Origin of the sequence: Conexibacter sp. CPCC 205762 (assembly GCF_030646155.1) — a bacterium.
GTDB lineage: Bacteria > Actinomycetota > Thermoleophilia > Solirubrobacterales > Solirubrobacteraceae > Conexibacter.
Genome location: NZ_JAUTDN010000036.1, coordinates 1 through 53588 on the forward strand (window position 1 = coordinate 1; position 53588 = coordinate 53588).

General features: G+C 74.0%; 57 protein-coding genes and 5 tRNA genes (1 of these 62 running past the window's edge). 23 read left to right on the forward strand and 39 right to left on the reverse strand.

Going from position 1 to position 53588, the window contains the following annotated elements; genetic code table 11:
• Window positions 1–95 precede the first annotated feature (95 nt).
• The 4 genes from Q7L73_RS21955 to Q7L73_RS21970 all read right to left on the reverse strand — a co-directional run bounded on the left by Q7L73_RS21955 (window position 96) and on the right by Q7L73_RS21970 (window position 5348).
• Window positions 96–1283 carry a hydantoinase/carbamoylase family amidase gene (locus Q7L73_RS21955; RefSeq protein WP_304695426.1) on the reverse strand — a complete coding sequence of 396 codons (1188 nt, stop codon included), beginning with the start codon at window positions 1281–1283 and terminating at the stop codon, window positions 96–98.
• An 88-nt stretch (window positions 1284–1371) separates the two neighbouring features.
• A complete protein-coding gene (gene hutI, locus Q7L73_RS21960; protein WP_304695424.1) occupies window positions 1372–2673 on the reverse strand; it encodes an imidazolonepropionase in 1302 nt (433 codons plus the stop codon).
• A 4-nt stretch (window positions 2674–2677) separates the two neighbouring features.
• Window positions 2678–4333, reverse strand: coding sequence for a urocanate hydratase (hutU, locus tag Q7L73_RS21965; protein ID WP_304695422.1), 1656 nt, complete (start codon window positions 4331–4333; stop codon window positions 2678–2680).
• Between the two features lie 73 nt (window positions 4334–4406).
• On the reverse strand, window positions 4407–5348 hold the full coding sequence (locus Q7L73_RS21970) for an NADP-dependent oxidoreductase (protein WP_304695420.1): 942 nt from the start codon (window positions 5346–5348) through the stop codon (window positions 4407–4409).
• A 101-nt stretch (window positions 5349–5449) separates the two neighbouring features.
• Here Q7L73_RS21970 and Q7L73_RS21975 point away from each other — a divergent pair, with 101 nt between their 5' ends.
• The 3 genes from Q7L73_RS21975 (at window position 5450) to Q7L73_RS21985 (ending at window position 8000) form a co-directional block, all read left to right on the forward strand.
• Window positions 5450–5953, forward strand: coding sequence for a MarR family winged helix-turn-helix transcriptional regulator (locus tag Q7L73_RS21975; RefSeq protein WP_304695418.1), 504 nt, complete (start codon window positions 5450–5452; stop codon window positions 5951–5953).
• A 77-nt stretch (window positions 5954–6030) separates the two neighbouring features.
• The gene (locus Q7L73_RS21980) at window positions 6031–7329 is read left to right on the forward strand and encodes a sensor histidine kinase (RefSeq protein ID WP_304695416.1); all 1299 of its coding nucleotides are present in this window, start codon (window positions 6031–6033) and stop codon (window positions 7327–7329) included.
• A gap of 23 nt (window positions 7330–7352) precedes the next feature.
• A complete protein-coding gene (locus Q7L73_RS21985; protein WP_304695412.1) occupies window positions 7353–8000 on the forward strand; it encodes a response regulator transcription factor in 648 nt (215 codons plus the stop codon).
• A gap of 2 nt (window positions 8001–8002) precedes the next feature.
• Here Q7L73_RS21985 and Q7L73_RS21990 read toward each other — a convergent pair whose 3' ends face one another.
• The 3 genes from Q7L73_RS21990 to Q7L73_RS22000 all read right to left on the reverse strand — a co-directional run bounded on the left by Q7L73_RS21990 (window position 8003) and on the right by Q7L73_RS22000 (window position 13157).
• A complete protein-coding gene (locus Q7L73_RS21990) occupies window positions 8003–9652 on the reverse strand; it encodes an ATP-dependent DNA helicase RecQ (RefSeq protein ID WP_304695410.1) in 1650 nt (549 codons plus the stop codon).
• 81 nt (window positions 9653–9733) lie between these two features.
• Window positions 9734–12133: a sialidase family protein gene (locus tag Q7L73_RS21995; protein WP_304695408.1), complete on the reverse strand. Its 2400-nt coding sequence runs from the start codon at window positions 12131–12133 to the stop codon at window positions 9734–9736.
• Window positions 12134–12215: 82 nt separating this feature from the next.
• The gene (locus Q7L73_RS22000; protein ID WP_304695406.1) at window positions 12216–13157 is read right to left on the reverse strand and encodes a TIGR03560 family F420-dependent LLM class oxidoreductase; all 942 of its coding nucleotides are present in this window, start codon (window positions 13155–13157) and stop codon (window positions 12216–12218) included.
• A 62-nt stretch (window positions 13158–13219) separates the two neighbouring features.
• On the opposite strand from Q7L73_RS22000, the gene Q7L73_RS22005 reads away from it, so the two are divergent.
• The gene (locus Q7L73_RS22005; protein ID WP_304695404.1) at window positions 13220–13747 is read left to right on the forward strand and encodes a DoxX family protein; all 528 of its coding nucleotides are present in this window, start codon (window positions 13220–13222) and stop codon (window positions 13745–13747) included.
• Between the two features lie 86 nt (window positions 13748–13833).
• The gene (locus tag Q7L73_RS22010; RefSeq protein ID WP_304695402.1) at window positions 13834–14043 is read left to right on the forward strand and encodes a hypothetical protein; all 210 of its coding nucleotides are present in this window, start codon (window positions 13834–13836) and stop codon (window positions 14041–14043) included.
• A gap of 18 nt (window positions 14044–14061) precedes the next feature.
• Here Q7L73_RS22010 and glpD read toward each other — a convergent pair whose 3' ends face one another.
• Window positions 14062–15693, reverse strand: a complete 1632-nt coding sequence (glpD, locus tag Q7L73_RS22015) for a glycerol-3-phosphate dehydrogenase (RefSeq protein WP_304695400.1) — start codon at window positions 15691–15693, stop codon at window positions 14062–14064.
• A gap of 80 nt (window positions 15694–15773) precedes the next feature.
• Here glpD and Q7L73_RS22020 point away from each other — a divergent pair, with 80 nt between their 5' ends.
• The 6 genes from Q7L73_RS22020 to Q7L73_RS22045 are packed head-to-tail and all read left to right on the forward strand — an operon-like array spanning window position 15774 to window position 23166.
• Window positions 15774–16727 (forward strand): MIP/aquaporin family protein, encoded by a 954-nt coding sequence (locus tag Q7L73_RS22020; protein ID WP_304695398.1) that lies wholly within the window; start codon window positions 15774–15776, stop codon window positions 16725–16727.
• Window positions 16724–17716: a dihydroxyacetone kinase subunit DhaK gene (gene dhaK / locus Q7L73_RS22025; protein ID WP_304695397.1), complete on the forward strand. Its 993-nt coding sequence runs from the start codon at window positions 16724–16726 to the stop codon at window positions 17714–17716. Before Q7L73_RS22020 ends, dhaK begins: the two co-directional genes overlap by 4 nt.
• Complete coding sequence (gene dhaL / locus Q7L73_RS22030; protein WP_304695395.1) at window positions 17717–18328, forward strand: dihydroxyacetone kinase subunit DhaL; 612 nt, start codon at window positions 17717–17719, stop codon at window positions 18326–18328.
• A gap of 12 nt (window positions 18329–18340) precedes the next feature.
• The gene (gene glpK, locus Q7L73_RS22035) at window positions 18341–19843 is read left to right on the forward strand and encodes a glycerol kinase GlpK (protein WP_304695393.1); all 1503 of its coding nucleotides are present in this window, start codon (window positions 18341–18343) and stop codon (window positions 19841–19843) included.
• A 10-nt stretch (window positions 19844–19853) separates the two neighbouring features.
• Window positions 19854–22847, forward strand: a complete 2994-nt coding sequence (ptsP, locus tag Q7L73_RS22040) for a phosphoenolpyruvate--protein phosphotransferase (protein WP_304715653.1) — start codon at window positions 19854–19856, stop codon at window positions 22845–22847.
• A gap of 31 nt (window positions 22848–22878) precedes the next feature.
• A complete protein-coding gene (locus tag Q7L73_RS22045; RefSeq protein WP_304693272.1) occupies window positions 22879–23166 on the forward strand; it encodes a HesB/YadR/YfhF-family protein in 288 nt (95 codons plus the stop codon).
• Here the strand turns inward: Q7L73_RS22045 and Q7L73_RS22050 are convergent.
• The 4 genes from Q7L73_RS22050 to Q7L73_RS22065 form a co-directional block, all read right to left on the reverse strand.
• Window positions 23163–23924, reverse strand: a complete 762-nt coding sequence (locus Q7L73_RS22050; RefSeq protein WP_304693274.1) for a sulfite exporter TauE/SafE family protein — start codon at window positions 23922–23924, stop codon at window positions 23163–23165. The two genes, Q7L73_RS22045 and Q7L73_RS22050, sit on opposite strands and share 4 nt — an antisense overlap.
• Before the next feature lies 1 nt (window position 23925).
• Entirely contained in the window at window positions 23926–24240 is a 315-nt protein-coding gene (locus tag Q7L73_RS22055; protein WP_304693276.1) for a co-chaperone GroES, read from the reverse strand.
• 215 nt (window positions 24241–24455) lie between these two features.
• On the reverse strand, window positions 24456–25796 hold the full coding sequence (locus tag Q7L73_RS22060; protein WP_304693278.1) for a S1C family serine protease: 1341 nt from the start codon (window positions 25794–25796) through the stop codon (window positions 24456–24458).
• Between the two features lie 107 nt (window positions 25797–25903).
• The gene (locus Q7L73_RS22065; protein ID WP_304693280.1) at window positions 25904–26482 is read right to left on the reverse strand and encodes a hypothetical protein; all 579 of its coding nucleotides are present in this window, start codon (window positions 26480–26482) and stop codon (window positions 25904–25906) included.
• 84 nt (window positions 26483–26566) lie between these two features.
• Here Q7L73_RS22065 and Q7L73_RS22070 point away from each other — a divergent pair, with 84 nt between their 5' ends.
• A complete protein-coding gene (locus Q7L73_RS22070) occupies window positions 26567–27268 on the forward strand; it encodes a sulfotransferase family protein (protein ID WP_304693282.1) in 702 nt (233 codons plus the stop codon).
• A gap of 46 nt (window positions 27269–27314) precedes the next feature.
• On the opposite strand, the gene Q7L73_RS22075 is transcribed toward Q7L73_RS22070, so the two are convergent.
• The gene (locus Q7L73_RS22075; protein ID WP_304693284.1) at window positions 27315–28403 is read right to left on the reverse strand and encodes a DUF1963 domain-containing protein; all 1089 of its coding nucleotides are present in this window, start codon (window positions 28401–28403) and stop codon (window positions 27315–27317) included.
• Window positions 28404–28434: 31 nt separating this feature from the next.
• Complete coding sequence (locus Q7L73_RS22080) at window positions 28435–29343, reverse strand: glycosyl hydrolase (RefSeq protein ID WP_304693286.1); 909 nt, start codon at window positions 29341–29343, stop codon at window positions 28435–28437.
• A gap of 293 nt (window positions 29344–29636) precedes the next feature.
• Between Q7L73_RS22080 and Q7L73_RS22085 the strand changes: the two genes are divergently transcribed.
• Together Q7L73_RS22085 and Q7L73_RS22090 are read left to right on the forward strand one after the other, a co-directional pair.
• On the forward strand, window positions 29637–30011 hold the full coding sequence (locus Q7L73_RS22085) for an NYN domain-containing protein (protein WP_304693288.1): 375 nt from the start codon (window positions 29637–29639) through the stop codon (window positions 30009–30011).
• On the forward strand, window positions 30008–30889 hold the full coding sequence (locus Q7L73_RS22090) for a hypothetical protein (RefSeq protein ID WP_304693290.1): 882 nt from the start codon (window positions 30008–30010) through the stop codon (window positions 30887–30889). Before Q7L73_RS22085 ends, Q7L73_RS22090 begins: the two co-directional genes overlap by 4 nt.
• Here the strand turns inward: Q7L73_RS22090 and Q7L73_RS22095 are convergent.
• A complete protein-coding gene (locus tag Q7L73_RS22095) occupies window positions 30796–31059 on the reverse strand; it encodes a hypothetical protein (RefSeq protein WP_304693292.1) in 264 nt (87 codons plus the stop codon). The two genes, Q7L73_RS22090 and Q7L73_RS22095, sit on opposite strands and share 94 nt — an antisense overlap.
• An 84-nt stretch (window positions 31060–31143) precedes the next feature.
• Between Q7L73_RS22095 and Q7L73_RS22100 the strand changes: the two genes are divergently transcribed.
• Window positions 31144–32256: a metallophosphoesterase gene (locus Q7L73_RS22100; RefSeq protein ID WP_304693294.1), complete on the forward strand. Its 1113-nt coding sequence runs from the start codon at window positions 31144–31146 to the stop codon at window positions 32254–32256.
• A gap of 6 nt (window positions 32257–32262) precedes the next feature.
• Here the strand turns inward: Q7L73_RS22100 and Q7L73_RS22105 are convergent, their stop codons facing one another.
• The 4 genes from Q7L73_RS22105 to Q7L73_RS22120 form a co-directional block, all read right to left on the reverse strand.
• On the reverse strand, window positions 32263–32925 hold the full coding sequence (locus tag Q7L73_RS22105) for a hypothetical protein (protein WP_304693296.1): 663 nt from the start codon (window positions 32923–32925) through the stop codon (window positions 32263–32265).
• 10 nt (window positions 32926–32935) lie between these two features.
• Window positions 32936–33181 carry a hypothetical protein gene (locus Q7L73_RS22110; protein ID WP_304693298.1) on the reverse strand — a complete coding sequence of 82 codons (246 nt, stop codon included), beginning with the start codon at window positions 33179–33181 and terminating at the stop codon, window positions 32936–32938.
• Window positions 33182–33527: 346 nt separating this feature from the next.
• A tRNA-Pro gene (locus Q7L73_RS22115) sits at window positions 33528–33601 on the reverse strand.
• Window positions 33602–33665: 64 nt separating this feature from the next.
• Entirely contained in the window at window positions 33666–33965 is a 300-nt protein-coding gene (locus Q7L73_RS22120) for a putative quinol monooxygenase (RefSeq protein WP_304693300.1), read from the reverse strand.
• Between the two features lie 112 nt (window positions 33966–34077).
• Here Q7L73_RS22120 and Q7L73_RS22125 point away from each other — a divergent pair.
• Window positions 34078–34148 (forward strand) — tRNA-Gly (locus tag Q7L73_RS22125).
• Between the two features lie 71 nt (window positions 34149–34219).
• Here the strand turns inward: Q7L73_RS22125 and Q7L73_RS22130 are convergent.
• The 7 genes from Q7L73_RS22130 to Q7L73_RS22160 are packed head-to-tail and all read right to left on the reverse strand — an operon-like array spanning window position 34220 to window position 41025.
• Complete coding sequence (locus Q7L73_RS22130) at window positions 34220–35062, reverse strand: SDR family NAD(P)-dependent oxidoreductase (protein WP_304693302.1); 843 nt, start codon at window positions 35060–35062, stop codon at window positions 34220–34222.
• An 11-nt stretch (window positions 35063–35073) separates the two neighbouring features.
• Window positions 35074–35805: a peptidoglycan recognition family protein gene (locus Q7L73_RS22135; RefSeq protein ID WP_304693304.1), complete on the reverse strand. Its 732-nt coding sequence runs from the start codon at window positions 35803–35805 to the stop codon at window positions 35074–35076.
• Window positions 35806–35826: 21 nt separating this feature from the next.
• Window positions 35827–37593, reverse strand: coding sequence for a cytochrome c biogenesis protein DipZ (locus tag Q7L73_RS22140; protein WP_304693305.1), 1767 nt, complete (start codon window positions 37591–37593; stop codon window positions 35827–35829).
• Window positions 37594–37627: 34 nt separating this feature from the next.
• The gene (locus tag Q7L73_RS22145; protein ID WP_304693307.1) at window positions 37628–38299 is read right to left on the reverse strand and encodes a LysE family translocator; all 672 of its coding nucleotides are present in this window, start codon (window positions 38297–38299) and stop codon (window positions 37628–37630) included.
• 33 nt (window positions 38300–38332) lie between these two features.
• On the reverse strand, window positions 38333–39205 hold the full coding sequence (locus tag Q7L73_RS22150; RefSeq protein WP_304693309.1) for an ABC transporter permease: 873 nt from the start codon (window positions 39203–39205) through the stop codon (window positions 38333–38335).
• Window positions 39206–39211: 6 nt separating this feature from the next.
• Window positions 39212–40228: an ATP-binding cassette domain-containing protein gene (locus tag Q7L73_RS22155; RefSeq protein ID WP_304693311.1), complete on the reverse strand. Its 1017-nt coding sequence runs from the start codon at window positions 40226–40228 to the stop codon at window positions 39212–39214.
• Window positions 40225–41025 (reverse strand): PadR family transcriptional regulator, encoded by an 801-nt coding sequence (locus tag Q7L73_RS22160; protein ID WP_304693313.1) that lies wholly within the window; start codon window positions 41023–41025, stop codon window positions 40225–40227. The genes Q7L73_RS22155 and Q7L73_RS22160 overlap by 4 nt, the downstream gene beginning before the upstream one ends.
• Before the next feature lie 123 nt (window positions 41026–41148).
• Between Q7L73_RS22160 and Q7L73_RS22165 the strand changes: the two genes are divergently transcribed.
• From Q7L73_RS22165 to Q7L73_RS22180, 4 genes are all read left to right on the forward strand, one after another.
• Window positions 41149–41325 (forward strand): hypothetical protein, encoded by a 177-nt coding sequence (locus Q7L73_RS22165; protein ID WP_304693315.1) that lies wholly within the window; start codon window positions 41149–41151, stop codon window positions 41323–41325.
• A 308-nt stretch (window positions 41326–41633) separates the two neighbouring features.
• Window positions 41634–41897: a helix-turn-helix domain-containing protein gene (locus Q7L73_RS22170; protein WP_304693317.1), complete on the forward strand. Its 264-nt coding sequence runs from the start codon at window positions 41634–41636 to the stop codon at window positions 41895–41897.
• Between the two features lie 31 nt (window positions 41898–41928).
• The gene (locus tag Q7L73_RS22175) at window positions 41929–42177 is read left to right on the forward strand and encodes a helix-turn-helix domain-containing protein (RefSeq protein ID WP_304693319.1); all 249 of its coding nucleotides are present in this window, start codon (window positions 41929–41931) and stop codon (window positions 42175–42177) included.
• 12 nt (window positions 42178–42189) lie between these two features.
• Window positions 42190–42260: transfer RNA gene (locus Q7L73_RS22180), tRNA-Trp, on the forward strand.
• 91 nt (window positions 42261–42351) lie between these two features.
• Here the strand turns inward: Q7L73_RS22180 and Q7L73_RS22185 are convergent.
• Window positions 42352–42702 carry a helix-turn-helix transcriptional regulator gene (locus Q7L73_RS22185; RefSeq protein WP_304693321.1) on the reverse strand — a complete coding sequence of 117 codons (351 nt, stop codon included), beginning with the start codon at window positions 42700–42702 and terminating at the stop codon, window positions 42352–42354.
• Window positions 42703–42824: 122 nt separating this feature from the next.
• A tRNA-Leu gene (locus Q7L73_RS22190) sits at window positions 42825–42911 on the reverse strand.
• A gap of 83 nt (window positions 42912–42994) precedes the next feature.
• On the opposite strand from Q7L73_RS22190, the gene Q7L73_RS22195 reads away from it, so the two are divergent.
• On the forward strand, window positions 42995–43555 hold the full coding sequence (locus Q7L73_RS22195; protein WP_304693323.1) for a hypothetical protein: 561 nt from the start codon (window positions 42995–42997) through the stop codon (window positions 43553–43555).
• Between the two features lie 31 nt (window positions 43556–43586).
• Here Q7L73_RS22195 and Q7L73_RS22200 read toward each other — a convergent pair whose 3' ends face one another.
• The 3 genes from Q7L73_RS22200 to Q7L73_RS22210 all read right to left on the reverse strand — a co-directional run bounded on the left by Q7L73_RS22200 (window position 43587) and on the right by Q7L73_RS22210 (window position 45063).
• Entirely contained in the window at window positions 43587–44531 is a 945-nt protein-coding gene (locus tag Q7L73_RS22200) for a zinc-binding dehydrogenase (RefSeq protein WP_304693324.1), read from the reverse strand.
• Between the two features lie 18 nt (window positions 44532–44549).
• The gene (locus Q7L73_RS22205) at window positions 44550–44960 is read right to left on the reverse strand and encodes a YccF domain-containing protein (protein ID WP_304693326.1); all 411 of its coding nucleotides are present in this window, start codon (window positions 44958–44960) and stop codon (window positions 44550–44552) included.
• A 20-nt stretch (window positions 44961–44980) separates the two neighbouring features.
• Window positions 44981–45063: transfer RNA gene (locus tag Q7L73_RS22210), tRNA-Leu, on the reverse strand.
• A gap of 83 nt (window positions 45064–45146) precedes the next feature.
• On the opposite strand from Q7L73_RS22210, the gene Q7L73_RS22215 reads away from it, so the two are divergent.
• Window positions 45147–45542, forward strand: coding sequence for a PPOX class F420-dependent oxidoreductase (locus Q7L73_RS22215; RefSeq protein WP_304693328.1), 396 nt, complete (start codon window positions 45147–45149; stop codon window positions 45540–45542).
• Window positions 45543–45584: 42 nt separating this feature from the next.
• On the opposite strand, the gene Q7L73_RS22220 is transcribed toward Q7L73_RS22215, so the two are convergent.
• Together Q7L73_RS22220 and Q7L73_RS22225 are read right to left on the reverse strand one after the other, a co-directional pair.
• The gene (locus Q7L73_RS22220; protein WP_304693330.1) at window positions 45585–46394 is read right to left on the reverse strand and encodes an inositol monophosphatase family protein; all 810 of its coding nucleotides are present in this window, start codon (window positions 46392–46394) and stop codon (window positions 45585–45587) included.
• Entirely contained in the window at window positions 46391–47803 is a 1413-nt protein-coding gene (locus Q7L73_RS22225) for an amidase (RefSeq protein ID WP_304693332.1), read from the reverse strand. Before Q7L73_RS22225 ends, Q7L73_RS22220 begins: the two co-directional genes overlap by 4 nt.
• 58 nt (window positions 47804–47861) lie before the next feature.
• Between Q7L73_RS22225 and Q7L73_RS22230 the strand changes: the two genes are divergently transcribed.
• Complete coding sequence (locus Q7L73_RS22230; protein ID WP_304693334.1) at window positions 47862–49007, forward strand: hypothetical protein; 1146 nt, start codon at window positions 47862–47864, stop codon at window positions 49005–49007.
• Window positions 49008–49073: 66 nt separating this feature from the next.
• On the opposite strand, the gene Q7L73_RS22235 is transcribed toward Q7L73_RS22230, so the two are convergent.
• The 6 genes from Q7L73_RS22235 to Q7L73_RS22260 form a co-directional block, all read right to left on the reverse strand.
• Window positions 49074–49916, reverse strand: coding sequence for an adenylate/guanylate cyclase domain-containing protein (locus tag Q7L73_RS22235; protein WP_304693336.1), 843 nt, complete (start codon window positions 49914–49916; stop codon window positions 49074–49076).
• Window positions 49917–49918: 2 nt separating this feature from the next.
• Window positions 49919–50497: a hypothetical protein gene (locus Q7L73_RS22240; RefSeq protein WP_304693340.1), complete on the reverse strand. Its 579-nt coding sequence runs from the start codon at window positions 50495–50497 to the stop codon at window positions 49919–49921.
• A 132-nt stretch (window positions 50498–50629) separates the two neighbouring features.
• Window positions 50630–51598, reverse strand: coding sequence for a BadF/BadG/BcrA/BcrD ATPase family protein (locus tag Q7L73_RS22245; RefSeq protein ID WP_304693342.1), 969 nt, complete (start codon window positions 51596–51598; stop codon window positions 50630–50632).
• Window positions 51595–52596, reverse strand: coding sequence for a LacI family DNA-binding transcriptional regulator (locus Q7L73_RS22250; protein ID WP_304693344.1), 1002 nt, complete (start codon window positions 52594–52596; stop codon window positions 51595–51597). The genes Q7L73_RS22245 and Q7L73_RS22250 overlap by 4 nt, the downstream gene beginning before the upstream one ends.
• A 104-nt stretch (window positions 52597–52700) precedes the next feature.
• Window positions 52701–53531 (reverse strand): carbohydrate ABC transporter permease, encoded by an 831-nt coding sequence (locus Q7L73_RS22255; RefSeq protein ID WP_304693346.1) that lies wholly within the window; start codon window positions 53529–53531, stop codon window positions 52701–52703.
• On the reverse strand, window positions 53528–53588 hold the 3' end of the coding sequence (locus Q7L73_RS22260) for a carbohydrate ABC transporter permease (protein ID WP_304693347.1). 890 nt of this gene lie beyond the right edge of the window; 61 of the gene's 951 nt are visible here — the last part of the coding sequence; its start codon lies beyond the right edge, outside the window; its stop codon occupies window positions 53528–53530. The genes Q7L73_RS22255 and Q7L73_RS22260 overlap by 4 nt, the downstream gene beginning before the upstream one ends.

The window sequence follows — 53588 nt, forward strand, 5'->3', positions numbered from 1 at the left end:
GGCGGGCGCGGGCGCAGGCGCGGCGAGCACGGGCGCAGGCGCGGCGGGCGCGGGCGCGAGCGCGGGCGCGGGCGCGGCGGGCGGATGCGATGCGCTCATCGCAACGTCCCCAGCGCGGCGGCGACGGCGGTCGCGGCGACCGCGGCGTCGGCGACATCGACCGCCTCCGCGGGGCTGTGGCTGACGCCGCTCGGGTTGCGCACGAGCACCATCCCCGCCGGCACCCGCTCCGCCAGCACGCCGGCGTCGTGGCCGGCGAAGCAGACCTGCTGCGGGACCGACCCACCCACCGCGCCCTCCAGCGCCTCCCGCACGCGCGCGTCGAAGCGGATGCCGGGGCTGCGCGAGGCGGTGCTCAGGCGGATCTCGACGCGGCGCTCCAGCGCAAGCGCCGCCGCGTGCTCGTCCAGCGCGGCGCGCCAGGCGTCGACCGCGGCGATCTCCGGAGCACGGGCGTCGAGCCACAGCCGCACCGCGCCCGGGATCGTGCTGAGCGCGTTCGGCTCGACCAGCAGCCTGGTCGGCGTCACGACGAAGCGCGCGTCGGCACCCGCAAGCTCCTCCGCCGCGACGATCAGCCGCGCGGCGGCCGCGAGCGCGTCGCGGCGCTCGGAGCGTCGCGTCGTACCGGCATGGTCGGCCTCGCCGTCGATCTCGACCGCCACGCGCGTCCGTCCGGCGAGCGCGGAGACGACGCCGATCGGCGCGCCCGCCTCCGCCAGCTCGCGGCTCTGGTCGATGTGGATCTCGACGAACGCCGCGACTCTCGCGAGCGCGCTCGGCGCATCGGCGAGGCGCGCCGGGTCGACGCCGAACGCGCGCATCGCCGCAGCCATCGTGACGGCGCCGGCGTCGGCGCGCGCGAGCGCCTCGGCCGCGTCGAGCCGGCCGACGAGCGCGCGGCTGCCGAATGTCGGCGTGTTGAAGCGGCCGCCCTCCTCGTCGGCGAACGAGATCACCGCCAGCGGCAGCTCGCCGGAGACCGCCTCCGCGACCGCGAAGGCGCAGGCGACGCCGAGCGCGCCGTCCCAGCGGCCGCCGGCGGCGACCGTGTCGAGGTGCGAGCCGACCGCGAGCCACGGCGGCGGCGTGCGCGGGCAGGCCCAGAGGTTGCCGGCGAGGTCGCGCTCGACCGACAGCCCGAGCGCCTCCGCCTGCGCGGCGAACCACTCCCCCGCCGCGCGATCCTCGGCCGTCCAGGCGAGCCGGTGAAAGCCGTCCGCGCGCCGCCCGATCGCGTCGAGCCCCGCCAGCCGCGCCTCGATCGCAGCAGCGGCGATCACGACGCCAACCGCCAATCGACGTCGAGGCCGAGCCGCACCTGCGCGATCGCCCTCCAGCCGCCGACGGGGCGAATCCGCACCGACGCGATCACGCGCTCAGCCGCCACGCGCAGTCGGGCCGGACGTGGACCAGGCGCCCGCCGGCGAAGGCGAACGCGACCGGGTTGTGGCCGAAGCGGTACGGGACGCTCTCGATCGGGCCGTCGAGCACGAGCACGTCGGCGCGCTTGCCGACCTCGAGCGAGCCGGTCTCGTGCGAGCGGCGCAGCACCCAGGCGGCGTTGAGCGTCGCCGCCAGCAGCGCCTCGCGCGGCGTCCAGCGGTAGCGCCGCACGGCGAGGCCGATCGCCAGCGGCAGCGAGACGATCGGCGAGGTGCCCGGGTTGGCGTCGGTCGCGAGCACCGCGATCGCGCCCGCGTCGGCGAGCGCGCGGCCGGGCGCGAGCGGCTCCTCGCCGAGGAACTCAGCGCCCGGCAGCAGCACCGCGGCGCACTCGGCCGCCGCGAGCGCGCGCAGGTCGTCCGGGTGGAGGCAGGCGAGATGGTCGACCGAGCGGGCGCCCGCGCGCAGCGCGACCGGCACCGAGCGGTGCTGCGCGAACTGCTCGACGTGCGCGCGCAGGTCGAGCCCGTGCTCCGCCGCGAGCGCTCCGACCCGCTCCAGGTGGGCGTTCGTGAAGGCGACCGACTCGACGTAGACGTCGAGCGCCTGCACGCGCGTCGCGAGCGGCGCCGCCTCCCCCGCGGCGCCGGACGTCTGCACGCCCGTCGCCCCGAGCATCGCCGGCAGCGCCGCCTCGATCGCGTCGAGCCAGCCGTCAGCGTCGAAGCCGTCGGGCACCGCGTGCGCGACCAGTGCGGTCGAGCAGACCTCCTGCGCGACCCGGCCCGCGAGCGCGCCCGCGAGCCGCAGCGCGCGCGTCTCGGCGTCGATCGAGAGGCCGTAGCCGCTCTTGGTCTCGAACGTCGTCGTGCCGTGCGCGAGCATCTCCGCCGCCAGGCCGCCGGCCTGCGCGAGCACCTGCTCGTCGTCGGCCTCGGCGAGAGCGCGCGCGGAGGAGCGGATCCCGCCGCCTGCCCGCGCGATCTCCTCGTACGGCCGGCCGGCGACCTTGAGCGCGTACTCGTCCGCCCGCCAGCCGGCGAACGGCAGGTGCGTGTGGCAGTCGACGAAGCCCGGCACGACCGCGCAGCCGCGCGCGTCGATCCGCTGCGCGGCGCCGCGGGAGGCCTCCAGCGCCGCGATCCGCCCGTCGTCGCCGAGCGTCAGCGACCCCGGCTCCGCGCGCAGCTCCCCCGCGCGGTCGAGCCGCAGGTACGGCAGGCCGTCCTGCGGCGGGCGCAGCAGCTGCGCCGCGCCCTCGATCGAGGTCGAGATCGGGACCGACATCAGCTCACGCCGGCTCCGCGGCGGCGAGCATCGGCATCCGCACGCCCTGCTCGCGCGCGAACTCCACCGCCCGCGGGTAGCCGGCGTCGGCGTGGCGCACGACGCCCATCCCGGGATCGGCCGTCAGCACCCGCTCGATCCGCGCCGCGGCCGCGGGCGTGCCGTCGGCGACGATCACCTGCCCGGCGTGGATCGACTTGCCCATCCCGACCCCGCCGCCGTGGTGGATCGAGACCCAGCTCGCGCCGCAGGCGGTGTTCAGCAGCGCGTTCAGCAGCGGCCAGTCGGCGACGGCGTCGGAGCCGTCGCGCATCGCCTCGGTCTCGCGCTGCGGCGAGGCGACCGAGCCGGCGTCGAGGTGGTCGCGGCCGATCACGATCGGCGCGCGCAGCTCGCCGCTGGCGACCATCTCGTTGAAGCGCAGGCCGGCGCGGTGGCGCTCGCCGTAGCCGAGCCAGCAGATCCGCGCCGGCAGCCCCTGGAACTGCACCTTCTCCTGCGCGAGGCGGATCCAGTCGGCGATCTGCCGCTGGTCGCCGAAGAGGTCGAGGATCGCCGCGTCGGTGCGCGCGATGTCCTCCGGATCGCCCGACAGCGCGACCCAGCGGAACGGTCCCTTGCCCTCGCAGAAGAGCGGCCGGATGTAGGCCGGCACGAAGCCGGGGTAGGAGAACGCCTGCGCGTCGCCGTGCTCGGCCGCGAGCCCGCGCAGCGCGTTGCCGTAGTCGAACGCCTCCGCCCCGCGCGCGGCCAGCGCGCGGATCGCGCCGACGTGCGCGAGCGCGCTCGTGCCGACGCGCGCGAGGTAGTCGCCGGGGTCGCGCTGGCGCAGCGCGTCGGCCTGCTCGACGGTCAGCCCGGCGGGCACGTAGCCGTTGAGCGGGTCGTGCGCCGAGGTCTGGTCGGTCACGACGTCGACGTGGACGCCGCGCTCGACCAGCAGCGGGACGATCTCGGCCGCGTTGCCGAGCAGCCCGACCGACAGCGGCCGGCCCTCCGCCGCGGCCGCCTGCAGCCGCGCGAGCGCGTCGTCGAGGTCGGCGGCGCGCTCGTCGAGGTAGCGCTCCGCGATCCGCCGCTCGATCCGCTGCAGGTCGACCTCGACGCAGAGCGCCGTGCCGCCGCACATCGTCACCGCCAGCGGCTGCGCGGCGCCCATCCCGCCGAGGCCGGCGGTGACGACCAGCCGCCCCTTCAGCGACCCGCCGAAGCGCTTGCGCGCGACCGCCGCGAACGTCTCGTAGGTGCCCTGCAGGATCCCCTGGCTGCCGATGTAGACCCACGAGCCGGCGGTCATCTGGCCGTACATCATCAGCCCAGCCGCATCCAGCTCGCGGAACGTCTCCCAGTTGGCCCAGTCGCCGACGAGGTTCGAGTTGGCCAGCAGCACGCGCGGCGCGTCGGCGTGCGTGCGGAAGACGGCGACCGGCTTGCCCGACTGCACCAGCAGCGTCTCGTCGTCGCCGAGCCGCGTCAGCTCGCGCTTGATCGCCTCGTAGCTGGCGTGGTCGCGCGCCGCCTTGCCGATCCCGCCGTAGACGATCAGCTCCGCCGGCTTCTCGGCGACGTCGGGATGGAGGTTGTTCTCCAGCATGCGCAGCGCGGCCTCCTGCTGCCAGCCGCGGCAGCGCATGCCGGTCTCTCGCGGGGTCTCGGGCATGGGCGCCATTCTGGGTCGGCGCCCGCCCCGCCGGCAAGCGCGACCCCGTCCTTCTGTCTCGGATCCGAGACGCTCACTCCGGCAGCACGATCGCCTTGCCGGACAGCTCGCCGCTGGCGGCGCGCGCGTGCAGCGCGGGCAGCTCGGCCAGCGCCACCCGCTCGGCGACCTCGACGCGCAGCTCGCCGGCCTCGACCAGCGCCGACAGCTGCGCGAGCTGCTCCGCGTCGCTGCGGACGAAGACGCCGACGGCGCGCACGCCGCGCTGCTCGTCGGCCGGCGTCGGGATCGTCGGGACGGTGTTGACGACGACCCCGCCGTCGCGCACCAGCGCCGCCAGCGCCGCCAGCGCCTCCAGCTGCTCGGGCGCGATCCGCGCGAGGTTGAGCAGCACGTCGACCGGCTCGGCGACCGTGACCGCGCTGCTGGTGTGGTCGATCACCTCGTCGGCACCCGCCGCCCGCACGCGCGCGCTGCTGCGCGGGCTGGCGGTGGCGATCACGTGCGCCCCGGCCCGCTTGGCCAGCTGGACCGCGTAGCCGCCGACCGCGCCGCCGGCGCCGTTGATCAGGATCCGCTGCCCGTCCGTCAGCCCGGCGTCGTCGAACAGCGCCTGCCAGGCGGTCAGCCCGACCATCGGCAGCGCGGCGGCGTCGGCAAGCGGGATGCCGGCCGGCGCCGGCGCGAGCGCCGCGGCCGGCGCGACGACGTACTCGGCCGCGGCGCCGTCGGCCGTCATCGGCAGGAACGCGATCACGTCGTCGCCGGCCGCGACGTTCGCGACGCCCTCGCCGAGCGCGTCGACCGTGCCGGAGACCTCGATCCCCGGCACGTGCGGCAGCGTCACCGGGAAGACCTGCTGCAGGTAGCCGCCGCGGATGCCGTCGTCGACCGGGTTGAAGGCGGAGGCGGCGACGCGGATGCGGACCTCGCCGGCGGCGGGGACGGGCTGCTGGACGTCCTCGTAGCGGAGCACGTCGGAGTCGCCGTACTGGTGGAAGCGCACTGCCTTCATCGGGAGCCTCTTTCGTCGCGTTCGGTCTGTGCTTCGAATTTGAAGCACTTGCCCGACCAACGTAGCACCGCTTCGAATTCGAAGCAAGTAAGATCTGCTCCATGAGCCAGCCGCCGCAGCCGTCGCATTCGCTCGACCCCGTCCAGCTCGGCGCCTACTTCGCGCTGATCGAGGTCGCCGGGCTGCTGCGCCACGCGGTCGAGCAGCAGCTGCGCGAGGCCGGCGACCTCAGCTACGTGCAGTTCCAGCTGCTCGCGAGACTCGGCCATTCGCAGACCGGCAGCCACCGCATGACCGACCTCGCCGACGACGTCGTCTACAGCCGCAGCGGCCTCACCTACCAGGCCGGCCTGCTGGAGAGAAGAGGCCTGATCGCGCGCACGACCTCGCCCGACGACGAGCGCGGCGTGACGGCGACGATCACCGACGCCGGCCGCGAGCTGCTCGGCAGGGTGATGCCCGGCCACGCCGAGCTGATCGACGAGCTGCTGTTTCAGCAGCTCCCGCGCGAGGACGCGCAGGCGCTCGCCGACCTGCTCGCCCCCGCCCGCGACCACATGCGCTCGACCCCGCCCCGCTCGGCGGCCAGACGCCGCCGCCGCTGACGCGGTGGGGTTATCCCCCTCCCAGGACGCCCGCGAGCGCCATGGCGCGGCACGCCGCGGCGAACGATCCTGTCTGCATGACCGAGCAGACGTACGATGAGCCGACGATGGCGCACCCACCGACGATGCGACTGAGACCGCTCGGCGCCGCGACGGCGCGCCGCTGGTGGCGCGACTTCGCCTTCCACAGCGTCGGCTCGGTCACGAGCGTCGTCGGCTTCACGCTTTGGGTGACGGCCGTCTCGATCACGCTGTCGCTGCTGATCTTCGTGATCGGCCTGTTCGTCGCGCTCGCCTCGTTCTACTGCTTCCGCTGGTTCGCGCGGCTGGAGCGGCGACGAGCGGCGCTCGTGCTCGACGGGCCGATCGGCGAGCGCTACCGCGACGCCCCGCGCGGCAGCGGCTGGTTCCAGAAGCTGAAGTTCATGTCGAAGGATCCGGCGACCTGGAAGGACTTCACCTGGTGCCTGCTCGCCGGCACGATCGGCTTCGCGATCTCGTGGCTGGCGCTGATCCTGTGGGGCCTGGTCGTCGGGCTCGTGACGCTCCCGGCCTGGTACTGGGCGCTGCCGGCCGACGCCAACGTCGGCCTGTGGGAGGTCGACACGCTGCCGCGGGCGCTGCTGACGATGCTCGTCGGGATCGCGCTCGTGCCCGTCTGCGGCTGGCTGTCGCGGCTGCTGACGATCGCCGAGCTGGCGATGATGCGGCCGCTGCTGCGGCCCAGCCGCCAGGAGCAGCTGAGCGAGCGGGTCGAGGTGCTGACGAGAACGCGCGCGGGCGCCGTCAACGCGCAGGCCGCCGAGCTGCAGCGGATCGAGCGCGACCTGCACGACGGCGCGCAGGCGCGGCTGGTCGCGCTCGCGCTCAACCTCGGGATGGCGGAGGACAAGTTCGACAGCGATCCCGAGCAGGCGCGCGAGCTGCTGGCAGAGGCGCGCGGCGAGGCGAAGACGGCGCTGACCGAGCTGCGCGACCTCGCCCGCGGCATCCACCCGCCGATCCTCAGCGACCGCGGGCTGGAGTCGGCCGTGACCGCGCTCGCCGCCCGCTCGCCGCTGGCGGTGACGATCGAGGCCGAGCTGCCGGCGCGGCTGCCGCCCGCGGTCGAGGCGGCCGCCTACTTCGTCGTCGCCGAGGCGCTCGCGAACGCGACCAAGCACAGCCGCGCGCTGCGGGTGCTGGTGCGGCTGACGGTCCGCGGCGAGCGGCTCGTCGTCGAGGTCGCCGACGACGGCGTCGGCGGCGCGGACCCGGACGGCTCCGGCCTGGTCGGCCTGCGGCGCCGGATCGAGGCGCTCGACGGCGAGCTGCACGTGGTCTCACCGAGATCGAGCGGCACGACGCTGCACGCCGAGGTACCGTGCGGGACGTGAATCCGGCCCCGCACCAGCGCTAGATGCGCATCGTCATCGCCGAGGACCTCGCGCTGCTGCGCGACGGCATGATCCGGCTGCTGCGCGACAGCGGCCACGAGGTCGTCGCCGCGGTCGAGGACGGCGAGGCGCTCGTGCGCGCCGTCGCCGGCCACAAGCCCGACATCGCCGTCTGCGACGTGCGGCTGCCGCCGAGCTTCCGCGACGAGGGCGTGCGCGCGGCGCTGGAGGCGCGCAGGCGGGTGCCGGGCACGGCCGTGCTGATCGTCTCCCAGTACGTCGAGGAGACGTACGCGACCGAGCTGCTCGCCGACGGCCTCGGCGGCGTCGGCTACCTGCTGAAGGACCGCATCGCCGACGTGCGCGAGTTCGTCGACGCGGTCGAGCGCGTCGCCGGCGGCGGCACCGCGATGGACCCCGAGGTCGTCGCCCAGCTCGTCACCCGCCGCGGCAACGACGGCCCGCTCGACGACCTCACGCCGCGCGAGCGCGAGGTGCTGGAGCTGATGGCCGAGGGCCGCTCCAACGGCGCGATCGCCGCCGCGCTCGTCGTCACCGAGGGCGCCGTCGAGAAGCACATCTCGAACATCTTCGGCAAGCTCTCGCTGCCGCCGTCGGAGACCGACCACCGCCGCGTGCTGGCGGTCCTCACCTACCTGCAGGGGCAGTAGGCCTACAGCCGCTCCAGCAGGTGCCGCGACGCGACGATCTCGCCGCCGAGCGTCTTGTAGCCGACGTCGTCGAACAGCACGATCAGGTGGTCGCCGTCGACCCGCTGGACCTCGCCGCCGCCCCACTCGTGGTGGCGAACGCGGCAGCCGGGCGGAAAGCGGTCGGCCACCTGCTCGTGCTGCGGCGCCGGCAGCAGGTCGTCGTCGGCGGCGTCGTCGAGGCGCGTGCAGCCGTCGCAGTTGCCGCAGCGCTCGGGCGCCCGCTCGCCGAAGTAGGACAGCAGGAAGCGGCGCCGGCAGCCGGCGGTCTCGGCGTAGGCGCGCACCATCGCCAGCCGTGAGAGCGCGAACGTCTCGCGCTGCTCGTCGGCGTCGACCGCAGCCGCGACGGCGTCGTCGACCGGCGGCGCGCAGGGCGCCCGCGCGACTGATCCGTCGGCCCGCACCGCCAGCTCGCCGGCGTCCTCCAGCCGCGTCACCGCCGCCGTCAGCTTCGAGCGCGACATCGCCAGCGCCTCCCGCAGCGTGTCAGCCGGGAGCGGCGTGCCGGCGTCGGCGACGGCGCGCGCGACGCGGTCGAGGTCGCTCGGCGTGAGCGGGCCGGCGCCGCGCAGGAAGCGGCGTGTGCCGAGGTCCTCCGGGCGGTAGAGCAGGATCGCCTCGGCCGGCAGGCGGTCGCGCGCGGCGCGGCCGATCTCCTGGTAGTAGGCGTCGAGCGACTCGCTGACCGCCTGGTGCAGGACGAAGCGGACGTGCGGCGTGTCGACGCCCATCCCGAACGCGGTCGTCGCGACGACGACGTCGAGCGCGCCCTCCATGAAGCGGCCCTGGACGTCGTCGCGCTCGGAGCTGCTGTGGCCGGCGTGGTAGGCGGCGGCACGCCAGCCGGCGGCGGCCAGCTGCGCCGCGCAGGCGTCGGCCGCTCTGCGCGTGGCGCAGTAGACGATCCCCGGCTTCGCCAGCCGCGCGACGTGCTCCAGCAGCGCCTCCTGCTTGCGCCGCTCGTCGTGGTGGCGCTCGACCGAGAGGCGGATCTCGGGGCGGTCGAAGCCGCGCACGATCTCGGCCGGGTCGCGCAGGTGCAGCCGCTCGGCGATCTCGCGCCGCACCGGCGGCGCCGCCGTCGCCGTCAGCGCCAGCGTCGTCGGGTGGCCGAGCTGCTCGACGAGCGGGCCGATCCGCAGGTACTCGGGACGGAAGTCGTGGCCCCACTCGGAGATGCAGTGCGCCTCGTCGACGACGAGCAGCGACGGCTGCATCAGCGCCAGCTCGGCGCGCACCTCGGCGTTGGCGAGCTGCTCGGGAGCGAGGAAGAGGAACTCGACCGCGCCCTCCTCCAGCCGCTTCAGCGTCCGCCGCCGCGCCGCCCCGCCGAGACGCGAGTTGAGCGGCGCCGCCTCGCCCGGCAGGTGCCGCTCGATCGCCTGGCTCTGGTCCTGCTGCAGGGCGATCAGCGGCGAGATCACGAGCGTCGGCCCCTCGATCAGCAGCGCCGCGATCTGGTAGATCGCCGACTTGCCGGCGCCGGAGGCGAGCACCGCGAGCGTGTCGTGCCCGGCCAGCAGCGCCTCGATCGCCTGCCGCTGCCCGGGTCGCAGCGCCGCGAACCCGAACGCGTCACGAGCTGTGCGATCGATCCGGTCGGCTGTCATCGACGCCGAATGTTGCCGCCTGGCTCGGCGGCCAAACGGTGCCGGGCGCGCGCCGGGGCGCCCGGCGGCGGCGCGCCCCGCTCAGCGCACGACGCGGAAGGCGAGCGTGACCGCTCTGCCGCGGTTGCCGGCGGCGTCGACCGGGACTACCACCAGCCGGTAGCGGCCGGGGGCGAGCTTTCTGGCGCTGAAGGCGAGCCTGCCTGCCCCCGCTCTGCGCACCTGCGCCCGCCCGCTGCGGACCGTCTTCTTCCCGCGCAGCACGGCGATCCGCAGCGTCGCCGGCTCGGACAGCCGGAAGCGCAGCGCGACGCCGCGCGCGCCGGCCTTGAAGCGGGCCTTCGAGAGCGCGACCGCCTTCAGCGCCGGCTTGACGCGGTCGGGCGCGGCTCTGCCGCCCGGCCCGCCGCTGCCGCCGCCCGGTCCGCCCGTCCCGCCGCCATCGGCGCCGCCCTCACCGGGCCCGCCGCCCGCTCCGCCCGGCCCGCCAGCGCTCGTCACGACCTCGCTCAGCGGCGTGAACGCCTCGACCGCCGCCGGCAGCTTGTACGACTCGTTGACGTCGGCGAGCACGCGCATCCGCAGCCGCTTGCCGGCGTCGATCGGCTGGACCGTGTAGGCGGCGCCGCCCGCGCCGATGATCGGGTTGCAGCCCGTGCCGTCGGTCTCGCAGCGCTGCCACTGCCGCTCCCACGTCGTCTTCGCGCTCTTCCACCCGCCGACGTTGCCGACGAGCGTCTCGCCGACTGCCGCCGTCCCGGTCAGCGCCGGCGCGACCAGCGCCGCGGCCGGATCGGGGATCACCAGGTTGGTCGCGTTGGCCGACTCCAGCGAGCGCGCGCCGAAGACGTTGGCGCCCGTCACGCGCGCCTTCACGCGCAGCGCGGCGTCGGCCGTCTGGAGCGTGTAGGTCTGGCCGGTCGCGCCCGCGATCTCGCTGCAGTTGGCGTTGTTCTCGTCACAGCGCAGCCACTGGTACTGCAGCGCGAACGTCGGGTTCGGGTTGAAGGTCTGGTTCGGCATCGCCGTCTTCGTCGTCACGCGCACGACGTCGCCGACCTTCGGCAGGCTGCTGTCGCCGGGCGCGTCGACGGTCACGCTCGGCGCGCTCGTCGTCGCGTCGCCGGGCAGCGAGCCGAGCGCCGCGCCGATTCTCGTGCTCGCCGACGCTCTCGCCGGCCAGTTGAACTGGGGCGCGCCGTTGGTCGCCGTCACGACGACCCGCAGCCAGATGCCGAAGTCCGCCTCGGTCGCGGTGTAGGCGGACTCGTTCGCGCCTCTGATCGCGCTGCAGCCGGCGTCCTGCGACTGGCAGCGCTCCCACGCGAAGCCGAAGCCGAAGTTCCCGGTGCCGGCCCACGAGCCGGTCGTCGCGCTCAGCGTCGTGCCGACCTTCGCGCTGCCGCTGACCTGCGGCTCGACGATCGGGATCGGCTGCACGAACGCGAGGCCGAAGCCGCCGTCGGACTGCGTGCCGGCCAGCAGCGCGCTGCCGCCGAGCCAGTCCGACAGCGCCCAGACGATCAGGTTCGGCGCCAGCCCTCTCGTCGTCACCTGGCTCCAGCGGACGTCGCCCGGCAGCGCGCCGAGCCGCACCGTCGCCGCGTAGACGCCGTTGCCGGTCGCGGCGTAGAGGCGCGTGCCGGCGGGCGAGACGAACGTCTTGAGGTCGCGCACGGCGCCGTTGGACCCGGACGGCAGGCCATCGCCGATCGGCGCCCACGTGATGCCGGCGTCGCGCGAGCGGTAGACGCCGCTGCCGGTGCCGGCGTACCAGACGTTCGGCGCGCCGCTGTCGCCGAAGACGCGGAAGGTCGTCGCGCCGGGCGGGATGCCGTCGCCGGAGGGCGTCCAGCTGACGCCGCCGTCGAGCGATCTGTAGACGCCGCTGCCGGTGCCGGCGAGCACCATCGGGCCGAAGCTCGTCAGCGACCAGACCGTCTCGCCGGCCGGCATGCCGCTGCCGGGGCCGGGCGGCTGCCACGTCTGGCCGTTGTCGGATGAGCGCGCGACGCCGCCGGCGAAGGTGCCGGCGAGCAGCGTGCCGCCGAGCGGCAGCAGCGCCTGCACGGGGCTGTTGAGCTTGCCGGACCCGTCGCCCTGGCCGATCCCGGTCCACGTCGAGCCGTTGAGCGCGAAGACGCCTCTCTGCGTGCCGGCGAGCATGCGCGTGCCGTCGAGCGCGAGCGCGCGGACGATCTTGGCGGAGTGGTCGGTCAGCCCCTGGTCGACCGCGCTCCAGCTGACGCCGGCGTCGAGCGAGCGGAAGACGCCGCCGCCCTCGGTCGCGGCGAGCACCGTGCCGGGCGCCGGGCCGGTCTCGTAGTCGCGGATCCAGTCGCCGCCGGAGACGGCGTTGAGGCCGCCGAGCGGCGTCCAGTCGGAGCTGAAGGCGTGCGCGGGTGCGGTCGTCAGGAGCGGCAGCAGCGCGCCGGCCACGAGGGCGGCGCAGCGGCGGCGCGTGCGGGCGTTCGAGAGCATGACGGCGATCCTGCCGGCCGCGCGGCGCGCCGCCCATGGGGGCGCGCCGCAGCACGGGCGTCGGTTCTCCGCCAGGCGCGCGCTACAGCAGCCGCTCGGCGATCAGCTCCAGCGCGTCGTCGTCCTCGAACAGGTGGTGCTGGAGCATGATGTGGGTGACGCCCGCGTCGCGGTACTGCTCGACCTTTGCCGCGATCTCGTCGGGCGTGCCGACGAGCCACAGCTTCGACTCCTCCTCCAGCGCCTGCTCGACGACGTCGACGTCGCGGTCGAGGTTGTCGAAGATCCGCGCCGCGCGCCCGAGCAGCTCGTCGCGGTCGCGGCCGACGATGAAGCAGTTCATCAGCGTCAGCGGCACGTCGCCCGGGTCGCGGCCGGCGGCGACGCAGGCGTCGTCGAGCGCGTCGCGGATCTCTCTGCAGGTCTCCGGCGGGAGGTGGACGGTGTTGTACTCGTCGGCCCACTGGGCGGCGAGCCGCAGGCCGCGCGGCTTGCCCTTGCCGCCGACACGGATCAGCGGCCGCGGCCGCGCGAGCGTCTTCGGCTGCGCGTCGAGCTGGTCGATGCTGTAGTGCGCGCCGTCGAACGAGAAGGTCTCCTCCTGCCACTGGCGGACGATGATCTCCAGCTGCTCCTCGAGCACGTCGAAGCGCTCGCCGAGCGGCAGGTAGGGGAAGCCGTAGCGGTCGTGCTCGGACTCCCACCAGCCGGAGCCGAGGCCCAGCTCGGCGCGGCCTCTGGAGGTGTGGTCGGCGGTCGTGACGAGCTTCGCCAGCACCGACGGGTGGCGGAACGAGGTCGGGCTGACGATCGTGCCGAGCTTGATCCGCTCGGTCAGCGGGCCGAGCGCGCAGATCGTCCCCCACGCGTCGAGCGCGCCGCGCTCGCGCCTGTCGACGACCGAGAGGTAGTGGTCGGAGCGGTAGAGGCCGGTGTAGCCGAGCCGTTCGGCGGTTCTCGCGAGCGCCAGCCAGTGCGGCCAGGTGACGCCTTCCTGGCCTTCGATCATGACCGAGAGGAGCATCCTTCGACCCTACCCGCGGCGGACAGGTTTGGCGCGGTCGCTCTGCGGCGATCTGGGTCGCCATGAGCTTCGGACTGGCAGCATTGCGAGCGTTGGTCGGCGGCCTCTTCATCGGCCACGGCACACAGAAGCTGTTCGGCTGGTTCGGGGGCCACGGCCCCGACGCCACCGGGCAGGCCTTCGAGAGCATGGGCTTGAGACCCGGCAAGCAGAACGCGCTGGCGGCCGGCGCGGCCGAGGCCGGCGGCGGCGCGCTGCTCGCGCTCGGCCTCTTCACACCGGCGGCGGCCGCCGCCCTGACCGGCACGATGGTGACCGCGATCGGCACCGTCCACGCGCCCAGAGGCCCGTGGGTGACCGACGGCGGCTGGGAGTACAACGGCGTGCTGATCGCCGCCGTGACGGCGATCGTCGAGGCCGGCCCCGGCCGCCTCTCGCTCGACGCCGCTCGCGGCCGCGAGCGCTGGGGCAGCGGCTGGGCGCTCGCCTCCGTGGCGGCCGGCGCCGCCGGCGCCGCATTCGTGCTGAGCCGCCGCGAGACGGAGCCGCCCGCGCCGGAGGAGCCCGCGCCGGCCGACGCCCCCGCCTGACGCCATGCACGCGCAAAGGTTCGAGAAAGCTCGAACGGTTCTGCTACCTTCTTCTTCGAGCTTGATCGAACCAAGGAGGGCGCCGCATGGCCGCAGCTCGCATCGGGGTTCCCGCCCTGCCCACGAACCGACATGACCGCGCCGCGCTCGGCGTGATCGCCACCTACCTGCACGAGCTGACCGAGCACGGTCAGCCGCGCGAGCAGGCGGCGACCACCGCCAGCCCGGCACTCCCCGCGCTGGAGCTGCTCGACGGCAGCGATGACGCGGCAGCCTGTATCGCCTGCGCCGCGTAACCCGCGGCGCAGCGTTCCCTACACCCGCGCCGCCCGCGGCCGCAGCATCTCGACCTGGCTGCGGTAGCGGGCGACCTCGCGCGACGCGCGCGCGTCGTCCCAGCCGAGCTCGCGGATCGCGATCTCGGCGGCGGCGTCGAGCGCGCCGAGGCCGGCGTCGGCGCCGAAGCCGATCATCGTGCGGCGGGCGATCACGTCCGCGAGCGTCTCCGACAGCTCGGTCCGCAGCGAGAAGGCGACCTCGGCGCCGATCGCGCCGCCGCCGCCCGGCAGCGGCTCGCGCAGCTCGGGCCGGCCGTCGGCCGCGTCGAGCACCTCGGCGGCGCGCGTGCCGTAGATCCGCAGCAGTCGCTCGCCGGTCACGCGGTCGAGCCCGCTGGTGGCGTGGAAGCGCTCGCGGAAGGCGTCGAACGCGTAGACGGTACCGCCCGGCAGCGGCACCTGGTGGGTGCGGCACTTGCGCGTCTTGCGCTCGAGCTTCTTGACGAGCGCGTCGACGACCTCCTCCGCCAGCTGACGGTAGGTCGTGATCTTGCCGCCGACGATCGACAGCAGGCCCTCGACGCCCGGCGCGTGGTCGTGGATCACGTGGCTGCGGGTGATCGCCGCCTCGTCGCCGTCGGGCGCCGACGGCAGCGGCCGCACGCCCGCGTACGTGTAGAGCACGTCGTCGGCGCTCAGGCCGGCGCCGGGGAAGAGCTTGTTCGTCTCGGCGATCAGGTAGCCGATCTCCTCGTCGGTCGCGACGACGACGTCGAGGTCGCCGTCGAAGCGCGAGTCGGTCGTGCCGATCAGGTAGAGCCCGTTCCACGGCACGACGAAGTACGGCCGCCCGTCCTCGACCGCCTCCGCGTAGACCGCCTCGCGCGGCGCGCCCGGGAACGCCGCGACGACCAGGTGGCTGCCCTTCGTGCCGCCGATCATGCGCTGGTCGGGCGGCTCGATCGCGCCCAGCACGCGGTCGACCCACGGCCCCGCCGCGTTCACGATCACCGCCCCGTGCGCGACGTGGTCGACGCCGTGCAGCTCGTCGTGGAGCGCGACGCCGGTGACGCGCCCGGCCGGCCCGCGCTGCAGCTCGGTCACCGCCATGTACGGCAGCACGACCGCGCCGAGGCGACGCGCGTCGAGCGCGTTCTCGACCGACAGCCGCTCCGGGTACTCGGCCTGCGCGTCGTAGTAGGCGGCGGCGCCGCGGAGGCCGTCGGCGCGCAGGCCCGGCTCGCGCTGCAGCGCCTCGCCGCGGTTGAGCATCCGGTGGCGCGACATCGACTTGTCCAGCGACAGCGCGTCGTAGGCGACCATGCCCATGCGGATCATCCGCGTGCCGCGTCTGTGCTCCTCGTAGACGGGCAGCAGGAACGACAGCGGGTGGACGAGGTGCGGCGCGATGTGCATCAGCACCTCGCGCTCGCGCAGCGACTCGCGCACGAGCGGCAGCTCGCGGTGCTCCAGATAGCGGAGCCCGCCGTGGACGAGCCGCGTCGAGCGGCTGGTCGTGCCGGCGCCGATGTCGCCCTTGTCGACCAGCAGCACGCTCAGCCCGCGCAGCGAGGCATCGCGCGCGATGCCCGCGCCGTTGATCCCGGCGCCGATCACGATCACGTCGAACGGGCGCTCGAACGCCCTTTCAGGAAGCCGGTTCCGCATCGTCCCCTCAGTTTGGCAGGAGGCCGGTATGCCCCGTGCGGCGGGGGATGAGCGCAGGTCGTTTGGGGTATGTCGAACTCATGTCCGCCACACAGCCAGCGCCCAAGCCTGGCGGGACTTCGGTGTTCAGCCCCGACGCAGCTTGGCGGCGCACTATCTGGGGAGACGCACTCGGTGAGTTCGTCGGTACGTTCATCCTCATCATGTTCGGTGTCGGTTCCGTCGCAATGGCGGTCACCGCACTCCCCGAGTCAGGACGCGGCACGTTCGACACCGCCTCCTGGCTGATCATCGCGTTCGGGTGGGGCTTCGGCGTCACCTTCGGCGCCTACGTCGCCGGCGGCGTCACAGGCGCGCACCTCAATCCGGCCGTGACGCTCGCGATGGCGATGCGACGCGGCTTCCCCTGGAAGAAGGTCCCGACCTACGCCGTCGCGCAGGTGCTCGGCGCGTTCGTCGCGGGCCTCATCCTCTACTGGCTCTACGCGCCGTCGATAGACGCGTTCGAGCGGGCGAGAGACATCGTCCGCGGCACACCGGACTCCGTCACCACCTACTCGATCTTCGCGACCTTCCCGGCCGCCTACTTCGGCAACGTGTGGGGACCGCTGTTCGACCAGATCGTCGGCACCGCGCTGCTCGTCTTCTGCATCTTCGCGGTCGTCGACAACTACAACCAGCCGGTCAAGTCGAACCTCGGGCCGCTGATCGTCGGCTTCATCGTCGTCGCGATCGGCCTCTCGTTCGGCGCCAACGCCGGCTACGCGATCAACCCGGCACGTGACCTCGGTCCGCGCCTCGTCGCCTGGATCGAAGGCTGGAAGTCTGTCGCGGTGCCAGGCGACTACGGCAACATCAACTCCTACATGTGGATCCCGATCGTCGGACCTTTGATCGGCGCAGCGATCGCCGCGCCGCTGTACGACTTCTTCATCGGCAACGTGCTGAGAGCCCGCGGCGTCACGCCGGACGAATCGGTCGAGCAGGAGGGCGAGGTCGAGATCGAGACCGAGGGCAGGGGCGGCGCACGATGAAGAAGCTGATCAACGATCCCGAGGCCGTCGTCAGCGAGGCGCTCGAGGGGATCGCGGCGGCGCACCCCGACACGCTCAGGGTGTCGTTCGACCCGGCCTACATCGCACGCGCCGACGGCCCGGTCAGAGGCAAGGTCGGGATCCTGTCCGGCGGCGGCAGCGGCCACGAGCCGCTGCACGGCGGCTTCGTCGGGCGCGGCATGCTCGACGTCGCCTGTCCCGGCGCCGTCTTCACCTCCCCCACGCCGGACCAGATGCTCGCCGCCACGCAGGCGGTCGACGGCGGCGCCGGCGTGCTGCACATCGTCAAGAACTACACCGGCGACGTGATGAACTTCGAGACCGCCGCCGAGCTGGCGGAGACGGAGGTCGTCTCGGTCCTCGTCGACGACGACGTGGCGGTGCAGGACTCGACCTACACCGCCGGCCGCCGCGGCGTCGGCGCGACCGTGCTGGTGGAGAAGATCGCGGGCGCGGCGGCGGAGGCCGGGCGCCCGCTGGCGGAGGTCGCGGCGCTCGCCCGGCGCGTCGACGAGAACGCCCGCTCGATGGGGATGGCGCTGACCTCCTGCACCGTCCCCCACGTCGGCACGCCGACCTTCGAGCTGGCCGAGGACGAGATGGAGATCGGCATCGGCATCCACGGCGAGCCGGGCCGCGAGCGGGTCGAGCTGGAGCCGGCCGACAAGATCGTCGACCGCCTGCTGGAGCCGATCCTCTCCGACCTGCCGTTCAGCTCGGGCGACCGCGTGCTCGCGTTCGTCAACGGGATGGGCGGCACGCCGCTGATCGAGCTGTACATCGTCTACCGCCGCGTCGCGCAGGTGCTCGGCGAGCGCGGGCTGAAGATCGAGCGCAACCTCGTCGGCAACTTCATCACCTCGCTGGAGATGGCCGGCACGTCGATCACGCTGCTGAAGCTCGACGACGAGCTGGTCCAGCTGTGGGACGCGCCGGTCGACACGACCGCCTTGCGCTGGGGAGTCTGAATGGACGTCGCTGCATGGGTCAGAGCCGGCGCGGCCGTGCTGGAGCAGGAGCGCGACCGGCTCAACCGGCTCGACGCCGACATCGGCGACGGCGACCACGGCGCGAACATGACGCGCGGCTTCAAGGCGGCGGCGGAGAGAGTCGCCTCCGGCGCGCCCGCCGCCGACGCGCTGAGAACGGTCGGCATGACGCTGCTGTCGACCGTCGGCGGCGCGGCCGGGCCGCTGTACGGCTCGTTCTTCATCGGGCTCGCCGGCGGGCTCAGAGACGTCTCCGACGCCGACGCCGACGTGTGGGCGACCGCGCTGGAAGCGGCGACGGCCGCCGTGCAGAGACGCGGAAAGGCGGAGCCCGGCGACAAGACGATGGTCGACGCGCTGGTGCCGGCGCGCGACGCCCTGCGGGGCGCCGCCGCCGGAGCCTCGTTGCAGGAGGCGCTGCAGGCCGCCGCCGACGCCGCGCAGAAGGGCGCCGAGGCGACCGTGCCGCTGCTGGCGAGAAAGGGCCGCGCGAGCTACCTCGGCGAGCGCTCGATCGGACATCAGGACCCGGGGGCGACGTCGACCGCGCTGCTGCTGCAGGCGCTCGCCGCGACCGCCGACGAACAGTGAGGAGACCACGACATGGCTGACTACGTCGGCGCGATCGACCAAGGCACGTCCAGCTCGCGCTTCATCATCTTCGACACCGACGGCAACATCGTCCAGGTCGGTCAGCGCGAGCACAGACAGATCCACCCGAGAGCGGGCTGGGTCGAGCACGATCCGGACGAGATCCGCACGCGCGTGAGAGAGGTGATCGCCGACGCGCTCGGCAAGTCCGACGTGAGGCCGAGAGAGATCAAGGCGATCGGCATCACCAACCAGCGCGAGACGACCGTGCTGTGGGACAAGAGAACCGGCGAGGCGGTCTACAACGCGATCGTCTGGCAGGACACGCGCACCGCCCAGATCGTCAGAGAGCTGGCCGGCGACAAGGGCCTCGACCGGCTCCGCTCGATCTGCGGCCTGCCGCTGTCGACCTACTTCTCCGGTCCGAAGGCGAAGTGGATCCTCGACAACGTCGACGGCGTGCGCGAGCGCGCCGAGGCCGGCGACATCCTCTTCGGCACGATGGACACGTACACGATCTGGAACCTCACCGGCGGGCCCGACGGCGGCGTCCACGTGACCGACGTGACGAACGCCTCGCGCACGATGCTGATGGACCTGAGAACGCTCGACTGGTCCGACGAGGCGCTGGAGCTGATGGGGATCCCGCGGGCGATGCTGCCGCAGATCAGATCGTCGTCGGAGGTCTACGGCGAGGTGCAGGGCACGGTGCTCGACGGCGTCCCGGTCTCCGGCGTGCTCGGCGACCAGCAGGCGGCCCTCTTCGGCCAGGCCTGCTTCGAGCCGGGGACGGCGAAGAACACCTACGGCACCGGCTCCTTCCTGCTCGTCAACACCGGCAACGAGCCGGTCCCGTCGGAGAAGCTGCTGACGACGGTCGGCTACAAGATCGGAGACCAGGACGCGGTCTATGCGCTGGAGGGCTCGATCGCCGTGACCGGCGCCGGCGTCCAGTGGCTGCGCGACCAGCTCGGGATCATCAGAAGCGCGCCCGAGTCGGAGAGACTTGCGGCGTCGGTCGACGACACCGGCGACGTCTACTTCGTGCCGGCCTTCTCGGGCCTCTTCGCGCCGTATTGGAGAGATGACGCCCGCGGCGTGATCGTCGGCATGACCGCGTTCACGAACAAGGCCCACATCACGCGCGCCGTGCTGGAGTCGGTCGCGTGGCAGAGCCGCGAGGTCGTCGATGCCGCCAACGAGGCCAGCGACGCGCCGTTCAAGGAGCTGAAGGTCGACGGCGGCATGGTCTCCAACGAACTGCTGATGCAGTTCCAGTCCGACGTGCTCGGCGTCCCGACGATCCGCCCGAAGGTCTCGGAGACGACCGCGCTCGGCGCCGCCTACGCGGCCGGCATCGCGGTCGGCGTCTGGTCGGGCACCGACGACGTGACGAGAAACTGGGGCGAGGACAAGCGCTGGGAGCCGTCCGAGCCGGCGGAGGAGATCGAGCAGCGCTACAGACGCTGGAAGGAGGCCGTCCAGCGCACGCTCGGCTGGGTGAGCGGGGACTAGCCCCCTCGCGATGGTCGGCATCGTCGTCGTCTCGCACAGCGCGCGGCTCGCCGAGGGCGTGGTCGAACTGGCGCGCGAGATGGGCGGCGACGTGCCGCTGATCGCCGCCGGCGGCCTGGAGCCGCCGGCTGAGGGCGAGCCGGCCCCGCTCGGCACCGACGCCGCCCGCGTGATGGCGGCGGTCGAGCAGGCCGACGACGGCTCCGGCAGCGGCGTGCTCGTGCTGATGGACCTCGGCTCGGCCGTCCTCAGCGCCGAGATGGCGATCGAGCTGCTCGCCCCCGAGACCCCGGTCCGCCTCGTCCCCGCCCCGCTGGTCGAAGGCGCCGTCGCAGCCGCCGTCGCCTCCCAGGCCGGCATGGATCTCGACGCCGTCGCCGCCGAGGCCCTCGGCGGCCTCGCCGGCAAACAGGCCCATCTCGCCGACCCCGACGCCCCGCCAGCCGACGCCTCCGCGCCCGCCGACGCCTCCGCGCCCGCCAACGCCTCCGCGCCCGCCGACGCCTCCGCGCCCGCCAACGCCTCCGCGCCCGGCGACGCCCCCGCGCCCGCCGACGCCCCCGCGCCCGCCAACGCCTCCGCGCCCGCTGACGCCTCCGCGCCCGCCGACGCCTCCGCGCCCGGCGACGCCCCCGCCGCCGCCGATGCCCCTACCGCGCCCGGCGACGCCCCCGCGGCCGCCGACGCCTCCCCGCGCGGCGACGCGGTCGAGGCGCGGTTCGCGGTGACGGTGGCGCAGGGGCTTCACGCGCGGCCGGCGGCGCGGTTCGTCCGCACCGCCGCGGCGCTCGACGCCGCGATCGAGGTCGAGAACGCCACCACCGGCGCCGGCCCCGCGCCGGCGACCTCGCTCAACGGGCTCGCGACACTCGGCGTGCGCGAAGGCCACGAGATCGTCGTCCGCGCCAGCGGCCCCGCCGCCGCGGAGGCCCTGCGCCAGCTCCGCGCCGTCGCCACCGGCACCGAACCACCGACCTCCGGACGTCCGACCCCCTCTCGCCCCCGCGCGGCCGACGCGCCCATCGACGCGACGCCGCCATCCCGCCCCCTCCCGCCTGACGCGCCCGCGGGCGCGATCGCGGGGATCGCCAGCTCGCCGGGGATCGCGATCGGGCCGTTGCGGCTGCTCGGCGGCGGTGCGACGCACGATCCGCCGCCGATCGCGGAGGCGCCGGCCGGCTCGCCCGCGCAGGAGTGGACGGCGCTCAGCGCGGCCCGCGACAGCGTGCGGGGCGAGATCGAGCAGCGGCGCGAGCGGCTCGCGCGCGAGGTCGGCGAGGAGGAGGCCGAGATCCTCGACGCGCTCGCGCTCGTGCTCGACGACGACGCCCTGCTCACGCCCGCCCGCGACGCGATCGACGCCGGCCGCTCCGCCGGCCGCGCCTGGGCCGACGCCGTCGCCGCGATCGCCGACCGCTACCGCGCCCTCGACGACCCCTACCAGCGCGAACGCGCCGCCGACGTGATCGACGTCGGCGACCGCGTCCTGCGCGCGCTCGCCGCAGATCGCGGCTCGCCTGACGCAGATCGCGGCGCACCCGGCGCAGATCGCGGCGCACCCGGCGCAGAGCGCGGCGCACCCGGCGCAGACCACGGCTCGCCTGACGCAGATCGCGGCGCACCCGGCGCAGACCACGGCTCGCCTGACGCAGATCGCGGCGCATCCGACGCAAACCGCGGCGCATCCGGCGAGGGCGACGGGCGGCGCCACATCCTCGTCGCGCGCGATCTGACGCCGATCGACGCCGCCGGGCTCGACCGTGCGCTCGTGCTCGGGATCGCGACCGCCGCGGGCGGGCCAACCTCGCACGGTGCGATCCTCGCCCGCGCGCTCGGCGTCCCTGCCGTGCTCGGACTCGGCCCGGACCTGCTCGCTGCCGCCTCGCCGGCTGCCACCGCCGCGGCCGACGAGGCCGCGCCCGCATCGCGCGACGCCATCCTCGACGGCGACGCCGGGCTGCTGATCCCCACCGCGAGCGAGGCGACGCTGCGCGACTACCGCGAGCGGCGGGCGCGGGCCGCGGCGCAGGCGGAGCAGGCGCGGGCCGCGGCGCATGATCCGGCCCGCACGCGCGACGACGTCCTGATCGAGGTCGCCGCCAACGCCGGCTCGGCCGCCGATGCGCGCGAGGCGCGCACCAGCGGCGCCGACGGCGTCGGGCTCTTCCGCACCGAGTTCGCCTTCCTCGACCGCGACGCCGCGCCGACCGAGGACGAGCAGGTCGCGATCTACTCAGAGGCGGCCGAGGCGCTCGACGGCCGCCCGCTCGTGATCCGCACGCTCGACGCCGGCGCCGACAAGCCGCTCCCCTACCTCGGCATGCCGCCGGAGCAGAACCCGTTCCTCGGCGTCCGCGGCCTGCGCCTCGGGCTCGCCCGACCGGAGCTGCTCAGCGCCCAGCTGCGGGCGATCGTCCGCACCGCCGCCGAGCACGAGAACGTCAAGCTGATGTTCCCGATGGTCGCGACGATCGAGGAGTTGCGCGCCGCCCGCGCCCTGCTCGACGAAGCGCGCGAAGCGACACGCGCCACATCGCAACGCGGCTTCGAGACGGGGATCATGATCGAGGTCCCGGCCGCCGCGCTGACCGCCGTCCAGCTCGCCCGCGAGGTCGACTTCTTCTCGCTCGGCACCAACGACCTGACCCAGTACGTGCTCGCCGCCGAGCGCGGCAACGCCGCCCTCGCCCAGCTCGCCGACGGCCTCCACCCCGCCGTCCTGCGACTGATCGACGAGGTCTGCAGAGCGGCCCGCGCCCACGGCCGCTGGGTCGGCGTCTGCGGCGAGCTGGCGGCGGACCCGCTCGCCGCGCCGCTGCTGGTCGGCCTCGGGGTGCGGGAGCTGTCGGTCGCGAGCCCGTCGGTCGCGGCCGTCAAGCAGGCCGTGCGCCAGCTCGACGCCGACGAGGCGGCCGCGCTCGCGCACGCCGCCCTCGCGGCCGAGTCGGCCGCCGCGGTGCGGACCTTGGCCGTTTCCGACGACGGCGCTGCGGGCAGGCGATGAGGACTCCGAACCCGAACGAGAGGAGCACCACGTGCTCGCCATCACGGAGACCGCAGCCGAAGCGATCCGCGGCATCGTCGCCGCGCCGGAGATCCCAGACGGAGCCGGCATCCGGATCGCGACCCAGCCCGGCGCGGAGCAACCAGGGCCGCTGGAGGTGACGGTCGCCGAGGTCCCGGCCGATCACGATCAGGTGCTCGACGCCGACGGCGCGCGCGTCTTCGTCGAGGAGGGCGCGGCGCTGATCCTGGACGACAAGACGCTCGACGCGCAGGTCGAGGGCCAGAGGGTCGGCTTCTTCATTGGCGAGCAGGTCTAGCGCGTCAGCAGCTGCACGATCGCGACGACGCCGACGACCACGATCACGGCTCGCAGCACCTGCGGCGGCAGCCGGCGACCCACATGGGCGCCGAGCTGCCCGCCCGCGGCCGAGCCGACCGCCAGCAGCGCGACCGCCTCCCACGCGACGTGGGCGACGAAGACGAAGACGATCCCGGCGACGAGATTGACGATCATCGCCAGCACGTTCTTCAAGGCGTTGACGCGCTGCATCTCCTCGTCCAGCGTCAGGCCGAAGATCGCCAGCAGGATGATCCCCTGCGCGGCACCGAAGTAGCCGCCGTAGACGCCCGTCAGGTAGCCGAGCAGGAAGGTCCCGGCGCCGCCCTCGCGCGGCGGCGCGTCGGGGTGGCGGCGGTCGGCGAGCGCGCGCGCCAGCCGCGGCTGGAAGACGACCAGCACGAGCGCGAGGAAGATCATCACCGGCACGATCGCCTCGAAGGCGGCGTCCGGCAGCACGAACAGCAGCCCCGCGCCGGAGGCGCCGCCGAGCAGCGAGGCGGCGCCATAGCGGATCACCCGCCCGCGCTGGCCGGCCAGCTCGCGACGGTAGCCGTAGGCGCCCGAGAGCGAGCCCGGCACGAGCCCGAGCGAGTTCGAGACGTTGGCCGTGATCGGCGAGTAGCCGACCCCGAGCAGGACCGGGAAGGTGATCAGCGTGCCGCTGCCGACGACGGTGTTGATCGTGCCCGCGGCGACCCCGGCCGCCAGCACGAGCAGGCACTGCAGCAGCGACACGTCAGTCCGGCACGGCGACCAGCTCAAGCACGCCGAGCAGCTCGCCGACGCGGCAGACCAGCAGCCGCTCCTCGTCGACCTCGACCCACGAGCCGGCCGACGCCGGGAAGACGACGTGGTCGCCCGGTCTGACGGGCATCGTCACGCCGACGTGCGCCCACCAGTCGAGCCCCTGGCCGACGGCGAGCACGATCCCGTGCTGCGGCGGTGGCTCGTGCGTGCCCGCCGGAACGACCAAGCCGGACTCGCGTACGCGGTCCGGCTCGAGCTCCTTGATGACGACGCGGTCGAAGAGGGGGCGCAGCTGATTCCGCATCCGACAAAGGATAAGAGCCCGACCGGAGAAGGGGATTCCCGGCCGGGCTCGTCCTGCGTCCTCCTCCCAGGACCCGTGTCCTGCGGGTCCAGCTGCCCGGCCGACAGCAGGGGACAGGCTGTCGGCCGGGCGTTTCCTGCTCCGCACGGCACGGGGGGGGTTGCGAGCGGGCGGAGCAGGAAGCTTGTGAAGCGGGGTGAAGCGGGGTGAAGCGGTTACGGCATCAGCTGCTGGAGCAGCTGCTCCGGGTCGATCTGCTGCTGGCTCTGCCCCTGCTGACCCTGGCTCTGGCCCTGCTGACCGTACGGGTCGCTCTGGCCGTAGGGATCGGACTGCTGGCCGTAGGGGTCGCTCTGCTGCGGGAGCTGCTGCTGCGGATCGGTCTGCTGCTGCTGGGGATCGACCTGCTGCTGCGGGTCAACCTGCTGCTGGCTCTGCGACGAGGAGGTCGCCGCGCCGGCCGGCTGCTCGCCGAGCGTCACGCTGATCGTCTTCTCCGCGTTGTCGCGGCGGACGGTCAGCTCGACCTTGTCGCCGACCGACTTGCCGTTGACGAAGCCCGACAGCGCCGAGGCGTCGGCGACGCTTCTGCCGTCGAAGCCGACGATCACGTCACCGGCCTGCAGGCCCGCGTCGGCCGCCGGGCCGTCGGAGGTGAGCGAGGAGACGGTCGCGCCGGTGCCGCTCTCGGTCGCGCCCATCTGGACGCCGAGGTAGGCGTGCTTGACGGAGCCGCTCTGCTCGAGCTGCTCGACGACGTTCTTGACGGTGTTGGAGGGCGCCGCGAAGCCGATGCCGACGTTGCCCTCGGAGCTGCTCGACCCGGTCAGGATCTGCGAGTTGACGCCGATCACGTGACCCTCGTCGTCGAGCAGCGGGCCGCCCGAGTTGCCGGGGTTGATCGGGGCGTCGGTCTGGATCACGCCGGAGATCGTGTAGCCGTTGGGAGCGGTCATCTGGCGCTGGAGCGCGGAGACGACGCCGGTCGTGAGCGTGCGGTCGAGGCCGAACGGGTTGCCGATCGCGAAGACGTTGTCGCCGACGGTGAGCGCGTCGGAGTCGGCGAAGGAGAGCGGCTTGAGGTTGCTGTCGCCGCTGACCTTCAGCAGCGCGATGTCGGTCGACTCGTCCTTGCCGACGACCTCCGCTCTCTGCGTGTTGCCGTCGCCGATCTTGACGGTGACCGAGGCGGCGCCGTTGACGACGTGGGCGTTGGTGACGATGTAGCCGTCCTTGGAGACGACGAAGCCGGAGCCGGTCGCCTCGCCCGACTGACCGGACTGCTCGGAGTACGGGTCGGCGGAGGAGGACTGGGCGGTGATCTCGGAGGTGATGTAGACGACGGAGTCGCTCGCGTCGGCGTAGATCTGCTTGGCGGAGAGCGCGGAGCCGCTGCTCTGCGCGACGCTGACCTTCTGCGGCTGCGCGGAGGCAGGCTCGATGACGGTCTTGGTGCCGCCGCCGTCGTCGCCGACGACGCCGACGACCACAGCGCCGCCCGCAGCGCCGAGAACGGCTGCCGCGGCGAGGGTGACGATGGCCTTGGGCGTGTTCATGACGATCAGGATGCGCTGACTTCCTGAGTCGTCACTGAAGCGTTTGTAAGCGGTTCCCCAAGACTCCTAAGGAATCGCTGAACGCGCCGTCGCGCGCGAGCGCGTGCTCAGCCCAGCCAGCTGCCGCCGAGGAAGCGCTCGATCCGCTTCGTGACCTTCTTCAGCGAGCCGAGCGACGCGATCGGGTCGCGCGGGATCTGCAGGCTGTGGTCGTGGCCGACCAGCTCGACGCGGTCGATCAGCGCGTTGGAGCCGACGCCGTCCGGCTGCCAGGTCGGGTCCTCGGTGCCGCCGACCATCAGCAGCGGCCGCGTCGCCTCCGCGATCGCATCGCGCACCTCCGGCCGGTCGAGCAGCGGCGTCAGCCAGATCGCCGGCAGCTCGCGGTCGCGCGCGAGGTCGGCGACGTGGCTGGAGAGCGACTTGCCGATCACGATCGTCGTCGGCGCGGGATCGTGGTCGAGCGCGCGCGTGGCGCGGTCGCGGATCCACGCGAACGGGTCGCTGCCGGCCGCCGGCTCCTCCAGCAGCTCGAGCACGCCGAAGCCCTTCGCCAGCGCCACTTCACGTGCGAACCACAGCAGTGGAGCGCGAGTTGGATAGCGTGCGCCTGGCAGGATCACCACGCGCCGCTCGGCCTCGGGCCGGTGGAAGGCGACTGGGAAGGCTGACTCGCTCGCGCTCACATGCGGGAGCCTAGCTCAGCGCAACCTGGAGCCGGCCCGGCGGTTGTGGTGGTCGACAAGCGATTTCCCCCGATCGGAGACTGGATGAAGATCATCGGCGCTGGACTTCCCCGGACCGCGACGACGACCCAGTGGCTCGCCCTGAGACAGCTCGGGCTGCCGACGTACCACATGAAGGACATGATGGAGGACCTCAGAAGAGGGGTCGACGTGTGGCGTCGGGCCTACCTCGGCCAGCAGCCGTGGGACGAGGTCTTCGACGGGTTCGAGGCGACCGTCGACTGGCCGGCGGCGTACCACTGGCGCGAGCTGATGGACCACTACCCGGACGCGAAGATCCTGCTGAGCGTGCGCGACGGGGACGCGTGGGCGAGATCGATGAACGACACGATCGTGCAGATCTACTTCGGCGACTCGTTCATGCGCGCGATGTGCCTGGCCCGCTACCGCATCGACCCGGACTGGGCGGCGTGGATGGACCTCAACATCGACACCTTCTGGAAGGGCCCGCGCGGCACGCTCGCCAACACCTTCGGCGAGCGCGACAAGCTGGTCGAGGCGATGGAGCGCTGGAACGACGAGGTCAAGTCGACCGTCCCGGCCGACCGCCTGATCATCTGGAAGCCGCAGGACGGCTGGGAGCCGATCTGCGAGGCGCTCGGCCTCCCGGTCCCGAGCGAGCCGCTGCCGCACGCGTTCGACACCGAGATCTTCAAGTCGTCGATCACCGGCGGCGCGATCCAGGCCGTCGGCGACTACTGGGCCAAGCAGCAGGCGCAGGCCTAACCAGCTCGCCGTTTCCGCGGCGCCGTCTCCCAGCGAGCGGCGCCGCTCAGCGCGCGAGCCCGTGGACGGCGTCGAAGTCGCCGTCGGCGAGTCTGTCGGCCTGGCCCCACAGGTAGAGCCGCTCGCGCCCGCTGCCGAAGCTCCAGCCGCACTCCTCGTCGGCGCTCAGCTGCAGCAGCAGCCGCCAGCGCTCGGGCGCGTCGCCGAGCCGTCTCGCCTCCGGGTGCGCTCTCGGCGAGCCGTAGCCGACGTCGACGCCGCGCGCGGCCAGCTCGCAGGCGACCGCCATGTCACCGCGCGACTCGTCGGGCCAGCCGAGCAGGTGATGACGCGAGCGCGATTCCTCGCCGGCCTCCCACGCCTCGACCCCCTGCGCGATCGCCAGGTCGCGGCGGACCTGCTCCCACTGCTGCTGCTCGGCGTCGTCGAGCCCGAGCCCCTGCACGTCGGCGGACCAGACGCGCGGCAGCGACAGCTCGGCCGACAGCTCCAGCGCGCGTGCGCCGAACGGCGCGGAGGCGCCGATGCGGGCGCCCGGGTCGCGCGGGAGCCGGCTCGGCTCGACGTACATCAGCTGCGTCGCGTTGCGGTCCAGCGGCGAGCTGCCGGCGGGGACGCGCTCCAGCGCCGAGAAGATCAGCACGAGGCCGTCGGCGGGCAGCGCCGGGTCGAGCCCGAGCGCGCGCGCCTCTCGCAGGTCGAGCTGGCCGAGAAACGTGAGCGGCTGGTCGTCCCAGCGCGGCCAGACGCCGCCGAACGGGAGGTCGGGCGCGCCGCCGAGGCGGCTGCGGACGCCGTCGGCAGGCGGGCCGTCGCCGGGCGTCAGGCGGACGCTGCGGCGGGCGAGCTTGACGAGCGGCTCGACGTGGCGCACCAGGCCGGCGTCGGCGGCGAGCCGCATCAGCTGCTCGTCGGAGACGGTCTGCGTCGTGCCGGTCGCCGGCAGCGGCGGATCGGACGCGAACAGCTCCTCCTCGTCGAGCCCCGCGGTCTCGACCGGATCGTCGTCCTGCGGCATCGCCGCGCGCGCCGCTCTGGCGGCCCGTTCGAACGGGATCACGACGGCGTCGACCTGTCTCGCGCCGTGCGTGAGGCCCTTGCCGAGCATCGATCTGAAGAAGCCGCGTCGGTCCACGTGCTGGAGGGTAATGGGTCCGGCGCCGTCGTCACCGGCCGCGCTGACGCGCCACCCACGCGGCGAAGGTCGTGTACGCCGGGCGCGGGCTGCCGGTGGGCGCCATCAGGCCCGCGTCGAACGTCCCGCCGCCCTGCCAGCTGTAGTAGTAGAGGCGCTTGATGCGCGGGCTGCTGGTCGCCAGCTTCTGCATCTGCTTGACCGCTCTGACCTGTCGCGCCGACGAGGGCGGGAACGACGGCGGGTAGGAGTAGAGGCCGCCGACCTCGGTGAACCAGACCGTGCCGGGGACGGTCTGCAGCATCGTTCTCGTACCGATCGTGCGGAAGCGGTTCGCGTCGCTGTAGGGATGCAGCGCCCACAGCTGCGGGGTCGGCTTGCCGGCGTAGCGGATGAACTGACGCAGGTAGCTGCGCATCTGCGTGTAGTCGGTGTCGAGCACCTCGGCCGCGATCACCGTGCAGCCGCGGCACGCGCGCTGCAGCGTGCGGTAGTACGTCGCCGCCATCTTCGGGCTGTGACAGGTCGGCTCCGAGCAGGTGTTGACCTCGTCCCACGGGCTGTACATGCGCACCTGCGGGTAGCGCTTGATGAACGCCCTCACCCCTTTCTGGTACGCGGCGGGTGACGGCAGCGTTCTCGTTCTGCCGGCGTTGCCGGAGTGGGCGAAGGAGACGAGCACCTGGTAGCCGGCTCTCCTGGCCGCGGCGAGGTAGGCGTCGGCGTCGTCTCGCTGCGATCCGGCCTGCAGCGCGGTGTCCCAGCCGGTGACGAGGCGCGCCTGGTTGAGCCTCAGTCTCTTCAGCAGCGGATCGGTGAACATCTCCGTCTGCTCGTCGCCCATGCCGATCGTGAGCTGGGCTGCGGCGGTGGCGGAGCTGCTCGCGAGCGCCGCGGCGACGGCGATTGCGAGGGTGGTGAGAAGGCGGCGCGCGGTCATCGCGGCAGGACCCTAGCGGGCCGATCCGACGCTGGGTGACGCAGCTCACACACACAGGTGGTCGCGAGGCGCATTATCTACATCACTGATCGGCGGCGCCCAAGCAACTCGGGCCTCACACAATCTTCCTCCACCGATCACAGCATCACCACATAGACACATCTCTCTCCTCCTGGAAACGGCTCGCTTCGGCGGGCCGTTTCCTTTTAATCGTCGTGCGCTGGCCGCCTCTCCCGCGTGGCGCCAGCGAGCGCGCCGCCCCCGCCTCGCGCGCGGGCTAACCTCGTCGGCGGATGCACTGGATCGTCGACGGCATGAACGTGATCGGCACCCGCCCCGACCAGTGGTGGCGTGACCGCCATGCCGCGATGGTGCGGCTGGTCGACCTGTTGGAGCGCTGGTCGATCGCCGAGAACGAGGACGTGACGGTCGTCTTCGAGGCGCCGCCACGCCCGCCGATCCGCTCGACCGTGATCGAGGTCGCCCACGCCCCGAGAGCGAAGGCGAACTCGGCCGACGACGAGATCGTCCGCCGCCTGAAGGCGTCGCCCAACCCCGGCGCGACGCTCGTCGTCACCTCGGACCAGTGGCTGACCGACCAGTGCCACGCCCTCGGCGCCGCCGTCCACGCCGCCCACGGCTTCCGCGAACGGCTGGAGCAGGGGTGAGCGGCGCCGCCGGCCGCGGCTCGCTGGAGCTGCGCGGCCCGACCTCCGCCCTGCTCGACGAGCCGCTGGCGCTGACCGTCCGCGGCCTCGGCGACGCCGCCGGCGGCGAGATCGTCTGGAGAGCCCGCCTGCGCGACGACGACGGCCGCAGCTGGCGCGCGACCGCCTCCTCCCCGCTCGCGCTGGCGGCTGCCTGGACGCCCGGCGCCGACCCGACCGGCCGCAACGCCGACGCCGCCCACCGCCCCCGGCCCGCCTCCGCCCGCCCCGCCGATGCCGGCGCCGACGCCCGCCCGTCCGATGCCGGCGCCAGCCGCTCGCGCCCGATCGCCGCCCTCCAGTCGCTGCGCCCGCTGACGCTCGACGTGCGCGCGGAGTCGCCGGACGGGCGCGCCGCCGCGCGCAGCTTCACGCGCCTGCTGCTGGCCGAGGGCGTGCGCGTCCGCCGCTGGCGCGCGCCGGTCGCCGCGACGCTCTTCCTCCCCCCCGAGCGCCTCGCCCCCGCCGCCCTGCTGCTCGACGCGACCGCCGCCGTCCCCGGCTCGACGCTCGCGGCGGTCGCGCCGCTCGCCGCCGCGCTGCTCGCCTCGCGCGGCGTCCTGACGCTCGTCGTGCCGCCGGGCAGAGGCCAGGACAGCGCGGCAGCGCTCCCCACCCTCAGCCAGGTGGCGAGAGGCGAGGCCGAGGTGCTGCCGCCGCCGTTCCCGCCCGGCGTTCCGGGCCTCGCGGACGCGGACGCCGGCGCCTGGGACGAGCTGCTGGCGCGCCTCGGCGCGCGGCCTGTTCAGGCCGCCGACGGGCCCGGCGGCGGCGGCGCGGACGGGTCCGCGGACTCGGCCGCCTCGAGCGCCCCGCGCCCGTCGGGCGACAGCTCGTAGGCCCAGCCGCCGCGCACGATCGCATCGGTCAGCCAGCCGGCGGCCTTCGCGCCGTCGAGCGCCTGGCGCTCGGGACGGGACTCGCCGTCGATCACCCAGTGCCCGATCGAGTGCAGCCGCCCGTCGCGCGCCGCTCTCAGGATCCGCACCTGCTCGTCAGTCGGCTCCATGCTGCGAAGGCTAGCGACCCGGCCGGGCGGGTTCGCGCGGCGGCTTTACCGGCCCTTCATCGCCCGCTGACAGCGTCCCGCCGCATGCTGCACGGCAACACGATGTTCGCCGTCTCGGCCGCGATCGACGTCGCGATCGCGGGCGCCTACGTGCTGTGGGCGGTGCGCTTCCGCCCGCGCCTGCCGCTGCTGGCCGGCGGCCTCGCGCTCGTCTGCGCGCTGCTGCTCGGGAAGCTGGCCGTGATGGTGGCCGCCGGCCTCGGCAGGCCGTTCGGCGTCGCGCACGTGCTCTACCTCGACCTCGTCGTGGTCGTGCCGACGGCGGCGCTGCTGCTCGCGCTGCTGCGCTGGCGCGACGGCGGCTGGCTCGTCAGAGCGCTCGCCGTCGCCGGCCTGCTGCTCGCCCCGATCGGCGCGTACGCCAGCTTCGTCGAGCCGCAGCGGCTGGTCGTCGAGCGCACGGAGGTGCCGCTCTCCTCCGCCCGTGCCGGCGAGCAGGCGGTGACGGTCGCGGTGCTCGCCGACCTCCAGTTCGAGCACCTCGGCGAGCACGAGCGCAGAGCGGTCGACCGCGCGCTGGAGCTGAGACCGGACGTGATCCTGCTCGCCGGCGACTACCAGCAGGGCTCGCGCGCGAGCTTCGAGCGGGAGCTGCCCGGCCTGCGCAGGCTGATGTCGCGCCTGCACGCGCCCGGCGGCGTCTACGCCGTGCAGGGCGATCAGGAGCCGAGCATCGAGGACACGCGCCGCATCTTCGCCGGCACCGGCGTGAGGCTGCTCGTCAACGAGACCGTCACCACGAGCGTCGCCGACCGCAGGCTGACGATCGCCGGTCTCGAGCTGAACTACCGCACCCCGGCAGCCGCCAGGACGATCGCCAGGCTGCAGGACGCCCCGGGCGCCGACGACCTCCGCATCCTGCTCGCCCACCGCCCCGACCCGGTCCTGCGCCTCGCCCCCGACAGCCGCGTCGACCTGCTCGTCGCCGGCCACACTCACGGCGGCCAGATCCAGCTGCCGCTCTACGGCGCCTTCAGAACCGCCAGCAGCCTCCCCCGCGAGGTCTGCGGCGGCGGCCTCCACGCGCTCGACGGCCGCCGCATCTACGTCAGCCGCGGCATCGGCGTCGAACGCGGCGAAGCCCCCAAGCTCCGCTTCAACGCCCCGCCCGAGATCTCGCTGCTGGAGCTGCGGTGAGTTCAGTCAGCCCGAGTACGCCAGCGAGTCGATCGTCGTCGGCTTGTCAGCCCCTGGAAGCGTGAACGTGATGCTTCTCGTCGCCTCGTTCACGTCCGCACGATAAGCGTTGTTGTGCACGATCAGCCGCCGAGTCGCTCCGTCCGCGAGTGTCAACGTGACCTCGTCTACGCCGTCAGGCATCGCGCCGAGCACGACCACCGGGCCGTCATGGAGACTCCCCATCGAGAGTGTGAGCTTCCCGGACGCCGCTCGCTCGAGCGAGTCGCAGGCTGAGCCCGCGCCGATCGCCGGCGGTCTGATCGCAAGCAGGCAGATCTCGCCAGGGGCGCTCCCGGGAGCGATCCACGCATCCCAATCCGACCCCGCAGCCGGGCGTGGAATGACGTGCGCGCGCGACACATCGGCAGTGTGCGTGTGTTCCGCAGCGTCTCCGAGCGGGCTCTTCTCGGCCACTGGCTGGGACAACACGCTGAATCGGTCAGCGAGCACCGCGTCGCCGCTGTGGGCGGGCGTGTGCGCTCTCACCACATCGGCGAGGCGCTGCCCCGGCTCGCTGATCGGCTCGCCGGGATCGTCGCCTCGGACCGCGGCGAATGCGATGCCAGACGGAATCGCGACGGCGACGGCAAGGAGCGCAACGGTGCGGTAGGTACGGGCTCTGGACATTCGAAGCCTCCTAGCAGTCACCGGTCGAACTGGCGTGCCATGCGTAGTACCCATGGTGGGCGTTCGGCCCGTGATCGACGACCCCTGGATAGTGGAACGCGACGGTGTAACAGGGCGTCACGATGGTGCCCGTCCCGCACGCCGCGGGAATCGCGTCGCCGCCAGCTCCGTTCGAGCTGTTCTTGGCGATGGCGCAACGGTTGTAGTCGTTGACGCTGAATCCGGCGACCTGAGTCACCTGGTAGAGACCGCCCATGCAGCGATCTGAATAGTCGGACTGTTATACGGCTGAAGCAGACGATCAACGCAGTCCGGATTACTGTTGTATATCGTCGCGCCTGTCGGATCGGCAAACACCCCGGCGACAACGAAGCTTGCGACTACTACGAGCAGTCGAATCGCGGCACTTGCCAGGCCCATCTGCGCTTCCTCTCTTTTTGCCCCGAACGCAGTGCACCCGCTCTACGCGTGAGTGGCTGCGTGTCAAACAGTAGCGCCCTTCTCGCGTTTTACGCAAATCCCATTCATCAATGGGACGATGTCGCGAGATATGTCCCTGAAACGCCGAGGGCCCCGCTCTCGCGGGGCCCTCGGACTGCTTATCGGGGAGACAGGATTTGAACCTGCGACCGCCCGGCCCCCAGCCGGGTGCGCTACCAGACTGCGCCACTCCCCGTGGCTGCTCGCAGCATGATACTCCGGCGGGGCGTCGGCCGGCGGCTGGGCGCGGCGGCGGGCGTTCAGGGCAGCTTCGAGGCGAGCACGTCGAGCTTCTCGATCGCCGGGGCTTCGGCGAGCAGGTCGGTCGCCTTCTCGCCGAGAGCGGCGGCGACGCGGCCGGCGAGGTGCTCGTCGCGGGCGGCGTCGTCGGGGAAGGCGTCGAAGATGCCGAAGGTGGTCGGGCCGAGGCGGAGGGCGAACCAGGCCTCGGTTCCGGGCTCGGCGTCGACGATGTCGCGCGCGCCGACGAGGAACGCGGAGACGTCGTCCTCGCGGCCGGGCTTCGCCTCCAGCCGCACCCACAGTCCTACGGTCACCATCGAAGCTCCTTCTGTCGCAATCGCTTCGTTGTGAGCGTGCCCGTCCGGGCGGGGTTCACACGAGGCCGGGCGCGAGGACAGGCCAACCGGTACCATCGTCAGCGCACTCCACGCGGGCGAAGTGTTGTGGTTGCACAGGAGCCTTCCAAGCTCTTAGGGCGGGTTCGATTCCCGTCGCCCGCTTTTCGGTGCGTCATCGCGCGCCGCGCCGCGCCGCGCCGCCAGCATCCCCGCCGGGCAGCACGGGCTCGCGCCTATCTCGTCGCCGCCGCTCTGCGCTCCTCCGTCGGCACCTCGCCGTCGTCGTCGGTCAGCGAGGCTGGCGGCCAGGGGCCGTACCAGTTGTCGCGCGCGCCGTCCAAGGTGACGACCGAGCCGCTCAGCGCCCGGCCCAGCGGCGAGGCCAGCAGCGCGATCAGCCAGCCGTGCTCCTGCGGCCGCCCGAGCCGGCCCAGGGGCACCGTGCGGGCGGCGCCGAGGCGGACCTGCTCGGGGTACTTGTCGAGCGCGTCGGTGTGGAAGTGGCCGGCGGCGACGGCGATCACGGCGATCCCGTCGGCCGCCCAACGCGCCGCCCAGGCGCGCGTCAGGCCCTCGACCGCGGCGCGTGCGGCGCTGGAGTGGGTCATCCCCGCCAGGCCGTGGTGGGGCGACAGCGTCACGTTGACGATCGTCCCCCGGCCCGCGGGCCGCATCGCCCGCGCGACGACCAGCTCGGCCATCCGCGTCGTGCCGCCGACGTTCAGCCGCTGGACCGCCTGCCAGCCTCTCGCCGCGATCGCCTCCGCCGGCGTGAAGTACTGCCCGCCGGCGTTGTTGACGAGCAGGTCGAGGCGGCCGTGGCGCGACAGCACCTCAGCGACGATCGCCTCGGCGGAGGCGTCGTCGCGAACGTCACCCACCACCCACGACGCCGCCGGGCCGAGCCGCGCGCAGGTCGCCTCCAGCACCTCCGCGCGCCGCCCGGTGATCACCACGCGGGCGCCGCAGGCGATCAGCTCCGCGGCGCTCGCGCGGCCGAGTCCGGTGCCGCCGCCGGTGACGAGCGCGACCTGCCCGTCGAGCGCCCCCGGCGCGAAGATCTCCGAAGATCCCACGCCCGGGGATGCTACGACGGCCCCGTGCGGCCGGGCGCCGCTTGCGTCCCTCGCAGGCGCGCCGGCGGCCGCGGGCAGTCCCCAGCAGCCCGCAGACGCTCCCGATACCGGTTCATCGCTGTCGGCTGGAAGTCGTCGTGCGTCTGCTGGCGCAGGCTCGCGACGCGCTCTCTGTGGAACGGCGACGAGAGGCTCTCGGCGTGCCCGATCACGTCGCGCACCGGGATCTCGTACGTGCAGCGCAGCCAGCGCGTCAGCCGCAGCGAGGCGTCCATCTGCGCGCGGTTGCCGAGCACCTCGCCGTCGCTGAAGCCGACGTGCTCGATCCCGATCGCCGCCCAGTTGAGCCCGACCGTGTGGCGGCAGAGGAAGGTCACGGGCGTCAGCTGGAAGATCCGCCCGCTGCGCGCGATCACGAACTGCGAGCAGGTGCCCGGCCGCTCGTGCAGCTCCGCGTCGGGCACGTTCGGGGCGAAGATGTAGTACGTCGCGTCGACCGAGTCGGTCTGCGTCCAGTGCTCGACGATCACGTGCGGCGTGACGGTCGTCGTGTCGAGGCCGTAGTGCCGGCGCGCGTAGGCGGCGGTGTCACGCCGCCGCTGCTGGGTGAGCGGGATGAAGCGTCTCGTGACGCGCGGTCTGGCGACGACGACCGCCCCGCCCGCGGCCGAAGTCCGGGCAGGCGCCTCGCGCGCCGGCTGCGGCGAGACGAGCGCCGCGAGGGCGAGCAGGAGCGCGATCATCGCGCCGGAGGATGGCAGGAGTCAGCCGAACGTGAAGGCGTAGGCGTCGACGCCGGCCTGCGGCTCCAGCCGCAGCACGTGCCGCCCGACCGCCGGCAGGTCGACCAGCTCGTAGAGCCGCTGCCCCTGCACGTGGACGGCGCTGCCGCGCACGTCGGCGCCGGCCGTCCGCGCCGTCAGCGGGCGGCCGTCCAGCCGCAGCCGCACGTCGCGCGGGCCGCCCGGCGAGCCGAGCACGAGGTAGACGTGGCGGGCTCTGAAGTTGAGCGCGAGCGTGCCGCCGGCCGCGGTCGCGCGGTCGCCCGCGACCGTCCACTCGCCGCTGTAGGAGAGCTGCTCGGGGCGCGGGGCCGGCCCGCGGCCGTAGTCGCGCCGGCCGGGCAGGATCGGCCCGTTGGCGAAGCGCGCGTCGCGGTCGCTGCCGAGGTAGCTCTCGGGCGTCGTGACGCCGGCGGCGGCGCTCGTTCCACGGGCGCGCGCGGAGCCGCCGCCGGGGGCGTGACCGGCCTCGGCAAGCAGCGCGCGGATCACGTGCTCCTTCTCGTCGTAGGAGCCCTCGCCGAAGTGCGCGAAGCGGACCCGCCCGCGCGCGTCGACGAAGTACTCGGCGGGCCAGTACTGGTTGCCCCAGGCGTTCCAGGTGGCGGCGTCGTTGTCCTGCACGACCGGGTATCTGATCCCCTCGCGCGCGATCGCCGCCGCGACGTTGCCGGCGTCCTTCTCGAACGGGAACTCGGGCGTGTGGACGCCGACGATCGTCAGGCCGTCTCTGCGGTAGCGCGCATCCCACGCCTCCAGGTACGGCAGCGTCCGCAGGCAGTTGATGCAGCTGTAGGTCCAGAAGTCGATCAGCACGACGCGACCGTGCAGGCCGGCGAGCGTCAGCGGTCTGTCGCCCGGGGTGTCGAACCAGCGCTGCGTGCCGGTGAAGGCGGGCGCGCGGCCGATCACCGGCAGGTCGGCGGCCGCTCCGCCCTCCATCGCGAGCCGCTGGACCGCGCCGCTGCCGCTGCTGCGCTCGGCCGCGGCGGCGATCCCGCCCCCGCCGCCTCTGAGGCCGGCGAGCGCGTCGCGGGCGGCGCGGGTTCTCTCCAGCGAGCCGGTCGGGTTGACGAGGAAGGCCGGCAGGTCGTCCGCGATCGTGCTCTGGAAGCGCAGGTCCCAGTTCGCCAGCATCGCGACCGCGACGACGACCATCACCGCGCCCATCGCGATCTGCAGGCCGGCGCCGCGGCGCGCCAGCGGCGCCGCCAGCCGCCGTCCGCCGCGCATCAGCGCGTACAGCACGAGCGCCGAGCCGAGCCCGTAGGCGAGCGCGACCGCGAGCCGCCCGGCGGTGAACGGCTGCGCCGCCGAGACGGTGATCACGCCGGCCAGGATCGGCCCGGCGCAGGGCGCGTAGACGAGCCCGAGCGAGGCGCCGAGCAGCAGGCCGGAGCCGAAGCCGTCGCCGTCCGCGGCGGCCGGGCGGGCGGGCACGAGCCGGCTCAGCCACCCCTCCAGCCGCGCCGCCAGCGGCGGCACCAGCAGCGCCGCGCCGAAGCCGAGCAGCGCGACGATCGCGATCGTCCGCAGCAGCGTGTCGGGCAGCCCGAGCGCGGCCAGCAGGTAGACGAGCGCGACCGTCGCGAACGTGAACGACAGCGTCAGCCCGACGACGACGCCGAGCGGGCGGCGGCGGCCGCCGGTCGCGCCGGCCGCGAGCGCGATCGGCAGCACCGGCAGCACGCACGGCGACAGCGCCGTGCCGGCGCCGGCGAGGAAGCCGAAGAGGATCAGCAGCACCATTCGACCGTTCCTGCGCGAGCGGCCGGCGCCGGGATCAGCGTGGTCGCGGGGCGGCGCTCGCGTCGGCGCCCGATGCCGCCACCCACGCGCCGAGGCCGACGTAGAGCGCGCCGCTCAGCTGCGGCTGGCGGCGCAGCAGCGCCGGCCGGCGCCGCAGCCAGCGCCCGAGCACGCCGGAGCCGAGCGCGTAGGTCGCGTCGGAGAGGAAGCCGAGCACCACGAACAGCGCACCGAGGACGAGGATCTGCAGCGCCGCCGGGCCGCGGTCGGGATGCACGAACTGCGGGAACAGCGCGAGGAAGAAGAGCGCGACCTTCGGGTTCGACAGCTCGACGACGACGCCCTGACGGTAGGAGCGCCACAGGCGCGCCTCGGCGCCGGCGGGGCGCGCCGCGCCCTCCTCCTCGACCGCGACCTCCGGCGGCGAGCGCCAGGCGCGCACGCCGAGCAGCACCAGGTAGGCGGCGCCGAGGTAGTGGAGCACCGCGAAGATCGTCTGCGAGGAGGCCAGCAGCGCCGACAGCCCGACCGCCGTCATCACGACGTAGACCGAGGCGCCGGTCGCGCAGCCGGCGGCGCCGGCGACGGCCGGGCGCGGCCCGAGCCCGAGGCCGCGCGTCAGCACGAACAGGTTGCTCGGGCCCGGCAGCGCGGCGAAGCCGAGCGCGACGACCGAGAACAGCAGCAGCGTGGCGAGGGTCGGCATCCGCCCAGCCTACCGCCCGCCGCGCCGCGTCCCTCAGGCCCGCCGGAACTGCGCGATCGCGATCGCCAGCATCGCCGCCGCGGTGCCGGCGACGACCAGCAGCTCGACGCCGATCGGGACGTGCCAGCCGAACCAGGTGACGCCGGGGTTGAGCGCCTGGCGGGCGACGTCGCTGATGTCGAGCTGCGCGAAGACGACGTGGCGGATCGGGTCGACGATGTAGGTCAGCGGGTCGAGCCGGTTGAGCACCGCCAGCCACTGCGGCAGCCCGGTCACGGGGAACAGCGCCCCGCTGAGGAACAGCAGCGGCATCAGCAGCATCTGCGTCAGCGCCATGAACGACTGCATCTGCGTGATCCGCGCCGCCGCCATCAGGCCGGCGGCGGTGATCGTGAAGGCGAGCAGCAGCTGCAGGCCGATCAGCGCGACGATCATGCCGAAGCGGTACGGCACGTGGACCAGCGGCGCGAGCGCGATCACGATCACGCCCTGGATGCTCGCGACGGTCGCGCCGCCGAGGCACTTGCCGACGACGATCGAGCCGCGCCGGATCGGCGCCACCAGCATCTCGCGCAGGAAGCCGTACTCGCGGTCCCAGACGACCGAGGCGGCGCTGAAGATCGCGGTGAAGAGGACCGCCATCGCGAGCGCGCCGGGGAACATGAAGGTGCGCAGGTCGACGCCCTCGGTCCCGGCCGAGGCGACGCGCGAGAGGCCGCCGCCGAGCACGAACAGGAACAGCAGCGGCTGGAACAGCGAGGTGACGATCCGCAGGCGGTCGCGCGAGAAGCGGATCAGCTCGCGCTGCCAGACGATCTTGACGGCGCGCACGTCGGCGCGCCAGCCGCCGGCGGGGACGCGGATGCGCGTCGTCGGCGCCGGTGCGGTGGTCGTTGCGGTGGCCATGCCGGGTCAGCGCCCCTTTCGCATCATCTGGGCCATCGGGTCGACGCGCGCGGCGCCCGACTCGGCGTCGCGGATCGAGCTGCCGGTGTAGGACATGAAGACGTCGTCGAGCGACGGCCGCGCGACCGTCACCTCGCGGATCGACACGCCCAGCTCGGCGAACAGCCGCGGCACGAACCGCTGGCCGCTCTCGACGCCGAACGTGACGGCGCCCTGCGATCTCGTCGCCTCGATCCCGAAGCGGCTGCGCAGCGCGGCGATCGCGGCGCCGTCGTCGTCGGTCTCGATCCGCACGCGGTCCTCGCCGACGCTCGCCTTCAGCGCCGCGGGCGTGTCGACGACGATCACCTCGCCGCGGTCCATGATCGCGATCCGATCGCAGAACTCGGCTTCGTCCATGTAGTGGGTCGTCATGAAGATCGTGATCTCCTCGGCCTGCTTCAGCTCGTGGATGTAGCGCCAGATCGAGCTGCGCGTCTGCGGGTCGAGCCCGACGGTCGGCTCGTCGAGGAACAGCACGCGCGGGGAGTGCAGCAGGCCGCGGGCGATCTCCAGCCGCCGCCGCATGCCGCCCGAGAAGGTCGAGACGCGGCTCTCGCGCCGCTCCCACAGCCCGACCATCTCCAGCACCTGGCGCATGCGGCCGGGCACGAGCGCCTTCGGCACGCCGTACAGCTCGGCGTGGAACTTGAGGTTCTGCTCGGCGCTGAGGTAGCCGTCGAGCGTCGGGTCCTGGAAGACGAGGCCGATGTTGCGGCGGACCTCGTCGCGCTCCTTGACGACGTCGTGACCGGCGACGTGGGCGCTGCCGCCGTCCGGTCTGACGAGCGTGCAGAGCATCCCGATCGTGGTCGACTTGCCGGCCCCGTTGGGGCCGAGGAAGCCGAACGTCTCCCCCGGCGCGACGTCGAGGTCGACGCCGCGAACGGCCTCGACCTCGTCGTAGCGCTTGACGAGCCCGCGGACGTGAACCGCGGGCTCGTCTTCCGGACGGTGGGCCTGGACCGTCGCGGTTTGGCTCATGCTGCCGAGTCTTCCCCGGCAGCCGGGGTGTCGCCACCCTCCGCCGGATCGCCGTCGGCGAGCAGGCGGTAGAGGTCGCGACGGGTGTTGGCGATGATCCGCTGCGCCTCGCGGCGCTGCGCCTCGCTGCCGGTCTGCAGCACCTGGAAGAGCGCGCTGCCGGCCTCGCGGGCCGTCTTCAGCAGCTCCCAGGTCTCGTCCGACACGTCGCCGGCGAGCTCGTCCCACGGCGCGGGCGTGTCCTCGCCCCGCTCCGCCACGGCCGCGCGGCCGGCGTCCGTCAGCTCGTAGAGCTTGCGGCCGTCCTGCTCGCTGGTCGTGATCAGGCCCTCGTCCTCCAGCTGCTGGAGGGCCGGGTAGACCGAGCCGGGGCTCGGCCGCCAGGCGCCGCCGGAACGCTCCTCCAGCGCCTGCATGATCTGGTACCCGTTGCGCGGCTCCTCGGCGAGGAGCAGCAGCGCCGCGGTGCGGACGTCGCCGCGCCGGGCGCGACCGCCGCGCCGGCCTCCGCCGCGCGGGCCACCGGGCCCGAACGGGAAGAAGGCGCCGCCGCCGGGGCCGCCGAAGCCAGGGCCGAACGGGCCGCCGCGCCCCCAGGGGCCGCGGCCGTGGCCGCCGTGGCGACCGTGTCCTCCGTGCCCGCCGCGACCGCCGCCCCGGCCGGACTCGTCGTCCGGTCCGCGGCCGCCGGCCATGGCGCGCCAGAGATCTGCGATGTCGAAGCCGCTGCGCGGGTGGCAGGCGCCGTGGCGTCCCGGCCCAGGCCCGTAAGCGGCGAAGTTGGCTGCACGATGCATGCCGTTCTCCTGTCGTTGACTGTTCTTGATGCGTCAACGATATATCGGAATAGTCTTCTCGTCAAGGGAGGTGCCGGCACAGACGCCGCAACCCTCGCCATCTCGGCGCGTTATGAACCTGCGATGGACGCGCAACCACCGCAGCCGTCGAAGCCCGAGGCCGACGAGGCCGAGCGCCGAGCCGCGCAGCTCCACCACGAGATGAGCCGCGCGCCGATCGGGTCGAAGGAGCGGCGCTTCCTGCGCCGCGCCGCCGAGCGCGCCCGCAAGCGCGCCGAGGCCGAGCGCCGCGAGAGCTGAGCGCCGCGCCCGCGCGCAGACCCGCCGCAGATGCGCGAACGCCCCGCGGGCACGAGGCACGCGGGCCGTTCCCCGCCCCCTGCCGCCGGGGGGTGCCGGCCCACAGGGACGCCGGGCGTGCGCGAACGAGAGAGCGACGCGCATGAGGGGGAGTCTGCGCGTGGCTCGAACGCACCACTGCCCGAAGCATTGCCGACTATACCCAAGAAACCCGTCTAGAGGTGGAGATTTACCGCCGCTAGATGGTGCTTCACCACCGCTAGCGGGTTGGCCTCCGAGCGCCGGTAAATCAGGCTTCTTGCGATCGGATGCACGACGCCTCGCCACAGCTCGCCGCGTTCGCGAAAACGCTCAGAAAACTGCGCCGCGACAGAGAGCTGTCGCAGGATGCGCTCGCCGACCTCTCGGGCGTCACCGCGAAGCACATCGGCGAGATCGAGCGCGCGAACAAGGATCCCCGCGTGACGACCGTGCTGCGCCTGATCGAGGGCCTCGACATGCCGCCGGCCGAGGTCTTCCAGAAGGTCGGCGAGCAGCTCGAGCGCCTCGCCAAGGTCTCCGCACGCACCTGACAGCGGTTGCCATATATGCGAACATACGTTCGTGTCCGGCAGATCCTCACAACCCACAGCGCTCGCCCGCGCCATTCGCCAGCTGCGTCGCGAGCGCGAGCTGTCCCAGGAGGCGCTCGCAGCCATCGCCGGCATGCATCCCAAGCATCTGAGTGAGATCGAGCGCGGCAACAAAGACCCGCGCGCGACCACCGTCGCCCGCCTCGCGGACGCTTTGGGGGTGACCGTCGGCGAGCTCTATGGCCAAGGCGACAACGCGAGCGGCAAACACCTACAATGAGCCGCCCCGCGAGGGGGACTGGTGTATCGGTAACACGACGGTCTCCAAAACCGTAACGCGAGGTTCGACTCCTCGGTCCCCCGCTCAACCCCAGCTGTGCCGGCGAGAACCGCCGCCACGGCTGGGCGTCAGGGCCGCCTCATCTCAGCGGCGCGCGTACGCCGGATCCGCAACTCAGGCGTGCGCCGGCTCGGCGGCCGGCTGCGGGGCGGCGATGCCGTCGGAGCCCGCGGCGGTGAGGATCGCCGTCAGCAGGCCGGGGAAGCGGCCGTCGAGGTCGTCGCGCCGCAGCGACAGCAGGCGGCGCTTGCCGTCGACCCGCGTCTCGGTGATGCCGGCCTCGCGCAGGACGCGGAAGTGATGCGAGGCGGTCGCCTTGCTGACCCCGAGGTCGAACGAGCCGCACGGCCGCTCGCCACCACAGGCGAGCGCGCGCACGACCGCGAGACGCGCGTCGTCGCTGAGCGCGTGCATGACGGAGGTCAGCTCGATCGCTTCGGCAGATGGCTGGTCGGGCGTGCTCATCGCTCTCCATTCTATGACGCTCGCGAGCGGATCCGCGCACTTCGGACGCAGTTGTCTCGCGGGCCGTCGCGGGTGGACGCCGATCGCCCCGGCCGGAGAACGTCCAACGAGGCCGCGCGACATGCGGGCGGAGGGACTCGAACCCCCAAGGCCTCTACCTGGCCAACCGGCTCCTAAGACCGGCGTGTCTACCGTTTCACCACACCCGCGGGGTGCTGGTCGCCGCACGCCTTGCGTTCTCACGCGACCAAGTGCGGCACGCGACCGCAGGGGATTGTAGGGTCCACTCGGGATGGAGGACGGCTACGTCATCGACCGGCCGAATCGCGCGAAGCAGTCGTCACAGACGACGCGCGCGATCGTCGTGCTGCTGCTGCTCGTCTCCGCGCTGCTGCAGCTGATCGTGATCGTCGGCGGCTGGTCGGCGCTGCAGGGCAGCAAGCCGGTCCAGATCGTCTACGCGCTGCTGTACGTCGGCGGGGCGATCCTCGTCGGCCGCTGGAACCGCGGCGTGCTGCCGGTCGTCGCCGCGATGGCGATCCTGCTGCTGATCTTCGCCGCCGTCTCCGGTCCCGAGTGGCTCGACCGCGACAAGACCGGCTTCTCGACGCCGCAGTCGATGTTCGGCGGCGACGGGCTCGAGTCGTCGGTGCTGGCGCTGATCACGCTGATCGTGATCCCAGTGCAGATCCTGCTGATCGCCGTCTGCGCGCAGGCCTTCCGCCAGGACTGGCACGTCGAGCTGGAAGTGCCCAAGAGCCGCGCCAAGTGGTCGGGCGCGGCGCCGCGCAGAATCGTCAACCGCCCCGGCCAGCGGCGCGGCACCACCGGCACCGGCGCCGCGCGCGGCTGAGCCGCGCCGCGCTCGCCCGCGCCAGCTCGCCCTACGGCACAAGCACGAGCTTGCGTCCGTGGGCGCCGGCTCTGAGCCGCTCCCACGCGGTCGCGACCTGCTCCAGCGGCAGCCGCTCGACGTCGACGCTCAGCCTGCCGGCGACGACGTGCTCGACCATCGCGCGGTAGGCGGCGATCTTCGTCTCCTCCGGCGCGAGGAAGTTCGTGTGGCCGCGGATCTCGCCGAGCGTGCCGCGGATCGCCGACGACGGCAGCTCCGCCGTCGCGCCCGCCGACTGGCCGATCTGGATCAGCCGCCCGCCGCGTGAGATCGCGCCGAGCGCAGCCGCTGCCGGCGCGCCCCAGAGCGGGTCGACGATCACGTCGAAGCTGCCGCCGGCCGCCTCCTTCAGCGCCGCCGTCAGCTCCGCGCCCGTGCGCTGGTCGAGCAGCACGGTCGCGTCGGCGCCGAGCGGCACGGTGCGCGCGAGCGCGTCGGCGTCGCGCCCGGCCGCGACGACCCGGCCGGCGCCGAGCAGCTTCGCGGCCTGCACCGCGATGTGGCCGAGGACGCCGGTCGCGCCGAGCACGAGCACCGTCTCCCCCGGCTGCAGGTCGGCGCGCCACCACAGCGGCAGCCAGGCGGCGAGGCCGGCGATCCCGAGCGCGACCGCGACGCCGTCGTCGATCGCGTCCGGCAGCGCGATCGTGGCGCGCGGCAGCACCAGCGCCCGCTCGGCGATCGAGCCGAACGGCGCGACCGGGCGGTCGAAGTAGGCGCGGCTGCCGTCCGGCAGCCGTCCGACGCCCTCGCCGCCCGCGACGAACGGCAGCGGCTGTCTGCCCGAGTAGAAGGTCCCGGCCGCTCTCGCGAGGTCGACCGGGTTGACCCCGGCGGCCAGCACCTCGACGACGACCTGCCCGTCGGCTGCGACGGGCTCCTGGAAGCTGGTGGGGACGGGCGTCCCGTACTGCTCGACGACGGCTGCTCGCATGGCCGTCAGGCTAGTCGGTCAGAAGCTGACGCCGTCGCCGCCGAGCGTGCGCGCCTGCTCGACCGTGACGATCTCGCGCCCGAGCGGCAGCAGCGAGACCGGGATCAGCTTGAAGTTCGCCAGCCCGAGCGGGATCCCGATGATCGTGATGCAGAGCGCCACGCCCGTGATCAGGTGCCCGAGCGCCAGCCACCAGCCGCACAGGATCAGCCAGATCACGTTGCCGATCCCCGACGCGACGCCCGCGTCGCCCCGCCGCACGACGGTCTTGCCGAACGGCCACAGCGCGAAGACCGCGATCCGCAGCGAGGCGATCCCGAACGGGATCGTGATGATCAATATGAAGCAGATCAGCGCCGCGAACGCGTACCCGATCGCCATCCACAGGCCGCACAGCACGAACCAGATGACGTTCAGGATCAGGCGCATGTCCCTCCAAGAATCAGAAGTACGGCGGGAGGGACTCGAACCCTCACGAGCTTTCGCCCAGCGGCTTTTGAGGCCGCCGCGTCTACCATTCCGCCACCGCCGCAGGGAAGCGAGGTCCGAGTCTACGCGGAGCGGGCATATCAGCGAGCGGAGAACCGTCGACCGGAAACCAGGAGGACAGCAGGAATGGCGCAGATCGAAGGTCGTGTCCGAGAGCTGCTGGAGCAGCCGAACTTCTGTTTCGTCGCGACGGTGCGGGCCGACGGGACGCCGCACGTGACGCCCGTGTGGGTCGACGTCGAGGGTGACGAGGTCGTCCTCAACAGCGCCGAGGGGCGCGCCTGGCCGAGCAATCTGGAGCGCGATCCGCGCGCGACGCTGACGATCGCCGACAAGGACAACCAGTACGAGTACGTCTCGATCCGCGGCAGACTCGCGGCCAAGACGACCGACGGCGCCGACGACCACATCGACGCGATGGCGAAGAAGTACCTCGGCCAGGACGAGTACCCCTTCCGCCAGCCGGGCGAGGAGCGGATCATCCTCCGCTTCACGCCGGAGAAGGTCCACCACAACGCCTGACGCAGAGCGGGCGGGCCGGCGCGGCCCGCCCACGCGCGCGCGTCAGCCGATCACGAGCGCGTGCAGGTGGTCGATCTGCGCCGGCGGCGCGACGACCAGCCCGAACGGCAGCTCGTGGTCGGCCGGCAGGTCGCGCACGCACAGCCCGGCGCGCTCGCAGATCAGCGCGCCCGCGGCGTAGTCCCACGGGTTGATGCTGCGCTCGTAGTAGGCGTCGCTGCGGCCGGCGGCGGTCCAGCAGAGATCGATCGCGGCGCTGCCGCCGCGGCGGATGTCGCGCACGCGCGGCAGCAGCTGGGCGACGATCTCGGCCTGACGGGCGCGCACGTTCGCGTCGTAGGCGAAGCCGGTCGCGACCAGCGTCTGCGACAGCTCGGCCTGCGTCGAGGCCGCGATCGGCTCGCCGTTGCAGGTCGGCGCGCCGCTGCGCGTCGCCGCCCACTCCTCCTGGTGGAGCGGATCCCAGACGACGCCGACAAGCGTCCCCTGCGCGTCCTCGGCGGCGATGCTGACGCACCACTGCGGATACTCGTAGAGGAAGTTGACGGTGCCGTCGAGCGGGTCGACGACCCAGCGGATGCCGCTCTCCCCCGCCGCTCTCGTCTCGCCGCCCTCCTCGCCGAGGATCGCGTCGCCCGGCCGGCGCTCGGCCAGCAGCGCACGGATCGCTTGCTCGGCGCTGACGTCGGCCTCGCTGACGAGGTCGGTGTCGGTCGACTTCGTGCGCACGCCGGTCGCGTTGCCGTAGTAGCGCAGCAGCACATCGGCGGAGGCGCGCGCGGCGTCGCGCGCGACCTGCAGCAGCTCGGTCTCGATCTCGGGAACGGCGGTGGAGTCAGCGGAGGTGGTCACACGGCAAGCGTAGGCCGCCGCGCGCTCCACGGTCGTGCGGCCTCCAGCTGCGCAGCGAGCGCCAGCAGCGTCGCCTCGTCGCGCACCCGGCCGACCGCCTGGACCGACAGCGGCAGGCCCGTGTCGGTGAAGCCGGCGGGGATCGCGATCGCCGGCTGGCCGGTGACGTTCCAGCCCGGCGTGAACGGCGTGAAGCGGCTGACGCCGTTGAGCGTGAAGAGCGCGCCGCGGCCGTCGTAGCGGCCGACCGGCAGCGGCACGCGCGCCAGCGCCGGCGTCAGCAGCAGGTCGTGGTCGGCCAGCAGGCGGTTGATGCGGACGGTCGCGGCGGCCTCGCTGCGACGTGCCCGCGCGACGACGCCCTCGGGGAGCATGCGGCCGAGCTTCGCCATCTGCTGCGTGCGCGGCTCCAGCCGCTCGGGCTGCGGCAGCGCGGCGGCGTCGTCGGCGATCCCGCGCAGGTAGCGGATCACGACCTGCGCGCTCAGCGCCGGGTCGAGCGCGGGCGCGGCGGGGACCAGCTCGTGGCCGAGGTCCCGCAGCAGCGCGACGGTGGCGTCGAACGCCTGGCGCTGTTCGGCCTGCACCGGCACGAACAGCGGGTTCTTCGTCGTGAAGGCGATCCTCAGCTTCCGCGGCGGCGCGCTCGTCGCAGTGAGGAACGGCGGCGCACCCGGATCCTTGTCGGCGGTGACGTCGAGCCAGAGCGCGGTGTCGGCGACCGTGCGCGTGACGACGCCGGTCGTGGAGAGGTCCTGCCAGGGCTCGTGCTTGGGCGCCTCCGGAACGCGTCCGCGCTGCGGCTTGAGGCCGACGAGTCCGCAGCAGGCGGCGGGGATGCGGATCGATCCCGCGCCGTCGGTCGCGAGCGCGGCCGCCGCGAGGCCGGCGGCGACGGCGGCCGCGCTCCCGCCGGAGGAGCCGCCCGGCGTGCGCTCCAGATCCCACGGGTTGCGCGTGACGCCCCAGGTCGCCGACTCGGTGAACGGCCACTGCATCAGCTCGGGCGTGTGCGTCTTGCCGAGCACGATCGCGCCGGCGGAGCGCAGGCGGCGGACGACCTCGGCGTCGTGTTGCGCGGGTCTGCCGCCGTCGGCGTCGGAGCCCTTCGCGGTCCGCTCGCCGGCGACGTCGACGTCGTCCTTGATCAGCACCGGGACGCCCAGCAGCGGGCGCTCGGCGGCGGCGTTGGCGGCGCTGTTGCGGGCGGCGGCGCGGCGCGCGGCGGCCTGCTCGGCCTCGGCGAGCGCGCGCTCGGCGAAGACGACGCGGAGCGCGTTGAGCTGCGGGTCCAGCCGCTCGATCCGTTCCAGGTGCAGCTCGACCAGCTCGCGCGAGGAGACCTCGCCGGCACGAACCAGCGCGGCTTGGCGAGCGAGACCGGCGAACGCGAGGTCGATGGCGTCCATCGCGCGGAGCCTAGTGGGCGGCGCCGGGCCGCGGGCGGGTTGGCATCATCGGTGGCAGATGGAGCGAGCGATCGCGATCGACGCAGCCGCTGACGCGGCCGCCGAGCGAGCCGGCGCGGCGGGCGGCGGCGCGGGCGCGACGGGCGGCGAGCGCGAGGCGCAGGCGCTGCTCGCCGGCAGCGACGCGGAGCGGCGGGCGATGGCTGCGTGGGCGGCGCGGGTCGGGGATGCCGCGCGGGCGCAGGCGGTCGAGGCGATCTGGCTGCGACCGCGCTCGGAGCTGGTGCTGGCGCTGCATGCCGGCCTCGGCGTGCTGGCGAGCATGCTCGCGATCGCGGCGCCGCCGGTCGCGCTCGGGCTGGCCGCGGTGACGCTGCTGTCGCTGCTGCTCGACCTCGCCGGCCTGCCGCTGTCGCTGCGGCGGCTGACGCCCGAGCGCGCGAGCCAGAACATGCTCGCGCGCATCGCCGAGCCGCCGGCCGACGGCGTCACGCTGATCCTCACCGCCCACCTCGACCGCCCTCGCGGCGGCCTGCTCGCGCGTCTCGGCCGGCGGCCGGCGGCGCGCTGGCTGCCCGGTCCGCTCGTCTGGATCGTGCTCGCGCTGCTGGCGATCGCCGCCTGCGCCGCGATCCGGCTCGCCGACGGCGACGGCAGCGGCGGCCTGCTCGGCATCGTCCAGCTCGTCCCGACGCTGGTGCTCATGGCCGCGCTCGGGCTGGCGATCGACGCGGCGCTGGCGCGGCCCGCCCCCGCCTCCGCCGACGCCGGCCCCGCGGAAGCGCTGCTCGCCGCCGGGCGGGCGCTCGCGAGCACGCCGCCGGCGGGAATCGGGGTCGACCTCGTGCTCGCCGGCGCAGGCACGAGCGGCGGGCTCGGCTTCCGCCGGCACCTGCGCCGTCGCCGGCCGCGGCGCGACCGCGTCGCGATCGTCGAGCTGACCGACGGCCCCGCGCCCGCCTGGCTGCTGAGCGACGGCCCGCTGCTGCCGCTGCGCTACCACCCGCAGCTCGTCGCGCTCGCGGCGCAGGCGGCGGCCGAGGAGCCGCAGCTGGCGGCAGGGCCGGCGCGCGGTCGCGCGCTCGGCGGCGCGCTGCGCGCGCGGCAGCGACGCCTGCCGGCGATCCGCCTCGCCGCGCCGACCCCCGACGCGCTCGCCGCTCTCGCGCTCGCGCTCGCCGAGCTGCTCGACGAGTCGCGCTGAGCGGCCGGCGACCAGATCTCCGGACGTGTGACCCCCTCTGACGGGGTCAGACCTCCGGAGGTCCGGTCAAAGGACCCCGAAGACCTCCAGCTCGGCCGGCGCGCCCTTGGCGTCGAGGGGGCGGCCGCGGCCGAAGGCGAGCTGCGGCGAGGCGGCGGCGCGCGCGGCGTCGGCACCGGCGGCGCGCGTTGCGCGGGCGCCGGCCTCGTGCAGACGCTCGCAGACCGTCGAGGAGACGAGCACCTCGCCGGGGCCGGCGGCTGCGCCGACGCGGGCGGCGACGTTGACGTCGACCCCGAACCAGTCGCTGCCCAGCCTGCGCGGCGTGCCGACGTGGACGCCCGCACGCAACCGCGGGCTGTGGCCGGCCAGCTCGATCGCGGCGACCGCGGCGACCGCTCCGCGCGCGGCGGCGACGGCGTCGGCGGGATCGTCGAAGACGGCCATGTGCCCGTCGCCCATCCGCTTCACGAGTCTGCCGCCGTGCGCCGCGACCTCGCCCTCGACCGCCGCCGCGACCCGCCGCAGCAGCTCCAGCGCACGGTTGTCGCCGGCCTCCAGCGCCCAGCTCGAGAAGCCGACGACGTCGGTGAAGACGATCGCCAGCTCGCTGCGGCCGTGGCCGCGGCCCTGCACCTCCGCCAAGGCCTGCCACACCTGCAGCGCGCCCAGCCCGACCTCGCGCGCGGCGCTCGGCCGCGCCCCGGCCGGCGAGGAGAGCCGCTGGCCGAGCAGCTGCGCCGGCGCGTCACCGGCGGTCGAGAGCGGGTCGCCGTAGCGCTCGTCGCCCGGCAGCCGCCCGCGCGCCTCGCGCGCCACGTCGACCAGCCGCGGGTCCGTGTCGATCGCGCGCAGCCGCGCCGCGACCCGCACCCGCCAGCGCGGCTTGCGCGGCGCCTGCTCGTCCACGTTCAGCCGAGCACCGGCATCAGCGCCGACGACGGTCTCACCGCGAGGCCGCGCGGGCGGGCGAGGCGCTCCAGCACGACGGCGGTGTCGGCGAAGGGGATGCCCGTCAGGTGTCTCTCGCGCTCCTCGAAGTCGCTGACGATCCCGCGCACCGCGGCGGCGTAGCCGTCGGCGTCGCGGCGGGCGAGCGCGTCGATCGCCACGGCGGTGCGGGCGAAGGCTGGGTCCTCGGTCGCCATGCCCGCGACGGCCGCGTGCGCCGCCTCGTCGTCGCCCTGGACCAGGGCCGCGAGCGCGAGCGCGTAGCAGCCGGGTGAGGAGTCACAGCTGTCGCCGACCGCCTCGCGCACGTAGGCCGCCTCCTCCCCGCCGTGCCCAGCGAGCACGCCCGCCTTCACCATCCCAACCAGCCGGCCGTAGCTGCTCGGCGGCGCCGCCTCCCACGAGGCGCGGTAGCGCTCCGCCGCCGCGGCGAAGCGCTCGCGCGAGACGGCCGCGTCTCCGCGCAGCAGGGCCTGCTGTGCGCTGCGCTCGATCGCGATCGCTTCCTGCAACAGCGCTCTGTGGTCGGTGGCGGCCACGTCGCGGACGGTATACCCGCGCCCGCCCGCGCGGCAAGCGTCAGCCACACGGGGGATACACCGGCAGCACCCGCAGGCGGCTTCAGCGGGCTGGCGCGGGCGGGCAGCGGCGGGCTGGCGAGCAGGGCCCCGTCAGCCGTCCCACCACAGCAGGCCCGCGACCGGCTCCAGGCGCGGGGTGGCGGCGGCGAGCTGATGGGCGCCGTCGAGCGAGGTGCCGGCGGGGGCCGTCACGCGGGCGCGGGGGCAGCGGCGGGCGAGTGCGTCGGCGAAGGGATCGACCAGCGCCGGGCCGAGCGACCAGACGCCGCCCACCTGCGCGACCGTCACCGGCTCCTCGCCCGGCAGCGCCCGCTCGCAGGCGGCCGTCGCCGAGATCGCCAGCTCCTCGCCGGCGTGCGCGAGGATCTCGCGCGCGACCTCGCAGCCGTCGGCCGCCGCGGCGCCGACGATCGGCACGAACGCGGCCGCGACCGGCGCCGCCGGACCGCCGCGGTGGACCGCCAGCGGCATCTCCTCCGCCGCGCCGAACCGCTCCACGACCGCCTCCAGCAGCCGCTGCGAGCCGCCGGCACGGCCGTCGAAGGCGCGCAGCGCGGCGCGCAGGCCGGCGGCGCCGATCGCGAAGCCGCTGCCGTCGTCGCCGAGCGTCGCACCCCAGCCGTCGACTCTCGCCCAGCGGCCGGCGCCGTCGTGGCCGAGCACGACCACGCCGGTCCCGACCGCGACCGCCACGCCCGGCTCACGGCCGAGCGCGCCGAGCAGCGAGGTGACGCCGTCGGTCGCGATCGCGACGCGGCCGGCACCGGTCGCGGCGCGCAGCCCGGCGGCGATCGCGCGCAGATCCTCCTCCCCGGCCAGCTCGAACCCCGACAGGCCGACCGCCACCACAGCTACGTTGTCGAGCGTGCACGGAGTGGGTCTGTGAGACCCATTGGTTGCGTGAGCGGCGGACGGGAGCGCGGCGAGCAGGTCGTCGAGCACGTCGGCGGGGCCGACGCCCTCCTCCATCCGCCGCACGCCGCGGCTCGGGGCCGTGGCCGGGCGGCCGTCGAGCAGCACGCGGGTGCTGCTCTGGCCGGCGTCGAGCGCGACGATCACGACGACGGGCCCAGCTCGCCCGAGCCGCGCGCGATCAGGCGGGTCGGGACGACGATCTCGCGCGGCGGCGGCTGCTCCGCCGGGGTCGCGCCGAGACGGGAGAAGATCAGCTCGGCGCCGTGGCGGCCGAGCGCGCCGGCGTCGTAGGCGACGACCGTCAGCGGCCGCGCCAGCAGCTCCGCCAGCTCGATGTCGTCGAAGCCGACCAGCGCGACCGGGTTGGGCACCCGCGCCAGCGCCCTCGCGGCGGCGACCGAGTGGCGGTTGTTGCCGGTGACGATCGCGGTCGGGCGCTCGCCGGCCGGCAGCGCGAGCAGCGCCTCGACGATCCGCTCGGCCTCGCCGAGGTCGTGACGGCCGAGGCGCACGAGCGCGTCGTCGATCTCCAGGCCGGCGGCCGTCAGCGCCTCGCGGTAGCCGCGCAGGCGCTCGGCGGCCGTGAACAGCTCGCCCGGGTCGGAGACGAAGGCGATCCGGCGGTGGCCCTGCTCCAGCAGGTGCTCGATCGCCTGGTGCATGCCGCCGCGGTTGTCGAGCAGCACCGCGTCGGCCGCGATGCCGACCGGCGGGCGGTCGAGGAAGACGGTCGGGGTCGTGCGCGCGGCCTCGGCGACGAAGCCGTGGTCGCCGCCGCCGAGCACGAGCAGCAGGCCGTCGACGCGGCGCCGCGTCAGCGCCGCGACCAGCTCGCGCTCGCGCTCCTCCTGCTGCTGCGAGGAGCTGGTGATCAGCAGGTAGCCCTTCTCGGCCGCGACCTGCTCGATCTCGTGCGCGATCGCGGCGTAGAAGGGGTTGGTCACGTCCTCGATCAGCAGCCCGAGCGTCGCCGACGAGCGGCCGTGGCGCAGCGAGCGGGCGAGGTCGTTGCGCTCGAAGCCGAGCTCCGCGACCGCCGCCGCCACGCGCGCCTGCACCGCCGCCGACACGTTCGGCTCGCCGTTGACCGCGCGCGAGACCGTCTTCAGCGACACCCCGGCGCGCGCGGCGACGTCGCGCATGGTGGGGCGCGCGCCGCCGCGCGACGCGGCATCCGCGCCGGTGGGGCGAGCGCCGCCCCGCGAAGCCGCGCCAGCTCCCGCGCCGGCGTCAGCGGCACGCGGCGTCATCCCTTCACCGCCCCGGCCGTCACGCCCGCGCGCAGCCAGCGCTGGCCGAGCAGGAAGACGACCATCACCGGCGCCGCGGCCATGATCATGCCGGCCGCGGTCAGCGGTCCGCCGGTGCGGAACTGGCCGGAGAACTGGGCGATCGCGACGGTGATCGTCTGCTTCGAGGAGTCGGGCAGCATCACCAGCGCGAGGATCAGCTCGCTCCACTGCAGGAAGACGTTGAGGATCAGCACGGTCGCGATCGCCGGCAGCGCCAGCGGGACCGCGATCGACCAGAACGCCCGCAGCGTGCCGGCGCCGTCGACCTGCGCGCTCTCCAGCAGCTCGTCCGGCAGGCCTCTGAAGTACGAGGCGAGGAACAGCGTCCCCCACGGCGCGAACAGCGTCGCGTAGATCAGCGAGAGGCCGAAGCGCGAGTCGACGTAGCCGAGCCGCAGGCCCTCGTCGAACAGCGGGATCACGAGCGCCGCCAGCGGCAGCGTCATCGTCGCGACCGCGATCCCGAAGACGAACCGCCGCCCCGGGAACAGCATCTTCGAGAGGCCGTAGCCGGCGAGCGTCGCCAGCACGGTCGCGAGCACCGCGCCGAGCGGCACGATCCGCAGCGAGTTGAAGAGCGCGTCGCCGATCCCGCCGTTGCTCCAGGCGTGGCCGAAGTTCTCCAGCGTCCAGCCGCCGCCGAACGAGCCGGGGTCGCCGATGTAGTCGTCGGTCGGCTTCAGCGCGACCCGCACGACCCACAGCAGCGGCAGCACGACGGCGAGGGTGCAGAGGCCCATCACGAGCGCCGGCAGCGGCCGGCGCAGTCCGATTCGCGCGTTCATGACGTCCACTCCGCGGCACGCCGGACCCGCGACGCCGCGTACTGCGCGAGCAGCAGC

Coding starts and splice junctions, on each gene's coding strand:
- hutI (WP_304695424.1), bottom strand. CDS start 2,673: ATGTCGGTCCCGATCTCGACCTCGATCGAGGGCGCGGCGCAGCTGCTG.
- hutU (WP_304695422.1), bottom strand. CDS start 4,333: ATGCCCGAGACCCCGCGAGAGACCGGCATGCGCTGCCGCGGCTGGCAG.
- Q7L73_RS21970 (WP_304695420.1), bottom strand. CDS start 5,348: ATGAAGGCAGTGCGCTTCCACCAGTACGGCGACTCCGACGTGCTCCGC.
- Q7L73_RS21975 (WP_304695418.1), top strand. CDS start 5,450: ATGAGCCAGCCGCCGCAGCCGTCGCATTCGCTCGACCCCGTCCAGCTC.
- Q7L73_RS21980 (WP_304695416.1), top strand. CDS start 6,031: ATGACCGAGCAGACGTACGATGAGCCGACGATGGCGCACCCACCGACG.
- Q7L73_RS21985 (WP_304695412.1), top strand. CDS start 7,353: ATGCGCATCGTCATCGCCGAGGACCTCGCGCTGCTGCGCGACGGCATG.
- Q7L73_RS21990 (WP_304695410.1), bottom strand. CDS start 9,652: ATGACAGCCGACCGGATCGATCGCACAGCTCGTGACGCGTTCGGGTTC.
- Q7L73_RS21995 (WP_304695408.1), bottom strand. CDS start 12,133: ATGCTCTCGAACGCCCGCACGCGCCGCCGCTGCGCCGCCCTCGTGGCC.
- Q7L73_RS22000 (WP_304695406.1), bottom strand. CDS start 13,157: ATGCTCCTCTCGGTCATGATCGAAGGCCAGGAAGGCGTCACCTGGCCG.
- Q7L73_RS22005 (WP_304695404.1), top strand. CDS start 13,220: ATGAGCTTCGGACTGGCAGCATTGCGAGCGTTGGTCGGCGGCCTCTTC.
- Q7L73_RS22010 (WP_304695402.1), top strand. CDS start 13,834: ATGGCCGCAGCTCGCATCGGGGTTCCCGCCCTGCCCACGAACCGACAT.
- glpD (WP_304695400.1), bottom strand. CDS start 15,693: ATGCGGAACCGGCTTCCTGAAAGGGCGTTCGAGCGCCCGTTCGACGTG.
- Q7L73_RS22020 (WP_304695398.1), top strand. CDS start 15,774: ATGTCCGCCACACAGCCAGCGCCCAAGCCTGGCGGGACTTCGGTGTTC.
- dhaK (WP_304695397.1), top strand. CDS start 16,724: ATGAAGAAGCTGATCAACGATCCCGAGGCCGTCGTCAGCGAGGCGCTC.
- dhaL (WP_304695395.1), top strand. CDS start 17,717: ATGGACGTCGCTGCATGGGTCAGAGCCGGCGCGGCCGTGCTGGAGCAG.
- glpK (WP_304695393.1), top strand. CDS start 18,341: ATGGCTGACTACGTCGGCGCGATCGACCAAGGCACGTCCAGCTCGCGC.
- ptsP (WP_304715653.1), top strand. CDS start 19,854: ATGGTCGGCATCGTCGTCGTCTCGCACAGCGCGCGGCTCGCCGAGGGC.
- Q7L73_RS22055 (WP_304693276.1), bottom strand. CDS start 24,240: ATGCGGAATCAGCTGCGCCCCCTCTTCGACCGCGTCGTCATCAAGGAG.
- Q7L73_RS22060 (WP_304693278.1), bottom strand. CDS start 25,796: ATGAACACGCCCAAGGCCATCGTCACCCTCGCCGCGGCAGCCGTTCTC.
- Q7L73_RS22070 (WP_304693282.1), top strand. CDS start 26,567: ATGAAGATCATCGGCGCTGGACTTCCCCGGACCGCGACGACGACCCAG.
- Q7L73_RS22080 (WP_304693286.1), bottom strand. CDS start 29,343: ATGACCGCGCGCCGCCTTCTCACCACCCTCGCAATCGCCGTCGCCGCG.
- Q7L73_RS22085 (WP_304693288.1), top strand. CDS start 29,637: ATGCACTGGATCGTCGACGGCATGAACGTGATCGGCACCCGCCCCGAC.
- Q7L73_RS22095 (WP_304693292.1), bottom strand. CDS start 31,059: ATGGAGCCGACTGACGAGCAGGTGCGGATCCTGAGAGCGGCGCGCGAC.
- Q7L73_RS22100 (WP_304693294.1), top strand. CDS start 31,144: ATGCTGCACGGCAACACGATGTTCGCCGTCTCGGCCGCGATCGACGTC.
- Q7L73_RS22105 (WP_304693296.1), bottom strand. CDS start 32,925: ATGTCCAGAGCCCGTACCTACCGCACCGTTGCGCTCCTTGCCGTCGCC.
- Q7L73_RS22110 (WP_304693298.1), bottom strand. CDS start 33,181: ATGGGCGGTCTCTACCAGGTGACTCAGGTCGCCGGATTCAGCGTCAAC.
- Q7L73_RS22120 (WP_304693300.1), bottom strand. CDS start 33,965: ATGGTGACCGTAGGACTGTGGGTGCGGCTGGAGGCGAAGCCCGGCCGC.
- Q7L73_RS22135 (WP_304693304.1), bottom strand. CDS start 35,805: ATGATCGCGCTCCTGCTCGCCCTCGCGGCGCTCGTCTCGCCGCAGCCG.
- Q7L73_RS22140 (WP_304693305.1), bottom strand. CDS start 37,593: ATGGTGCTGCTGATCCTCTTCGGCTTCCTCGCCGGCGCCGGCACGGCG.
- Q7L73_RS22145 (WP_304693307.1), bottom strand. CDS start 38,299: ATGCCGACCCTCGCCACGCTGCTGCTGTTCTCGGTCGTCGCGCTCGGC.
- Q7L73_RS22150 (WP_304693309.1), bottom strand. CDS start 39,205: ATGGCCACCGCAACGACCACCGCACCGGCGCCGACGACGCGCATCCGC.
- Q7L73_RS22155 (WP_304693311.1), bottom strand. CDS start 40,228: ATGAGCCAAACCGCGACGGTCCAGGCCCACCGTCCGGAAGACGAGCCC.
- Q7L73_RS22160 (WP_304693313.1), bottom strand. CDS start 41,025: ATGCATCGTGCAGCCAACTTCGCCGCTTACGGGCCTGGGCCGGGACGC.
- Q7L73_RS22165 (WP_304693315.1), top strand. CDS start 41,149: ATGGACGCGCAACCACCGCAGCCGTCGAAGCCCGAGGCCGACGAGGCC.
- Q7L73_RS22170 (WP_304693317.1), top strand. CDS start 41,634: ATGCACGACGCCTCGCCACAGCTCGCCGCGTTCGCGAAAACGCTCAGA.
- Q7L73_RS22185 (WP_304693321.1), bottom strand. CDS start 42,702: ATGAGCACGCCCGACCAGCCATCTGCCGAAGCGATCGAGCTGACCTCC.
- Q7L73_RS22195 (WP_304693323.1), top strand. CDS start 42,995: ATGGAGGACGGCTACGTCATCGACCGGCCGAATCGCGCGAAGCAGTCG.
- Q7L73_RS22200 (WP_304693324.1), bottom strand. CDS start 44,531: ATGCGAGCAGCCGTCGTCGAGCAGTACGGGACGCCCGTCCCCACCAGC.
- Q7L73_RS22205 (WP_304693326.1), bottom strand. CDS start 44,960: ATGCGCCTGATCCTGAACGTCATCTGGTTCGTGCTGTGCGGCCTGTGG.
- Q7L73_RS22215 (WP_304693328.1), top strand. CDS start 45,147: ATGGCGCAGATCGAAGGTCGTGTCCGAGAGCTGCTGGAGCAGCCGAAC.
- Q7L73_RS22225 (WP_304693332.1), bottom strand. CDS start 47,803: ATGGACGCCATCGACCTCGCGTTCGCCGGTCTCGCTCGCCAAGCCGCG.
- Q7L73_RS22230 (WP_304693334.1), top strand. CDS start 47,862: ATGGAGCGAGCGATCGCGATCGACGCAGCCGCTGACGCGGCCGCCGAG.
- Q7L73_RS22250 (WP_304693344.1), bottom strand. CDS start 52,596: ATGCGCGACGTCGCCGCGCGCGCCGGGGTGTCGCTGAAGACGGTCTCG.
- Q7L73_RS22255 (WP_304693346.1), bottom strand. CDS start 53,531: ATGAACGCGCGAATCGGACTGCGCCGGCCGCTGCCGGCGCTCGTGATG.